Raw genomic sequence first — 54,987 nt, 5'->3', positions numbered from 1 at the left:
GAGGTTCTGGAATGCCACCTGATTTCGGGAGAGTTCGATTATCTCATCCGGGTCGCCGCCCGCAATACCGAGGATTACGAGCGGCTCTACAGGGATCGGTTGACCCTGATCCCTTCTGTCGCCCAGATGAAAACCCTGCTTTGCCTGTCAACGGTCAAGGAGTTTCGCGGTTTTCACCTGTCGGATGAGGCGAGGACGTCATCGAAGCCGTAACCGAACCGCGAGATGTCCTCTGCGCAAAGCTCGCCCAGCCAGGCCGCATCGTCATCGGTGTAGTAGGGGCGCCAATCCCGGTTGCGGCCCGAGGCATTGACACGGGGCACGTCCAGATCAAAACCCAGATGCTGCCAGAGCGGGCCGGCGTCCTCAGCCAGATGCTCCAGCCGGATGAATAGCCTGCAATGCTCCTGCCCCGCACCGTCCGTCATGTATTGGCCGTATGGCGCGGCGCGAAACGCCTGTTCCGTGACATCGTGATGCAGAAACAGAGAGAACGGCAAGGATTTCGATAGCGCCACGGCCGGATGGTCGAAATCCTGCGCCTGAAGCCAATGATAATAGCTGACCATCCTGTCCCATGGATTGCGCACGAGGGTGAAGGTGAAGAAGTCGGCCATCTCGGCTCGGGTTATCAGCCCCTCCGCCTCGGCAAGTGTCGAATGTTTCCAGAGCCGCCCTTGCGTTTCGATGCCCTTGAGCCGCTTGCGCCGTCTCCGGGCCTTTGGCGTGTCCCCGACCAGCACGTCGTCGGCCATCGCCCGGCCTTCCAGCGCCAGCGCCAGAGAGGTGCCCCCGGTCTTGGGAATGTGAACAAAGATATAGCGGCGCCCACGCGAGATGATCATGGTCGCAAACTACGGGGTTTGCCGGTCGCAGGGAACGGCTTTTCGCCTCCTCCGGGGGCCGTTACGGCTAACAGCCTTTTCTTGACCGCGCAGTCGCAGCATAGTCGTGTCGGATCGCAGATCGCAGGAAGGGGACACGGCAATGGGATGGCTAGCAGACGAAACCGGCCTGGAAAAATGCGCGGCCAACTACACGCCTTTGACGCCCTTGTCGTTCTTGCGCCGGGCGGCGATGCTGTTTCCCGAGCGCGAGGCGCTGGTCTACGGCACCATCCGCCGGACCTATCGTGACTACCACGGCCGGATCACGCGGCTCGCCTCGGCCCTGTCGAAACTGGGGGTGCAGCCGGGCGACGTGGTCGCCACCATCCTGCCCAACGTGGCCCCAGCCGCCGAAGCGCATTTCGGCGTTCCGGCCTGCGGTGCGGTCCTCAACACGATCAACACCCGGCTTGAGGCCGATACGGTCGCCTATATCCTCGACCACGGCGGCGCCAGGGTGGTGATCTGCGATTCCCAGTTCATGCCGATGCTCGCCAATGCCATCGAGCTGATGGAAAGCACCGCCCCCACCGTGATCGAGGCGCCGGACGAACAGGCCGGCGTCCATGCCGTTTCCGAGAACATGACCTACGAGGACATGATCGCCAGCGGCGACGCCGATTTCGACTGGATCATGCCCGAGGATGAGTGGGAGTCGATCTCGCTCAACTACACGTCGGGCACGACCGGGCGGCCCAAGGGCGTGGTCTATCACCATCGCGGCGCCTATCTGAACGCCATGGCGCAGGTCGTGTCCTGGCGCCTGACACTCTACCCGCGCTACCTGACCATTGTACCACTGTTTCACTGCAATGGCTGGTGTCACACATGGATGATGCCGGTTCTGGGCGGCACTGTGATCTGCTGCCGCGACGTGACGGCCAAGAATATCTACGACGCCATTGCCGACGAGGGCGTGACCCATTTCGGCGGGGCGCCGATCGTGCTGAACACGATCATCAACGCCAAGGACGAAGATCGGCGCAGCTTCGATCACGTGGTCGAAGTTTTCACCGCCGGCGCGCCGCCCCCGGTTGCCACGCTGAAGGCGTTCGAACCTCTGGGCTTCAACGTCACGCAGGTCTACGGACTGACGGAAACCTACGGCCCGGCCAGTGAATGCCTGTGGCAAGAGAGCTGGGACGACCTGTCCCCGGACGAGCGCTACGAGATCAAGGGGCGCACCGGCGTGTCGATGCCAATGATCGAAGACAACACGGTTATGGACCCCGAAACCATGACCCAGGTGCCGATGGACGGATCGACGCTGGGCGAGATCATGTATCGCGGCAACGGGGTCATGAAGGGCTACCTCAAGAACCCCAAGGCGACGCAAGAGGCGTTCAAGGGGGGCTATTTCCACACTGGCGACATCGCCTACCAGCATCCCGACGGCTACATGAAGATCGCCGACCGGTCCAAGGACATCATCATCTCGGGCGGCGAGAATATCAGCTCGGTCGAAGTCGAAGGAGCGCTGATGCATCACCCCGACGTTCTGCTCTGCGCCGTCGTGGCCATGCCTGACGAGAAATGGGGCGAAGTGCCCTGCGCCTTTGTCGAGATGAAGGACGGCCACAGCTGCTCCGAGGAGGACCTGATCGCCTTCGCCCGCGAGCGGCTCGCCGGGTTCAAGCGGCCCAAGAAGGTCGTGTTTCAGGAATTGCCCAAGACCTCGACTGGCAAGATCCAGAAGTTCGAGCTGCGCAAGTACTTCAAGTAGCATTGTCGCGGAATCTGGCCTATCCTGCCTTCAAACAGGGTGGCAGAGCAGGCCCCGCAGATGACGGCACTCAAGGAATTCGCACGGCTGGAAAGCGAAGGGTTGTGGCGCGCCGATCCACAGGATCAGCGGCGCGAGGTTCTGTTGTCCTTCGGCGATGCGACGCTTGTGATCACCGATAATGCCGGACGGGCCCTGACCCATTGGTCGCTGCCCGCGATCGCGCGGATCAATCCCGGCGAACGCCCGGCGCTGTTCACGCCCGATCCCGATGGAACCGAGACGCTGGAGATTGCCGACGCGGTGATGATCGACGCCATCGAAAAGGTCCGCAAGACGATCCAGCGTTCCCGTCCGCATCCCGGGCGGCTGCGCAACCTCGGGCTGGCCGCCGTGGCGCTGGTCATCGTTGCAGCCGGAGTTTTCTGGCTGCCGGGTGCGTTGGTGCGACAGGCGCAATCGGTGGTCCCGCCCGTGAAACGGGCCGAGATCGGCGCCGGCCTGTTGGGTCATATCCAGCGCCTGACTGGTCCGAGCTGCCGCACGCCGTTGGGCACGCGGGCCCTTGGCCGCCTGCATGACCGTGTATTGGGCCCTGATGCGCCCGGCCAGATCGTGATCGTCCCCGACGGGCCGGATCGCGCGCTCTACCTGCCGGGCGGCCTTGTCGTCATGACCCGAGACCTTGTCGAGGATACCGAGGATCCGGCCGTGGTGGCGGGCCATTTGCTGGCCGCCACCGGACAGGTTCAGGCTGAAGACCCGCTTGTCCGTGTTCTGGAGCATGCAGGGCTTGGCACGACCGTGCGTTTGCTCACAACCGGCGAACTGCCCGCCGAGGCGCTGCGTTCCTATGCCGAGGACCTCATGACGACCCCGCCGCCCATGGTGGAAACCGAGCGGCTGATCGCGCTGTTCGAAGCGGCACAGGTGCCGAGCACGCCCTATGCCTATGCGGTGGACATCACCGGTGAAAGCACCCTGCCCCTGATCGAGGCCGACCCGATGGCGGGCCAGGAGTCTCCGTTCCTTCTAAGCGACGGCGACTGGATCAGTATCCAGGGGATATGTGCCTGACCCGGCCAAACCGGCCCTTTTACACAAGGAAAGACCCCGCGCCTTGATGCGAGGCCTTCCCCCGGGAGAACCGGTCAGCGGCGCGCGAAAGCGTCCGCGAAGCCCGCCCCGCGGGCCTTGTTCAAAGCGTTCTGGACCTGCCCGTTCGACGTGAATGGGCCGGCAAGGACAATCCGATACTGGGTGCCACTGCGGTCATATACACCGATGCGCATGGGCAACCCCCGGGCGCGCAGCCCCTGCGCGGCACTCTGGGCTGCGTCCCGGCTGGCGAACGTGCCGACCTGAACATAGAGCTGCCCCGAGATCGCTTCGGTCCGGGATGGTTCCGAAGCGGGCTGTCGGCTGGCTTGCGGCGCATTGCGGCTCGACACCTGCTGTTGCGGCACAGCACTGGGCTGGGTGGCATAGCGCACCCGGTTCGGCAAGCCGCGGCTCGGGTTCAGACGGCCATCATCCCAAGCGGATTCGAAGCCCTCGGGTGGGGTCGGCGTGATCCTCTGCGGTGCGTTTGCGGGGTTCGAATAGGGCGCGGGTCTGCCGAACGTCCAGCTGTTGCGGGCACGGGTTGTCTGCACCTGTCCTTGGCTGATGTTCGCCAATGACGCAGTGCCCGGCGCATGATCCAGCGGGTTGAGAGACCGCACCACCGGTGCGTTCAGACCATCCACGATCACGTTGCCAGTGGGTTGCGGGGCAGCCTGGACGCTGGGCGCTTGCGCCCCGTCGCGCAGCCGCGCCGAACCCGGCGCCCAGTCCAGCGGGTTCGAATAGGGCGCCTGGGGCAGGGAAAGCGCCACCTGCAAGCCCAAGGGTTGTTGCACAGGCCTGCTGCCGTTGGTCACGACCGGCGCAGCCGGCAAGGTGCAGGTGATCGGCTGTCCGGTCCGGGCATCGACGAATTTGCGATCCGTGCTGGCCTGTTCGGCACAAAGCTCGGCCATGGTGAGGCGTCGCGGACCGGCCTCCATCGGTGTGGCCAGCGGCGCGGCGGGGTCGGCAGCGGCCAGCGCCGCGCGCCCCGGACCGCAATCAATCGGTTCACCAGTGCGGGCCGACACCATGTTCGGCTGAATGCCCGTGCGCCCTGCGCAGGCTTCAGCGCGCGTGATGCGGCGACGTTCGGGGGCCGGAGCGACACTTGGGGTCGGGCTGGGTTGGCGCACGACACGCGGCGTCGGCGCGGCGGGTGCCGCCTCTGGCGCTGCCGCGGGGCGTGGTGCATTCGGCGTTGCGCTGGCAACGCGCGGCGCGACCGGTTCCGGCGCGGCTTGCGGCGCGGGCACCGGCGCAGGGGGCGGCGCGGCCATCGCCGCGAGTGTCGGCTCGAAACCGCACAATTGTTTGCGCTGGCGATTGACGCGCGGCACCCAGTTGATTGCCCCGCCGATACCCGCACGGACGTAGACACAACCGCGACTGTCGACGAATTGGGTTCCGGAAAAACTGTCCGGCGGGGTTTCAGACGGCGGGCTGGGGTTGCGAAGGTTCTGCGCCTCTGCCGGGGCCGTCATGACGCCCAAAATGACCAGTGCGGTCGAGAGAAGGCCTGCTCTGCCCATAGTAACCCCCACAATATTTTGTGGAAGGATGCGGGATAATGCCTATTTTGTAAAGGAATTGTTCGCCTATTTCGTACCAAACATGCGGTCACCCGCATCCCCTAGGCCCGGAACAATATATCCATGGTCATTCAGGCATTCGTCTACTGCTGCTGTGACAATGGGCACATCCGGGTGCGCCTCTTTCATCCGCGCGATGCCTTCGGGTGCGGCCAGCAGGCACAAGAAACGGATGTCCTTCGCGCCCGCTTGCTTCAACAAATCGACTGCCGCGGCCGAGGAATTGCCTGTGGCCAGCATCGGGTCCACGGCGATCACCACGCGATCGTCCAACGCGTCGGGCAGCTTGCAGTAATACTGAACCGGTTGCAGCGTCTCTTCGTCCCGATAGAGCCCCACGAACCCGACCCGCGCGGAAGGGATCAGTTCCAGCACCCCGTCGAGCAGCCCGTTTCCGGCCCTCAGGATACTGACAAGCGCCAGTTTCTTGCCCTTGAGCATCGGGGCATCCATGGGCTTGAGCGGGGTTTCGATCCTCTCGGTGATCAAGGGCAAGTCACGCGTGATCTCGTATGCCAGTAGATGCGATATCTCCCGCAAGAGCTGGCGGAACTGGTTTGACGGGGTGTTGGTTCGGCGCATCAGCGACAGCTTGTGCTGCACAAGCGGATGGGTCACATGGGTCAGGTGCGGCAGGTCGGTCATGTGGTCTCCAGCTTCTTGGCCACGGCGGCGCGGGTCTCGTCGTCACAGAAGGCGGCCTCCAGCGCCGTTTTATTGAGCGCAGCGAAATCCGCCTCGTCCCAGCCGAAGGTTCGCGCCAGCATGTCGAATTCATGGGTCATGGTGGTCTTGAAGAACGGCGGATCATCGGTCGAGACCGTGACCTTGACGCCCGCGTCCCGCAGGCGCGCGATGGGATGGGCGGCCCAGTCCCCCGTGGCGCCCAGGAACACGTTGGAGCCGGGGCAGACTTCAAGCACGGTGCCTTTTTCGGCCAGCGTTTCCACCAGCGCCGGATCCTTGATCGCGTTAACGCCATGGCCGATCCGGGCAGGCGCAAGGTCGCGCATCGTATCGGCCACCATGTCCGGCCCGCCCCATTCCCCGGCATGGCAGGTCAGGTGCATCCCGGCCTCGTGCGCGCAGTCGAAGGCCCAGGCGAAATCGCCGGGCCGGCCCATCATCTCGGCCCCGGCCATGCCGAAGCCCCGGATGAAGCGGCCATGGGTTTCCACCGCACAGCGGGCGATGGGCCGCGACTGTTCCGGGCCGAAATGGCGGATGCAGGTGACGATGCCGCGCAGGGTGATGCCGAATTTCGCCTCGGCCTCGTCGGCGGCGTCTTCGATGGCGGCCAGGTAGTCGCGCCAGGCCTCCAGGTCACCACCGCCGCAGAAATCGGGGCTCAGGAAGGTTTCGGAATAAACCACGCCGTGCGAGGCGCTCTCCTCCAGCACCGCGAGGGTCAGACGGCGGAAATCCTCGGGGGATTGCAGGGTGGTGCAGGCTGCCTCATAGACCTTCAGGAAGTGGTCGAAATCGCGGTAGGCATATCCGCCGTCCTCGGTAAAGATCCCGCTCAGATCAAGGCCCTTCTCCGTGGCCAGCCCCCGGATGAAGACAGGCGGCGCGCCGCCCTCGAGATGCAGATGCAATTCTACCTTGGGAAGATCACGAAAGCTCATGCGGCGCCCTTTTCCAGCCCGAGATGCCGCGCGACCAGCCCCGCGACATCGATGAATCCCATATGGCCCAGCGCCCGCGCGCCCAGCCCATGCGCCAGCACCGGGACCCGTTCGCGGGTGTGGTCCGTGCCAGTCCAGGTCGGGTCATTGCCATGATCGGCCGTCACCAGCAACAGGTCACCGTCGCGCAGTCGCGGCAGCAGGCGGCCCAGTTCCGCATCGAACCATTCCAGATGGTTGGCATAGCCCGACACATCGCGGCGGTGGCCATAGAGGCTGTCGAATTCCACGAGGTTGGCAAAGACCAGCGCGCCATCCGGCGCCTCATCGACCAGATCATCCAGGTGGCCCATCAGGACCGTATCCTCGCCCTTGCGCACCTCGTCGATGCCCTGCATCGAGAAGATGTCGCCGATCTTGCCCACCGCGATGACCTTGCGCCCGGCAGCCTGTGCCCAGTCACAGAGGGTCGGCTCTGGCGGGGCGATCGCGAAATCCCGGCGGTTGGCCGTGCGGATGAATGCGCCGGGCGCGCCGACGAAGGGCCGGGCGATGACGCGGCCCACTTTCATTGCGTGCAGCGTGGGCGCAAGGGCGCGGCACAGGTCCAGCAACCGATCCAGGCCGAAATGGTCTTCATGCGCGGCGATCTGGAAGACACTGTCGGCCGAGGTATAGCAGATGGGCCAGCCGGTGCGGATATGCTCTTCGCCGAGGTCCGCGATGATCCGGGTGCCAGAGGCATGGCAATTGCCGAGAATCCCGTCGGTTCCGGCCAGGTCCTTGACCTTTTCGACCAGGTCCGGCGGGAAACTGTCGGTCAGCTTATCGAAATAGTGCCAGTCCCAGGGCACCGGCACGCCCGCCAGTTCCCAATGGCCCGACGGCGTGTCCTTGCCGGGGCTGATCTCGGTCGCGACCCCCCAGGCACCGGTAGGGTCGGCCATCAGGTCAGGCGCCGTCAGTCCGCTGGCAAGCTGAAGGGCATGGCCAAGCCCCAGCCCGGCCAAGTTGGGCAAGTGAAGTGGGCCGCTCCGCCCCTCTTCGGCGTCGCCCCTGGCACAGGACTCGGCGATATGGCCCACGGTATTGGCGCCGCTGTCCGGCACGCCGTCATTGAAAAACGCATCGGCGTCAGGCGCGCCGCCGATGCCGACACTGTCGATCACGATCATGAATGCGCGGGTCATGGCTCTATCCTTTCCAGGATCAAGTCGGCTGGTTGCGGCGCATCGCCGATCGTGATCGCCGCGCGCACCGCCTGTGCGGCGGCCTCGGCCCGGGCTTCGTCAGCGGCATGGATCACCGCCAGCGGATCACCGGGGCTGACCTGGGTGCCCAGCGGCACAACCTCGGTCAGGCCGACGGCGGGGTCCACCTTGTCGGTCTCGACCTGCCGTCCGCCGCCCAGCCGCACCACGGCGAGGCCCAGCGCCTCTCCGTCCATGGCCGCGACATGACCCGCACGCGGTGCCGTGACCTCGCCCACCACCGGCGCTTGCGGCAGGTGGGTCGGCCAGTCCTTTTCCATATCGGGCGGGCCGCCGAGGCTGCGGATCAGGGCCGCGAAAATCTCCATCGCATGACCGCTGGAGATCGCATCCTCGACACGGGTTTTCGCCGTTGTCTCGTCTTCGCCCGACAACGCCAGCACGCGCGCGCAAAGCGCGACGGTCAGGTCATGCAAGCGCGGCGCGGCGGCACGGTTGCCGGACAGCACCTCCATGCAGACACCGACCTCGACCGCGTTGCCCAGGGCCGGAGCAAGAGGCTGCGACATATCCGTGAGCATGGCCGCGGTCGGCGTCCCGGCGCCGTTCGCAGTCTGGCAAAGGGCTTGCGCCAGCGCGCGCGCTTCCTCACGGGTCTTCATGAAAGCGCCGGAGCCGCATTTGACATCCAACACCAGCCCCTCCAGCCCCGCGGCCAGTTTCTTGGACAGGATCGAGGCGATAATGAGATCCACGCTTTCCACCGTCGCGGTCACATCGCGGATGGCGTAGAGCCGACGGTCGGCCGGTGCGATATTGCCCGTGGCGCTGACGATGGCACAGCCGACATCCGCCGTGATTGCGCGGAACCGCGCCTCGTCAACGTCCGTCGAGAGGCCCGGAATCGCCTCCATCTTGTCCAGCGTGCCGCCGGTGTGGCCGAGGCCCCGGCCCGACACCATCGGCACATAGACCCCGCAGGCCGCCAGCGCCGGGGCCAGGATCAATGACACACTGTCCCCCACGCCGCCGGTCGAATGCTTGTCCATGACCGGACCGGGCAGATCCCAGCCCATCACATCGCCGCTGTCACGCATGCCCAGGGTCAACGCAACGCGCCCCGCGTCGCCGAGGCCGTTCAGGCAGGCAGCCATGGCGAAGGCCCCGGCCTGCGCATCGGACACGGCCCCGGTTGCCAGACCCTTGGCGAACCAGGTGAGTTCTTCACGGTCGGGACTATGGCCCTGGCGCAGCTTGAGGATGATGGCGCGGGCGTCCATGCGCTCAGGCCCGACTCATCTGGTGGGCATCGAAGACCCCGGGCAGCAAGTCGCCGATCGTTGTTTCGAACGTCGCCCCGTCCGTCGTGGCAAGCGTGACCTTGACATCGCCCGCCCCGAACTCCGCCAATTTCTGCCGGCAGCCGCCACACGGAGAGACCGGCACCGGGCTGTCCGCGATGACGGCGACCTCGGCGATGGCCGTATCCCCGGCAGCGACCATGGCGGCGATGGCCCCGGCCTCGGCGCAGGTGCCTTCCGGATAGGCCACGTTTTCAACGTTCACGCCGCGATAGACCGCGCCGCTGGCGGCCCTGATCGCCGCACCGACCTTGAATTTCGAATAGGGCACATAGGCATTTTCCCGGACAAAGCGGGCCTCTTCAACAAGCGACATGATCGAACACCTCCGGACACCAGATTGGGATGGCGGCCGGGGGGATGCAAGCCTTGGCATCCGGTCGCGCCGCACGCATTCGGATTTGCAAGATAGAGCCTATTCGTGATTGATGGGAATGGCGGGTTCCAAAGCCACCCAAAATATTGTTTAACGTTAAACAAATAACGAAACGAGACACGCTATGGCCGACAGCTCCGAGACATCCCTGCGCGACGCGGCGCTGGAATATCACCGCAACCCGAAACCGGGCAAGCTGGAGATCCGCGCGACCAAACCTCTGGCCAATGGCCGCGACCTGGCCCGCGCCTATTCCCCCGGCGTTGCCGAAGCCTGCCTCGAAATCAAGGCCGACCCGGACACCGCACGGGATTACACCGCACGCGGAAACCTTGTCGCCGTGGTCTCGAACGGGTCCGCCGTGCTGGGACTGGGCAATATCGGCGGGCTGGCCTCCAAGCCAGTGATGGAAGGCAAGGCCGTCCTGTTCAAGAAGTTCGCCGGGATCGACTGTTTCGACATCGAGCTGGACGAAAGAGACCCCGAGAAACTGGCCGAGATCGTCTGCGCCCTGGAGCCAACCTTTGGCGCCATCAACCTGGAAGACATCAAGGCCCCGGATTGCTTCATCGTCGAAGAGATCTGCCGCGAACGGATGAATATCCCCGTCTTCCACGACGACCAGCACGGCACCGCCATCGTGGTGGGCGCGGCGGCAACCAATGCGCTGCGCGTCGCCGGCAAAGCCTTCGAGGATATCAAGATCGTCAGCACCGGCGGCGGCGCGGCCGGCATCGCCTGTCTGAACATGCTGCTGAAACTGGGCGTGAAGCGTGAAAACGTCTGGCTCTGCGATATCGAGGGGTTGGTCTACGAAGGCCGCGAAACCGAAATGACCCCGCAAAAGGCCGCCTATGCCCAAGGCAACACCCCTGCCACGCTGGATGACGTGATCGAAGGGGCCGACCTGTTCCTTGGCCTGTCCGGCCCTGGCGTGTTGCAGCCCGAGATGGTTCAGAAGATGGCGGACCAGCCCATCATCTTCGCCCTGGCGAACCCCACGCCCGAGATCCTGCCCGACGCCGTCCGCGAGGTTGCCCCGGATGCGATCATTGCCACCGGCCGCAGCGATTTTCCAAATCAGGTCAACAATGTCCTGTGTTTCCCCTTCATCTTCCGCGGGGCCCTGGATGCCGGCGCGACCGAGATCAACGACGCCATGCAGCTGGCCTGCATCGACGGAATCGCGGAACTGGCGCGCCACACGACCAGCGCCGAGGCGGCCGCAGCCTACAAGGGCGAGCAGCTGAATTTCGGGCCGGACTACCTGATCCCGAAACCCTTCGATCCGCGCCTGTCTGCCGTGGTGTCCAGCGCGGTTGCCAAGGCGGCACAGGAAACCGGCGTGGCCACCCGGCCCATCACCGATATCGAGGCCTACAAGCAGAAGCTCAACGAAAGCGTCTTCAAATCGGCCCTGCTCATGCGCCCGGTCTTCATGGCCGCCAGCCAGGCCGCGCGCCGCATCGTCTTTTCCGAGGGCGAGGATGAACGCGTGCTGCGCGCCGCACAGGCGATCCTTGAGGAAACCACCGAGAAACCGATCCTGATCGGCCGCCCCGAAGTGATCGAGGCGCGCTGCGAACGCGCCGGGCTGGTGGTGCGGCCGGGCCGAGATTTCGAGATCGTGAACCCCGAAAATGACCCCCGTTATCGCGACTACTGGGGCACCTACCATCAGATCATGGCCCGTCGCGGTGTCACACCCGACCTGGCGCGCGCCATCATGCGCACGAACAACACCGCCATTGGCGCGGTCATGGTCCAGCGCGGCGAGGCCGACAGCCTGATCTGCGGCACGTTCGGGGAATACCGCTGGCACCTGAACTACGTCACGCAGGTCCTGGGCGACAAGACGCACCGCCCGCACGGGTCGCTGTCGATGATGATTCTCGAAGACGGGCCGCTTTTCCTCGCCGACACCCATGTCTGGTCGTTGCCCAGCCCCGATAACCTGGCCGAGGTCGCCTTGGGGGCGGCGCGTCATGCCCGACGTTTCGGTGTGGAACCCAAAGTCGCCTTCTGTTCGCAATCTCAATTCGGCAACCAGTCCGAAGGCTCGGGCAAGCGCCTGCGTGAGGCCATCGCGATCCTCGACGGGATGGAGACCGATTTCCAGTACGAGGGCGAGATGAATGTCGACGCGGCGCTGGACCCTGACCTGCGCGACCGACTGTTGCCGGGCGGTCGGCTTGAAGGCGCGGCCAATGTTCTGATTTTCGGCCATGCCGACGCGGCCTCTGGCGTGCGCAACATCCTCAAGATGAAGGGCGGCGGGCTGGAGGTCGGCCCGATCCTGATGGGCATGGGGAACCGCGCCCACGTCGTCACGCCCGGCATCACCGCGCGCGGGTTGCTGAACATGGCCGCGATTGCCGGAACGCCGGTGCAGCATTACGGGTGATTCCGCCGGATTTGGTTTGCAAGTTTGCAGCCACCGCGCGCGATTTGCCCCAAAATTGCCGAATGTCGGTGGTTTGCAAATATTTGCGGACCCGCTCTGCCAAGTCTGCAAATAATTCGCGTCGGATTGCCACGGGAAGGCGCTAAGGCGCTTGCCGCGAGGGCGGCCCCTGCCCTATCCCCTTTGCAACGAACTGGAGGAGACAGGATATGGGATATCGCGAAGTCTACGAGGGCTGGAAGGCCGATCCGGAAGGGTTCTGGATGGAGGCGGCCCAGGCCATCGACTGGGTCGAAGCCCCGAAACAGGCACTCTTCGATCGCGGCGACCACATGTATGAATGGTTTGCCGAGGCCAAGGTGAACACCTGCTGGAACGCGGTGGACCGCCACGTCGAACAGGGCCGGGGTGAACAGACCGCCATCATCTACGACAGCCCGATCACCCATACCAAGCGCGAGATTTCCTATGTCGAGCTGCGCAACCGGGTGGCCAACCTGGCAGGCGCCCTGCGCGCCAAGGGCGTGGAAAAGGGGGACCGGGTCATCATCTATATGCCGATGATCCCAGAAGCGCTGGAGGCGATGCTGGCCTGCGCCCGTCTGGGCGCGATTCATTCGGTCGTCTTCGGCGGCTTCGCCAGCAACGAATTGGCGGTGCGCATCGACGATGCCAAGCCCAAGGCGATCATCGCTGCCTCTTGCGGGATGGAGCCGGGCCGCGTGGTGCATTACAAACCGTTGCTCGATGGCGCCATCGAGATGGCAGAGCACAAGCCGGATTTCTGTGTCATCTTCCAGCGCGAACAGGAAGTTGCCGAGCTTAAAGAAGGGCGCGACGTCAACTGGCACGGCTTTCAATTCGGGGTGAAACCCGCGGAATGCGTCCCGGTCGAGGGCAACCATCCGGCCTATATCCTTTATACATCCGGCACGACCGGTCAGCCCAAGGGGGTCGTGCGTCCCACGGCCGGGCACCTGGTGGCGCTGAACTGGACCATGAAGAACATCTACAATGTCGACCCCGGAGAAGTCTTCTGGGCCGCCTCGGATGTGGGCTGGGTCGTCGGCCATTCCTATATCTGCTACGGGCCGCTGATCGCCGGGAACACCACCATCGTGTTCGAGGGCAAGCCCGTCGGCACCCCCGATGCGGGCACCTTCTGGCGGGTCATCGAAGAACATGACGTGAAAAGCTTCTTCACCGCGCCCACCGCGTTCCGCGCCGTGAAGCGCGAAGATCCCAAGGGCGAATTCGTCAAGAAATACGACCTGTCGGGCCTGCGTGCCATCTACCTGGCTGGCGAACGGGCCGACCCCGATACCATCGAGTGGACCCAGAAGATGACCGGCAAGCCGGTCTACGACCACTGGTGGCAGACCGAGACCGGCTACACCATCGCCGGCAACCCGGTGGGGATCGAACCCCTGCCCGTCAAGCTGGGCAGCCCGACCGTGGCCATGCCGGGCTATGACGTTCAGATCCTTGATGAAGGCGGCAACCAGATGGCACCGGGTGAACTTGGCGCCATCGCGGTCAAATTGCCGTTGCCACCGGGCACGCTGCCGACGCTTTGGAACGCCGAGGACCGGTTCAAGAAATCCTACCTGACCACCTTCCCCGGCTATTACGAGACCGGCGATGCGGGCATGATCGACGAGGACGGCTACCTGTATATCATGGCCCGTACCGATGACGTCATCAACGTCGCGGGGCACCGCCTGTCCACCGGCGGCATGGAAGAGGTGCTGGCCAGCCATCCGGACGTGGCCGAATGCGCCGTGATCGGAATCAGTGACGAATTGAAGGGCCAATTGCCGGTCGGCTTCCTCTGCCTGTCCAGCGGTGTGGACCGCCCGCATGACGAAATTGCCAAGGAATGCGTCAAGCTGGTTCGGGACAGGATCGGCCCGGTGGCCGCCTTCAAACTGGCAGTGGTCGTGGATCGCCTGCCCAAGACGCGGTCGGGAAAGATCCTGCGCGGCACCATGGTGTCCATCGCAGATGGCAAGGAGTTCAAGATGCCAGCGACCATCGATGACCCTGCCATCCTCGACGAAATCAGGGATGCGTTGCAGACGATCGGCTATCCAAAGGGCTGAGCCTTCAGCGACAAAAAACGAAGGGGGCGACCTGAACGGGCCGCCCCTTTCGCACTTGATCCAACGGATCCGGACCAAGGGAACCGTCGTCAGTCACACCCCCTGAGTTGGGACAAAAAGAACGAGACCGACGACGGCCCCGGCAGACCGAGGTCAAGAGAGCCACTCACTTCCCAACCCGGCTACCTGTCAGTCCACGACGGGAGTCACGAGACTGACTTGGCCAAACATCCCGCACCTAAAATTCTACGCTTGAAATACTCTGCTATCCGGCGCGGGATGCCGAGACTCCACTCTCACCGCTGCGGCCGACTTGTTCTGTGACTTTTGTCACAGACAGCATGATTCTGTTAACCTTTTGCGGCCGGCAAAGGCTTCAGGCGAATTGTTCGCGGATCAGCCGTTCTTCCAATCCGTGGCCGGGGTCGAAAAGCAACCGGTGCGAGACATCCTCGGCCGAATGCACGCGCACTTCGGCCACGTTGGGCACCGATTTGCCATCGGCATCCGCCATGACGGGGCGCTTTTCGGGATTGGTCACTTCGAACACCACCCCTGCCGCTTTTGGCAATAGCGCCCCACGCCAGCGGCGCGGCCGGAAGGCAGCCACGGCCGTCAGCGCCAGAACGTCCGAGCCGATCGGCAAGATCGGACCGTGTGCGGAATAGTTATAGGCGGTCGATCCGGCGGGGGTTGCGACAAGCGCGCCGTCACAGACCAGTTCGGCCATGCGCAGTTTGCCGTCCACGTAGATTCGCAGCTTGGCCGCTTGCGGCCCGGCGCGCAGCAGCGACACCTCGTTGATCGCCAGCGCGTCATGGGTCGTGCCGTCGATAGAGGTCGCCCGCATCCGCAGCGGGTTGATGACCTCTTCCTCGGCTTTTGCCAGCCTCTCACGCAGCCCGTTCTCGGCATATTCGTTCATGAGGAAGCCGACGGTGCCACGGTTCATCCCGTAGACCGGCGTTTCCAGGTGCTGGGTCCTGTGCAGCGTATCCAGCATGAACCCGTCCCCGCCCAGCGCCACGATGATATCAGCCTGGTCCTCGGTCACCGCCCCATACCGGTTTGCCAGCGCCGTGGCGGCCTGTTTGGCAATGGGCGCATCGCTGGCGACGAAGGCGAGGTTGGGGGCGGGGTTCGGGGCCATGGGTCCATCCGTTGTTTCCTGTTACTTGTCCGATGCGCCGAAAGGAAACGCAATCCCCCCGCGGATACCGCTATCGGACGCCAATAGAGGTCTCTGCGTCGCTTTGGGCCTTTCCCGTCGCGATTTTGCCCCATATCAAGCCACGGAACGTTTGCCCGCCGGCCCGATCCGGCAGCCGCCAAGGAGGACAAAATGACCAATTCCACCAAGACCGACGGGTTCTTCACCGAGCCGCTTTCCTCTCGCGATCCGGAAATCTGGGGCGCGATCCAGAAAGAGCTGGGCCGCCAGCGCCACGAGATCGAATTGATCGCCTCCGAGAACATCGTCTCGGCCGCGGTGATGGAGGCCCAAGGCTCCGTCATGACCAACAAATACGCCGAAGGCTATCCGGGCCGGCGCTACTATGGCGGCTGCCAATATGTGGACATTGCCGAAAACCTGGCCATCGAACGCGCCTGCGAGTTGTTCTCCTGCCAGTTCGCGAACGTGCAGCCCAATTCCGGCAGCCAGGCCAACCAGGGCGTCTTCACCGCGCTGCTGCAACCCGGCGACACGATCCTCGGCATGAGCCTCGATGCGGGCGGCCACCTGACCCACGGCGCCAAGCCGAACCAGTCGGGCAAGTGGTTCAATGCCGTGCAGTACGGCGTGCGCAAGCAGGACAGCCAAATCGATTACGACCAGATCCAGCAGCTGGCCACCGAACACCAACCGAAGATGATCATCGCCGGCGGCTCGGCCATTCCGCGGATCATCGACTTTGCCAAGATGCGCGAGATCGCCGACAGTGTCGGCGCGTATCTGATGGTCGACATGGCGCATTTCGCCGGCCTTGTGGCGGCGGGGCTTTACCCCTCGCCCTTCCCACATGCCCATGTCGCGACCTCGACCACTCACAAGACCCTGCGCGGCCCGCGCGGCGGCCTGATCGTCACCAATGACGAGGACATCGCCAAGAAGTGCAACTCGGCCATCTTCCCCGGTATTCAGGGCGGTCCGCTGATGCATGTCATCGCCGGCAAGGCGGTTGCCTTCGGCGAGGCGCTGCGCCCGGAATTCAAGGCCTACCAGGAACAGGTGGTCAAGAACGCCCAGGCGCTGGCCGACCAGCTGATGAAGGGCGGTCTGGACATCGTTACCGGCGGCACCGACAGCCACGTCATGCTTGTCGACCTGCGCCCCAAGGGCGTGAAGGGCAACGCGACCGAGAAGGCGCTGGAACGGGCCCATATCACCTGTAACAAGAACGGCATCCCGTTCGACCCGGAAAAGCCGATGGTCACCAGCGGCATCCGCCTGGGCTCGCCCGCTGGCACCACGCGCGGCTTCGGCGAGGCCGAGTTCCGCCAGATCGCCGACTGGATCACCGAGGTGGTCGACGGGCTGGCCGCCAATGGCGAAGAGGGCAACCGTGCGGTCGAGGCCAAGGTCAAGGCCGAGGTCGAGGCCCTGTGCGAGAAGTTCCCGCTCTACCCGGACCTGTAACCCCATATCGCCCGCGCCGGACACCAACCGGTGCGGGCGATACAGCGCCCGCACCGGAAGGTTCATTGGGGATCAAATCTCCGGAATTGCCATCCGCCCCGCCTCAGAAGTCCGTTGGCGCGCCGCCTTCGGATTTGCGCCGTTCGACGAAGGCCGACAGTTCCTCGCGCACGGCGATATCCATGGGCGGTTCTTCGAAGTTGGCGATGATTTCCTTGAACATGGAATGCGCCCGCTCGGCGGTCCAGACGCCACCGGCCAGTTCCCATGCCTCGAAATTGCGCCAATCGGACAGGAAGGGGGAATAGAAGGCCTCTTCATAGCGGTCCTGCGTGTGCTGGACGCCGAAATAATGACCGTTCGGGCCGACCTCGGCGATCGTTTCGACGGCGATGCTGTCGGGGCTGGTATCCACGATGGCGGGCTCGAAATACCGCTGGATCATCTGGATCACCTCGCAATCCATGATGAACTTTTCGGGGCTGGCGATCAGCCCGCCCTCCAGCCAGCCGGCGGCGTGATAGACCATGTTGGTGCCCGATTGCACCGCGGACCACAGGGAATTGCTGGTCTCCCACATGGCCTGCCCATCGGGCACATTGGCTGCGCAAACGCCCGAGGCCCGCATGGGCAACCCGTAGAAGCGGGCCATCTGGCCGGTCATCTGCGTCGCGCGCATGTATTCCGGCGTGCCAAAGGCCGGCGCCCCGGATTTCATGTCGACATTCGAGGTAAAGGTGCCGATCACACAGGCTGCACCGGGGGCCACGTATTGGAACAGGGCAATGGCAGAGAGTGCCTCGGCCAGGGACAGCGCCACGGCACCCGACATCGTCACCGGCGCCATCGCCCCGGCCAGCGTGAAGGGCGACACCACCACCGCCTGCCCGCGACGCACGCAACGCAGGCAGCCGTCGATCATCGGGATGTCATGCTTGAGCGGCGAGGTGGAGTTGATGTTGGTATACATATAGGGCTTCTGGCGGAACTCTTCCTCCGTGATGCCGTTGGCGATCTTCACCATCTCCATCACGTCTTCGACGCGTTCCTTGCCCAGGGAATAGGCGTGCATGACCTTGTCGGTCAGAGTCAGCTTGTCGAACAGCAAGTCTAGATGCCGCACGCCGGGATGAATATCGACCGGTTCGACCGGATATCCACCGGCGAAATGAATGCAGTTGAAATACTGGGTCAGGCGCAAAAGGTTCGCGCACTGTTCGCGGTTGCCCGAGACCTTCCTGCCGATCTCCAGGTCATAGTAATTGGGCGGCGAGGACACGTTCCCGAACAGGATATGTCCATCGCCAAGCGTGATGTTATGGGCAGGATTGCGGGCCGCGATCTCGAAACTGGCGGGGGCCTTGCCGATCATTTCCATGACCCAGTCGCGGCCCATCCTGACATTGGTGCCATCGACCTTGCAGCCCGCCTCCTTGAAGATCTCGAGCGACTCCTCGTTCAGGAACTCGATCCCGATCTCTTCGAGGATACGCATGGCTCCGTCATGGATCGCCTGCACGCCGTCGGGGCCGAGCGGCTCGGTCGGGGCATCGGTGTTGCGCGGCAGCCGCCAGGGCATCTGGTTGATCTGCAAACCTCCCCGGCGGGCGGTATTGGCGGCGCGGCCACCGGATCGGCGGCGGCGGGTGGGTGCGTCGGGCATGTGTCCTCCTGTCCTGTCCCGCAAATCTGACAGGTAGGGCGACGCTTGCGATCCGTTTTGCGACATTTCGCGTCGCGGACAGAAAGATCAGTGTCGCAGCCAGCCGGGAAGATGCGCGATGGACGGCAGCACCACGTCCGCGAAGGGGATCAAGGCGTCACGGTCGGCCGGTCCGGTCAGCACCCCGATACAGGTCATCCCGGCGGCTCGTCCCGCCAGGAGGTCATGCGTGCTGTCGCCGATCATGGCGCAGGCCGACGGGGCCAGCCCGACCCGGTCTGCGAAGGCCAGGAGGGGGTCGGGGTCGGGCTTGCTGCCATGGCCGCTGTCGAAACCCGCGATGAAGTCGAACAGGCCCTCGACCCCGGCCGCCGACAAATGCGCCCGCGCCGGAACCTCGGCATCGTTGGTCATGACACCAAGGCGATAACCATCGGCCGCCAGCGATTCCAGGAGCGGTGCAAGCGGCGCCGCTTCGATCTGCGGCGCGCGCGCAGCGGCGGCGTTCATCCGGTCGACCAGGGCCGCTTTGGGTTGCGGCGGCAGCAGGGGCAGGATCGCGTCGGCGACCTCGTCGGCGGTATGGGCGATCACAAGGCTGTCAGGGTGGAACCGCGCCTTGTCTAGGTCATAGCCCAGAACCGTGGCCAACGCCGCAAGCAGGCCGGGATCGCCGCCAGCTTCCTGCTGCAAGAGGTCGCGGGTCCAGGACCCCCATGTTGCCTGGAAGTCGAACAGCGTGCCGTCCTTGTCGAATAGAAGCCCCGCCACCCTCATGTCAGGTCCAGTGCACCTGTTCCGCGCCGGGCAGAGCATAGCGCGCCCTTAACGGATCTTCATACTTCAGGTTGTTCAGGTCGCAGAACTCTACAACCCAGACATCATCCATGGTGACGAATTCCAGCACCGAAGCAAGGAAGGCGGGATCTTGCGCAAGCGAGCGCAAATCCTCGGCAGCCGCACCGGACGAGCCAAGAAAAACAGGGCAAAGCTCGTCATGCGACGCCAGCCAGCCCAGTGCCTGAATGGCGATTCTTTCGGCCTGTTCACGCTTCATTTGCGCGGATTACCCCCGTAGAAACTGTTTCTTAACGAATAGGGCCGAATTTTGTTCTCGGGAAGGCAAACGCCCTGTGAAAGGTCAGAATAATGCCCGGCGACATCCTGATTGTCGACAATGTGGCCACCAACCGCATCGTTCTCAAGGTCAAACTTCTGGCCGCGCAGCATCGTGTGCGTCCTTGTGAAACGCTCGACATGGCCCGGGCCGAGATTGACCGGACGCCGCCGGACCTCGTGGTTCTGGACGTCACGGCAGATACTGCCGCCGCATTAGAGTTCTGCAACACGCTCAAGACGGACCCCGACACCGCCCTGATCCCCGTCATCGCGACGGGCAGCTTCCTCGATCCAGATGACAGGGTGCGTGCCTTGCAGGCGGGCGCCGATGACGTTCTGGGCAGGCCTCTGAACGACCAGATCCTGCAGGCCCGCATCCGGTCTTTGCTTCGAGCCCGCGACACCAACCGCGAACTCCGCCTGCGCGAGGATACCCGTCGCGCGCTTGGCTTTGCCGAGGTCCAGGCGGGGTTCGAACGCTGCGCAACGGTTTTGGCGCTGTCTTCCAGCACCCGTTTCCTGCGCTTCGCCGAACAGAATTTCGCGGATTGCGGCAATGTCCGGTTGAGCGGCGAAAGGATCGCGCCCGGATCCGGCTTACCCACGCGGCTGCCGGGTGACCTGCTTTTGATCGACGGGCAGGACTTCACCCTGCGCGAAACCGAACTCTATCGCCTACTGTCGGAGCTGCGCAGCCGAACGGATACGCGCCACGCCGCGATCCTTGTCGTCCTTCCCGCCGATATGACCAATATCCAGGCCATGGCGCTGGACCTTGGCGCGAACGACCTCGTCCTGGCCGGTGCCAGCACACAGGAGGTCGTTTTGCGGGCCAGGAACCTTATCGCCGACAAGCAGCGCGCCGATCAGTTGCGCGACACGGTGCAGACCGGCCTGCAGGCAGCGGTGACAGATCCGCTGACCGGACTGTTCAACCGCCGCTATGCCTTGCCACACCTCGAAAAGATGGTTGATCGGAGCAAGGAAACAGACCGCCAGATCGCGGTCATGGTGCTGGATATCGACCACTTCAAACTGATCAACGATACCTATGGCCACGCGGCCGGCGACGAGATCCTGCAACAGGTGGCGGACAGGTTGCGCGCCAATGTTCGCGCTGTCGACCTTCTGGCACGGATCGGAGGCGAGGAATTCCTGGTCGCCATGCCGGACAGCGACACCGACCATGCCCGCAAGGCCGCTCAGCGGTTCTGCCGGCTCATTTCGGACACGCCGTTTTTCCTTGGCCACGGCGAGGCGATCAATGTCACCATGTCGATCGGGGTCAGCCTGTCCGGTCCGGATCCGAACCCGGTGATCCCCGAAGGCACCGATCACCTGGTGCGCGCTGCCGACCTTGCGCTTTACGCGGCCAAGGGGTCCGGGCGCAACACTGTCAGCCTTTCCGCCGCCTGAGCCATCAGTCCCGCCCATGAGGGCGGGGCGGCAAGGCCCGGTCCAGCTCGGCTTCGAACCGCTCGGCCAAGGCGAGACGCTCGGTCGTGGTCATGCCGGCCACATGTGCGACGAACTGATCGGCCACGGCGATCTGGACGGTCTGCAGCCGGCTGTATTGACGTTCCATGATACCGCGCAATGCCGCGCCGTCGAATTGCTCGGCCTGCAAAACGGCAAGCATTTCGTCCATGTCGCGGCGCATGGCGATACGGGTATCGCGGTCGAACGGATGGGCACGTCGCAGGCCCGAACGAATGGCGCTGCGGTCGTCGTCCTCCAGTGCGCGCAACAGCGGACCAACGGTCAGGTCAACCCGGCCGCCCGGTCCGCCCGGCGGCGCGCCACGCAGCACCATGCCGATCACCAGCCCGAGAACCAGCAGGTTGAGCCCGAGCGAGATGACCAGAAGCCAACGCCGCCAGCGTTTCTCGCGACCATTGGCGGGGGTGGTTTTTTCGCTCATAGCAAGCCCTCCAGCCCGACCAGGGTTTCGACGCCAGTCAGTGGCACCTCAACCGTGTCGCCGCCCGACCATGCCTGCGACAGCGCATTCAACCCATCCGGCTGGGCCACTCCGATCCAGATACCGAGGATCGTTGCCGTCGTCATCGAGCCAACGGCGCCCCAGCCGCCCAGGGCGGCCAGCAGCACCGCTGCGGCCGAGCGACGCGCGCGGGGTGTCACGGCCCGCGGCGCCCGTATGGCCAGTTCGCGATCCGCATCCGCCATGACCCGGTCCAGCAGCGCATCATCGGGCTCGGCCGTTCGTCGCCGGGCAGTTTCAACCGTCGCGCGGAACAGATCTTCGTCGCGTTCATCCGTCATCGTCATACCCCAATTCTGCCTTGCGCCCCCGCAGGCGCGCAATCAATCCTTTCTTCCCCCGTGCCACCAGGCTTTCCACCGTGCGCACGCTTTCCCCCATGATGCGTGCCACCTCCGGGTTGGGCAGTTCTTCGAGATGCCGCAGGGTCACGGCCTTGGCCTGGCGGTCCGGCAGATCGGCCAATGCCGCCCTCAAGGCCATGTGCCGTGCGCGATCCTGCAGGCCGGCAGCGACAGTCGGCCCTGTATCCTCGGGCTCGGGGGCCGCCTCCAGCGCCACTGCGCGACCGGACTTGCGCAGCCGGTCGGTGCACAGGTTCGCCACGACCCGGTATAGCCATGTCGTTACCTTGGCACGATCCGCTTCCCAGTCGGGGGCGATGCGCCACAGGCGCAGCATCGCCTCCTGCGCCACGTCCTCGGCCTCGGCCCGGTCTCCGAGCATGCGATGCGCCTGGCCTAGCACACGCGGCAGAAGCCGCCGGCTCAGAATGCGCGCCGCGTCCCGTTCGCCGCGCGCATAGGCGGCCAGCAGGGTCTCGTCGCTTTGACTGTCCAACACGGGGTCCGAACTCATGTTTCAGGGGCGTAGCCACATCTTTCGCCTCCGGCAAGGCGGGCGCGCGCGACGAAGGAAAACCGGGACTGGTTGCACGCGCCCCACACCGCCGATCAGTTGCGATGCATCCGACCGCCCATGCGGTCCTGAAGGGCGGCGAATTCCTCGGCGTCGAGCGTGCCGTCACCATTGCTATCAAGGCGGTCGAACATGGCACCATCACGCGACCCCTTGCCACCCATCGCCTGCATTTCCTCGATCTGCAGCAGGCCATCGCCGTTTTCATCCGCCCGGTCCAGATGACGCTCCATACGGTTTGCCATGCGGGCCTGCATCATCGCCGTCATTTCCTCTGCACTCAGCCCACCATCGCCGTCAGTGTCAGCTGCCTCAAACCGGGCCTGCATGCGGGCTTGCATGGCCGCGCGCATCTCCTCGGCTGTCAGGGCACCGTTGCCATCGAGGTCCATTTCCTCGAAGCTGGGCATCTGGGCTTTGGGCCCGTGGCCGGCGCCGAACCCGCGCGCCTCGGCGCTGACGGTCAGGGCGAAACCCGCGGTCAGGGCGGCGATCAGCAGGGGGGTCTTGCGTGTCATGGATATCTTCCTTTCGATTTCTGTTTCACGACACCGGGTTTGCAGCGCCGTCTATCCCTCTAACGGTCGAAGCGGAGGGTTCCGTCGCGGGGCTGCCAACTTCCTGCCGCGCGACATCCCGACGCGGCGACATTTTCGCCCCTTCCATTCACGGCCCGCCCACGCCACCTGTAAGGTCTTCAAAGAGGCACGCGATGACAGAACAGTCCAAGAACCTTGCCACGGAAGACGACCGGCCGATGAAACGGTCCATCTTGCGCGGGCTACGCCGACGCTGCCCCAATTGCGGCGACGGGATCATGTTCGACGGCTATCTCAAGGTTGCCGATCACTGCCCGGCCTGCCAGGAGACGCTCAGCCACCACCGGGCCGACGACGGCCCGGCCTACCTGACGATCCTGATCGTCGGGCACCTGATGGCGCCGATCATCCATGTGGTCTTTACCCATTTCCGGCCAGATCCTCTGGTCATGGCCACCGCCTTTACCATTGGCTGCGTGGCGCTGTCGCTATACCTTCTGCCACGAATGAAGGGGCTGGTGGTCAATATCCAGTGGTCCCGGCGGATGCACGGGTTCGGGACCTAGCACCGGCCGGCCCCAGCCGTTCAGCGAGGGACGACGAAAATGGACAAGCGTGAGATCCGCGACGCGGCCACGGTGATCGTGCTGCGCGATCGGTCTACCGCGCCGAAGATCCTGATGGGCCAGCGCGGCGCCGGGGCGGCCTTCATGCCGTCGAAATTCGTGTTTCCGGGCGGCGCGGTCGACGCGGTGGACGAAACCGTCCCTTTCGGGCGTCCCTTGCGCCAGCCCTGCGCGGACCGGCTGGCCGAGAACAGTGATCGCAGCCCGCATGGGCTGGCCGCCGCCGCGATCCGGGAATTTTGGGAAGAAACCGGCCAACAGATCGGGGTGCCTGGCAAATGGCCCGACGCCCCCCGCGGCTGGCGCGGATTCGCCGCCAGCGGGCATTGGCCCGACGCCGCGCCGCTACAATTCGTGTTCCGGGCCATTACCCCGCCCGGGCCGCCCCGGCGGTTCGATGCGCGGTTCTTCCTGGTCGAGGCTGACGCCCTGACTACAAACCCCGACGATTTCTCGCGCGCGGAAGAAGAACTCAGCTACCTGCACTGGGTGCCACTGTCCGAGGCGCGCGCGCTCGACCTGCCCTTCATCACCGAGGTGGTGCTGGCCGAGATCGCCGCCGGGCTAAACCGCGATGGCCCGCCCGAGCAGGTGCCCTTCTTTCATCACGAGGACGAACGGCACCTGATCACGCGGCTCGCCGGGCGCTCACCGCTCGACGGCGTCTAGGCGACCAGAACCAGTGCCACGATCGAAGCGGTGAGGATGCCGATGCCGGCCAGTTCCCTCGCCGTGATCTTTTCGCGGAATACAAGTGCGCCGACGGCAAGGGAAAAGATCAACTCCACCTGCCCTACGGCGTTGACATAGCCCACCGTCTGCAAGGTGAATGCGGTGAACCAGCAGATCGACCCGACAAGCGACGTGAGGCCGACCAGCCCCGCAACCCGCCACGCGGCGAAGACCGCCCGCACCTGCCCACTTTCGCGCCAGACCAACCAGGCGCCCAGCAGCAAGGTCTGCAATGCCGTCACAAACGCCAGCGTCACCACGGCCCGCAGGAAGGCATCGCCGCTTTCCAATGCCAGCGACGCACCGCGATAGCCCACGCCCGAAATGCCGAAGAACACCCCCGAGGCAAGCCCCAGCCCTGCGGCCCGATTGCTGATCCGGCGGAGCCAACGCCCCTGCCCGCCCGGCGGGTCCGAAAGCAGCAGAACCCCCACCAGCCCCAGCAGGATCGCGCCGAATCCCAGCCAGCTGACACCCTCGCCCAGGATCAGCAGACCCATCAGCACCGACAGGATGACCTCGGTCTTCTTGAACGTGATGCCGACGGCGAAGTTGCGGTGCTGGAACAGCAGGACAACGCAGATCGTGGCCAGGATCTGGCTGATGCCGCCCATCAGGGCATAGGCCCAGAATGTCGATGGGATGACCGGGATCGGCTGTGCCGAGAACTGCCCGTAGCCAAGCGCGATCAATGCGGCCAACGGCGCCGCATAGACAAAACGCGCAAAGGTTGCCCCCGCCGCCGACAAGCGCCCCGTGGACAGGTGCTTTTGCAGCGTGAAGCGCAAGGTTTGCGCCAGCGCGGCGCCAAAAGTGATCCAGACCCAGGGTTCCATGGGCCCCTATAGGCCGGAAATCAATCCTGCGGCCAGAGCGGATGCGGCACCGGGTCCTTGGCACGCAGGAAATGCTGTCGGAAAACCTGACCGTAGGAGCGATAGCGATAGCCCTCGTTGCGGCGCAGATAGTGGTCGCGATTGGCGCGGTAGAGGGCGGGCAAGCGATACCAGGGCACCTGCGGGTGCATGTGGTGAACGACGTGCAGATTGTTGTTAAGAAACAGCAGCGCCAGCGGGCCGCGATCTTCGATGATGACCGTGCGGGCGCGGGCCTTTTCATGGGCGCGGTGTTCGAGGAAGGTGCGGATTTTCAGCAGGGACGGGCCCAGATAGGCGGAAATCGCATAGGCCCAGAACGACATGGGTGATAGCGTGACCAGCCAGATCACAAGCGCCACCGCCGGGATATGTGCCAGCCAGCCCATGATCACCGGCCGGTCTCCGGCCCGAAGCGCCTGAACGTCCCCCCGGAGCCAGAACACGGTGCCGATCACCGGCCCCAGAACCAGGCGGCCCACAAGCGTGTTGTTGACCCGCAAGAGCGCCTGAACAGGCCGCGCCAGCAGGGTCCAGCGTGCCGGATCGAGGTAGTTCGATTCCGGGTCGTCATAGGGGTCGGTCAGGTGTTCGTCGCGGTGATGGGCCAGGTGCGTGTCGCGAAACCGCGCATAGGGAACGATCAAGGCCAGCGCCGGAAACATCAGCGCCGCGTTCAGCCGGTCCGATGTGAAGGGGTGGCCGTGGATCGCCTCGTGGCAAAGCGAAGAATGAAAGGCGATGGCGACCCCCAACAGCAGAACCGCCCCGACAAGCGAAACGGTCGGCAACAGGAACAGGCTCAGACCCCAAACCGCATAGCAGCCAAGCACGAGGCCAAGGGTCGGCCATTCGATCTTGAGCGCTGAAAGCCCGAATGCGGACAGCCGAGGCTCAGACATCGACGCGTCCCCAGTCGATGCGCGCCCACAGCCTTTCGTAGATCACGTAAAGGCAGAACCCCAGGACCGTATTGACGACCGCCATGGCGCCTCCGATCGCGGCCGATCCGGTCATCGCCAACCCTATAAGCGACATGCATAGCAGTCCGATCATGTTCCAGAGGATGGCCTTGGCCAAACTGCGGCGACGGGTTTCCATCGGGTCCTCACGTGTTGCCTTTACCTCGTTCTTTCCTGTCCCACCGGTCGGTGTCGGACCAGTTGGTTTCACGTTAACAAATGCGACTTTTGATGATATTTTGCGTCATATGATGACAAAAATAGACAAACTCGCCCGCGCCGCCCTGTTTCGCGACCGCCTTTCCGAGGCGATGGGCGAAAGGCGCATGACACAGGCCGGACTGGCAAGGCAGGCCGGGGTGGATCGCTCGACCGTGTCCCAATTGCTGGGACAGGGGGGCGCGCGACTGCCCAACGCCCAGGTCGTGGCCGAGTGCGCGGGGGCACTCGGCGTTTCGGCGGACTGGCTGCTGGGCCTGACCGACCGGCCAGAGCGCGCCGCCGATCTGGTTGCGGCGTCGATGGAAATCACCAAGGCCCCCCGCGCACTGGTCGACGAACAGATCTTCGACTGGCACCAGGAGGCCGCCGGCTACAAGGTGCGGCATGTGCCGGCCGGACTGCCTGACATGTTCAAGACACCCGAGGTTCTGAAGTGGGAATACGAGCCTTCCCTTGGGCGCAGCATCGAACAGGCGTTGGGCGCGTCACAGGACCGGCTGGACTGGATGCGTCAGGCGCGATCGGACTACGAAATCGCCGTTCCGGTCTATGAACTCACAAGTTTTGCCAAGAGCACGGGGTATTACCAGGGGTTGGCGGCCCCGCTTCGCCGGGCCCAGATCGACCGCATGGCCGAGTTGCACGATCAGCTTTATCCCACAGTGCGGTTCCACCTGTTCGATGCGCGGCAGTTGTTCTCGGCCCCAGTGACGGTGTTCGGGCCGCTCATGGCGGTTCTGTATCTTGGGCAGAATTACCTGGCGTTCCGCGATACCGACCGGGTTCAATTCATGACCCGCCATTTCGACTTGCTGGTGCGCGAGGCGCTGGTGAGTTCACGCGAATTGCCGGCGTTTCTGGACGACCTGCGAAAGGCGATCTAGGGTCTTGGAATTCCCAGTTACGGACACTCCGCCATGTTGCCCATCCGCGATCACAACCCCTCCGAGAAGGTCCCGTTTGTGACCTTCGCCCTGATCGCGATCAACATCGCGGTCTTTCTCTATGATATGGCAATCGTTCAGACACAGGCCCAGCAATGGGATTTCTATGTCGATTACGCTTTTTTTCCCCTGCTGGTCAGCGAAGGACAGGGCTACACCGGCATCCTGACTCATATGTTCCTGCATGGCGGCTGGATGCACTTGGGTGGCAACATGCTGTTCCTTTGGATCTATGGCGACAACATGGAAGAAGAATTGGGCCACGTGGGATTCCTCGTGTTCTACCTGTTGGCGGGGCTGGCCGCCGCCTGGCTGCAATACCTCCCCGACCCGGAAAGCCGCGTGCCCATGGTGGGCGCCTCGGGCGCAATTGCCGGTGTCATGGGCGGCTACCTTCTGATGTTCCCCCGGGCGCGGGTGGACGTCTTCATCTTCTTGATCGTGATCATCCGCATCATCCCGTTCCCGGCCTGGATCGTCCTCGGGCTGTGGTTCGGGCTGCAATTCTTCAACGGCCTCAGCGCCGACCTGTCGGGGGGTGGCGTGGCCTATTGGGCCCATGTCGGGGGGTTCGTAGCCGGGTTCGCCATGACCCTGCCGGTCTGGCTTCGGCGCGGTGCGCGGCGCTACTGGGTGCGCACCGAGGGGCATCCGCCCCACCCCGAGGCGCAATATGACTTCATGGACAGCTCGGTGCCGCGGGTGCGCCGGCGAAAATGACCGGCGCAGCGGTTATGCGACGTTCTGAAGCTTGACCCGGGGTTGAATGCCCAGCGCGTTGCAGACATCGCGGGTCAGTTCGGGCTTGTTGAGCGTGTAGAAATGCAGGTGCTCGACCCCGCCCTGCAGCAGGTCATCACAAAGCTCGGTTGCCAGTGCCGTGGCCAGCAGATCGGCACCCCCGTCGCGTTCCGCGTTCTCGAAGGCATCCGCAACGATCGGCGGGATCGTGGTGCCGCAGGCCTGCGCGAAGCGCCGCGTCCCAGTCCAGTTCTCCACCGGCAGGATGCCGGGGATCAGCGTCGCGTCGATCCCGGCCTTTTCACAGGCATCACGGAACCGGAAGAAGGTTTCCGCCTCGAAGAAGAACTGCGTGATCGCGGTATCGGCCCCGGCGTCGATCTTGCGTTTCAGATGCTCGATATCCGCAGCATGGTCGACCGCGTCGGGATGGCGTTCGGGATAGGCCCCGACGGTCACGTCGAAACCGCGATCAACCAGCGCGCCCACCAGCTCGACCGAGCCGGAAAACCCGTCCGGTTGCGCCACGAACCGGCCTGCCCCTCTTGGCGGGTCGCCTCGCAGGGCGACGATGCGGTTCACGCCAGCTGCGCGATATTGATCGGCGATGGCCAGCGTTTCTTCCTTGCTGGCCTCGACACAGGTCAGATGCGCGGCCACGTCCAGCCCGGTCTGCGCCCCGATCGCCTCGACCGCCTCGTGGGTCAGCTTGCGCGTCGTGCCGCCCGCACCATAGGTCACCGACACGAAGTCCGGACCCAGCGGGGCCAGGGCCGTCACGCAGTCCCAAAGGCGGAAGGATTGCGGCAACGACTTGGGCGGGAAGAATTCGAAGGACAGGGCTGGGCGGGTCATGGGGCACTCCATTGATTTCCTCGCCTTGTCCCACGACCGGACTTGTGAGACAAATTCATAACTTCGAACACCATCATGAAAACCATGCATATTGAATTTCGCCACTTGCGCACCATCAAGGCCATTCACGAAACCGGCGGGCTGGCCCGTGCCGCCGACATGCTGGGGATCACCCAGTCGGCGCTGAGTCACCAGATCAAGGGGATCGAGGACCAGGCCGGGGTCGAGCTGTTCGTGCGCCGGTCCAAGCCGCTGAAACTGTCGCCTGCGGGCAAGCGGTTGCTGGCAGCCGCCGAGCGCATCCTGCCCGAGGTCGAGGCGCTTCAGGCCGAATTCGAGGGGTTGGTCCAGGGCCGTGCCGGCCGGTTGCACATCGCCATCGAGTGCCATGCCTGTTTCGAATGGCTGTTCCCGGTGCTGGAACAGTTCCGCAAAGCCTGGCCAGACGTGGACGTGGACATTCGCGCCGGGCTGGCCTTCGATGCCATGCCGGCCCTGATCAAGGAAGAGGTGGACTTGGTCATCACCTCGGACCCGGAGGACATTCCCGGCGTCACCTACCTGCCGCTGTTCGATTACGAACCGGTCTTCGTGGCGGCTGCAAACCACCCTCTGGCGGCGAAACCCTTTGTCGAACCCGGGGATTTTCGGGGCGAAACCCTGATCACCTACCCGGTCGACCGGACCAAGCTGGACATCTTCTCGCAATTCCTGGCCCCGGCCAAGGTCGAGCCTGCTGCGATCCGGCCGGTGGAACTGACAGCGGTGATCCTGCTTCTGGTCGCCTCGGGACGCGGGGTGACCGTGCTGCCCGATTGGGTGCTGCGCCAGACGCGGTTCGGGTCGGATTACATCACCCGCCCGCTGACGGAACAGGGCATCACCCGGCGCCTGTTCGCCGCCGTCCGCACGGTCGATTCCGACCTGCCCTTCATGGCACATCTGGCGCGCCTCGCCCGGCAAGAGGCGGTGCGCCTGCAACGGGGCTGACCCCCCTTGTTCCGGCCCGCGCGATTGCCTATACGCGCGGCTTGATCCCGCCCGAAGGAGTCCCTCGATGACCGGCAGCGCCAACCTCAACGTCATGACCAGCACCGCCCGCCGCGTCGGCCGGGCCCTGCTCAAGGATTTCGGCGAGGTCGAGAACCTTCAGGTCTCGACCAAGGGACCGGGCGATTTCGTCAGCCGGGCCGACCGCAATGCCGAGGAGATGATCCGCACCGCTCTGATGGAGGCGCGGCCCACATACCGTTTCTTGGGCGAAGAGGGTCAGGAGATCGAGGGCGAGGATCCGACCCGCCGCTGGATCGTCGACCCGCTGGACGGCACCACGAATTTCCTGCACGGCATGCCGCATTGGGCGATTTCCATTGCGCTGGAACACAAGGGCAAGATCGTGGCGGGTGTGGTCCATGACCCGGTGAAGGACGAGTGCTTCTTCGCCGAGAAGGGCGAAGGCGCCTGGATGAACAACCGCCGCCTGCGCGTGTCGGGGCGCACCAAGATGATCGAATGCTGCTTTTCCACCGGCCTGCCCTTCGGGGGCCGATCGGACCTGCCCGCCACGCTGCGGGACCTGGGCCGCCTTCTGCCCGCCTGTGCCGGCGTGCGGCGCTGGGGCGCGGCATCGCTGGATTTGGCCTATGTGGCCGCCGGCCGCTACGACGGGTATTGGGAACGCCGCCTGAACGCCTGGGACATCGCCGCGGGGATCATCATCGTCAAGGAGGCGGGCGGCATCATCGAGCCGCTGAACCCCGAGGGCGATATCATGGCCGACGGCGAGTTGATCTGCGCCGCGGAACCGATCTTCGAGAAATTCGCCAAGGTCATTCGGGGCTGACACGCCCCAACACCGGACAGTAAGCCAGAGGCCGCACCCCGGACCCACTGGGACACCGGGGGCTTGTCTTGTGCGGGCCGGATTCTCTTAGAAAGATGGGGCCGGTCAACCGCGCATCAATCGGGATTGACTTTCCAAAGTCTTTTTGTCAGGTATTGAGAAACCGCTGCATCCAAGGGCCTGACATGACCGATTCCACCCCCTGCCGGGGCGCGGCGCCGGTCGGACAAATCGCCGACCTGCCCGCCCATGAAGCCGCCGCCGTGATGGCCCTGCGTCGCTGGTCTGGCAGCCCAACGGTGGATCGCGGCGCCGGTCGCGAGGCGGAATTCTTTCTGGGTCAGATATTCGAGACTCTGCAGCATTTTGGCCGCCGGTCACTGATGCGGCACCATGTTGGGTGCAACTGCCTCGGTGCGGACGAAGCCTGTTTCGCGCAGCTGATCGGCAGCGCCAATGACGGCGACCGCGAGGATACGATGATGATAGCCTGCCTTCTGGTCCGAGCCGACGCAGCCCCCATCGTGGCCGATTTGGCCCAGATGGCCGCCCTGCACCTGCGCCGCGAAGGCGCCTCTGCACAAGAAGCGACAAAGCAGGATGCGGCCTGCCCTGCACGCCCGGTGCTGCACTGACCGTCTTTCTCCATGCCCTCGGGCCGCTGCGGGCCCTAGCTTTCCAGCCGGCCCGGCATTCAGGTCAGTTGGATGTTCGACTATGGCTGCGCCTGCGCCGGGTCAACCCCACGCGACCGACGCACAGGCGTCGGATGTCTCGTGATAACCGGTCGCTTGATACCGCTGGCGTGTCGTTCTTCCCAAAGCGTGATCGTGGAAACGATCACGAAGCCGCATTCTCCGCCTCTTGCAGCATCTGCCAGACCCGGTGCGGGGTGAAGGGCATGTCAGCGCGGGTGACGCCGCGGGTTGCCAAAGCATCCAGCACCGCGTTGGCGGTGGCGGCCATGGATCCGACAGTGCCCGCCTCGCCACAGCCCTTCATCCCCATGGGATTGTAGAGCGAGGGCGTGGATTCCGTATCGAAGGAAAACATCGGCACATCATCGGCGCGAGGCATGCCATAATCCATGAACGTCGCCGTGATCAGCTGACCGGTCTCGTCGTAATGGGTGTGTTCGGTCAGAGCCTGCCCGACTCCCTGCACCACGCCACCATGCACCTGACCCTCGGCCAGCATGGGGTTGATAAGATTTCCGAAATCGTCGACCACCGTGTAACGGTCCAGTGTGACCTTGCCGGTCTCCGGGTCGATCTCGACCTCGGCGACGTGGGCCCCGTTCGGGAAAGACCGGTTTTCCAGCTTGGTCGTCCGCGAATGGCTCAACAGATCCTCGCGGCCCTCGGCACGGGCCATCTCGGCCACTTCCAGCATGGTCGGCGTCAGGTTCGAACCCGGGATTCGGAAGCGTTCATCATCGAAGGCGATGTCCCCGGCCTCGGCGCCCTCTTTCTCGGCAAGGTAGGCGGCAAAGGCATCGGTGATGGTTTCGACCGCGGCCAGCGTCGCGGTGTTCTGAACCGTCACAGAGCGCGATCCACCGGTGCCGCCGCCCTTGGCGATCAGGTCGCTGTCACCCTGGACCACGGTGATCCGGTCGGCGGGCATGCCCGTCTGGTCGGCCAGGAACTGGGCAAAGACGGTCTCGTGCCCCTGCCCGTTCGACTGCGTGCCCACGAAGATCGACACCGTGCCGTCCGCGTTGAAATCGACCCGCGCAGTCTCCTCGGGGTCGCCCAGGATGCTTTCGATGTAATAGCACAGCCCCATGCCGCGCAGCTTGCCCGTCGCCTCGGAGGCGGCACGCCGCGCGGCAAAGCCCGCGCGGTCGGCCTCTTGTTCGACCCGGGCCAGAACGCGGGCGAAATCACCGACGTCATAGGGTTGCCCGGTGGCCGAGGTATAGGGAAAGCTGTCGGCGGGGATGAAGTTGCGGCGGTGCAAGTCCCAGGGGTCGACACCCAGATCGCGGGCGGCGTAATCCATCGCCCGCTCCATCACATAGATCGCCTCGGGCCGGCCCGCGCCGCGATAGGCATCGACCGGCGCGGTATTGGTATAGACGCCGCGGCAACGCATGTGGAACGCCTGAAAATCGTAGACCCCCGGCGCGACCTTTGAAAACAGCTCGGTCTGGATCGGTTGGGCGTATTGCGAATTGTAGGCCCCAAGATTGGCCACGGTGTCCAGCTTGTATCCGATCAGGCGGTGGTCGTCGTCGAATGCGAGCGTTGCCGTCGTCGTGAGGTCGCGGCCGGCATTGTCGGTCAGCATCGCCTCGGTCCGCTCGGACATCCAGCGCACGGGCCGGTTGAGTGCCCGCGCCGCATGGGCAACGATGAAGGTTTCAGGATAATCCATCCCCTTCATGCCGAATCCGCCGCCGGTATCGGGGTTGGTGACTCGGATGTCGTCAGGCGCCATGTCCAGATGCCGCGCGAGGCTTTCCTTTGGCCCCCAGACCCCCTGCCCGTTCACCGCAACATGCAGCCGGCCATTGCCTTCGGGCTCGGCATAGGTGCCGCGCGGTTCCATGGAATTGACGATGACCCGGTTGTCGCCGATCTCGTAGGTCAGCACATGGGCCGCCTGTTTCATTGCCGACTCGACCGCGTCCGCGTCGCCCAGCGCGAAGTCGAAGGCCAGGTTGTCAGGTGCTTCGGGGTGCAGGTCCGGCCCGCCGGTCGCCAGGCCCAGGTGCACATCCAGATCCTCGAAATCCAGCGCGATCATCTCGGCGGCGTCCTTTGCCTGTTGCAGCGTGTCGGCCACCACCATGGCGATCGGTTCGCCCACATGGCGCACCCGGTCTCGGGCCAGCAGGGGCCGTTCGGGACGCGCGCCCTTGCTGCCATCGGCGTTGCGAACGGCGGTGGCCTTCATGGCCACGGTCATGCCCGCCGCCTCCAGATCGGCCAATGTCAGCACGATGTGCACGCCGTCTGCCTCTTGCGCCTCGGACACATCCAGTTCGGTGATCCGGGCGTGGGCCACGGGCGAGCGCAGAAACCAGGCCCGCAGCGCGCCTTCGGGGGCGATATCGTCAACGTAGCGGCCGTGGCCGGTCAGGAACCGCTGATCCTCGACCCGCTTGACAGATTGGGATTTGCCGAATTTTTCCATGGTCGCCTCGCGTGATGGTCGCTGCGACCCTAGCGGCAGATCAGGCGTTGTCCACCCCGCCGCGCGCCGCCGGGCTAGAGCCGGACCACGCCGTCGATCTGGCTGAGCCGTTGCGAGGTTATGCGCACACGGTCGCCGGAATTGCCCTCGACCGTCCGCATCCGGCGCGCGCCTTCATCATAGCTGATGACAAAGCCCGTATGCCCCCCCACAACGCGGCCCTGTTCGTCCATGCGCTGCTTGGTGAAAATGTCTCCAGGCATCGGATGGGCGCGCGAGGCCGGGATGTAATGGCCGTTGTTCTGCCCCCAGCGTCGAATGGCGGACACCGAGCCGGTATGGCCGAACGGGCTGTCGCCGGCCTCATTCACGCACCAGGACACGAAATGTGCGCACCAGTAGTGGCCACCATTGCCGCGCTGATACATCCGCACGCGCGGCCCGTCGTTCGAGCCGGGCGGTTCCTCGCGCACACCGCGCGACTCCTCGGACAGGGCCACGTCCAATGCGGCGCGGCCAAGCGAGGATTCCTTGCGCTCACCCGTGGCCCGGGGACGGCCGGCGCCCCCCTCGGTCCGCGCCGTACCACCTGCGCTGCCGGCCGAAGGGCTGGTCGGGCGGCCCGGTGCAGCGGGCGGCGCCTGGCTGGTTGGACCGGCCGGTGCGGGTGGGGAGAGCGGCCCGAATCCGGCCCCGAAAGGCGTGTCGAGGGCGCTGAAGTCCGATCCGAAGCCGATGTCGGGGATCAGCGCGCCGAAATCGGTGAACATCCCGAACGGGTCATGCCGCCTTTTCTTGCGCCGGTCTTCTTCCGATCTGTCCCTAGTGTCTTCCATCGCATCAACCCTTTTCCGTGCGGGCCTGCAATTGCACCACCGCCGGGTCAGAAAGCTTCAGCTTTACCTTTTGCAGCATCGCCTCGGGCGTATCGGCCAGCTTGGCCTGGTCCACGGTGACGCGCAGGCCCTCGTCGCTGACCTCCGAGACAGCACAAACCAGTTCCAGTTCCACCTCGGAGACATGGAAATGCGGCACCTCGCGGTCCTTGGGTGCGGCGATCAGGGCCACGGCCTCGACCTCGCGCCGGACCGAAGCGATATATTCGGAAAGGCGCAGGTCCTCGGCCGGCTTCACGGCTTCCGGGGTGCGTTTGAAATCGGTGAACACCTTGGGGTCGATTGGCGTGCCGATCTTCAAGTCGTGACGCAGCTTGACGCCGCGTGTCGTTGGGTTGCGGGCCATGATCTATCCCTCCTTCTTCTGGTCAGGCACGTCGACCGCCGCAGACAGCCCCTCGCCGATCAGGCGCGACAGGCGGCCATGCATGTCGTCGTCATGCGTCGAGCGCAGCTTCAGCGACACCGCCAGCTTGCCTTGCGTTCGGAAATTGCGCGACACGGTCCTGTTGCCTATCGAACCCTTCAGCACAGGCGTCCGGATCGCCTTTTTCGGCAAGACGCCGGATCGTGACCCGGTGGTGGCATTGCCGCCAGCCTTTTGGGTTTCCTCTCGGTCGTATTCCACGTCGAGATCCAGGTCGATCGTCGCCTCCTCGATGCCGACTGCGGGCATCTGGATGATCGACAGAAGCGGCGCGCGCACCCGCGCCTCGTGGTCGATGCTGACGCCCGGTCGGGTCGGGTCATCGATGCTGCGGGTCATGCCGAACTCGAATTCGCTCAGCTTCAGGCCCTTGACGGTCTTGTTGCCGACCTTGCGGGTGGTTTCCTCCATACCGTAGTCGAAAAGGAACTCGACGAATTCCCGTTCCGCCTCGATCTGGGCCTGTTGGACCGCGCGCACCGGGGCCCCCAACAGGGCGCCGATTTCATAATCGTCGTTGTCGTCAGCCATTGGATGTCCTCCTTGCCGGGAAACGCCGCCGGGTCGGATCGCCCGGCGGCGCGGCGGGCCCTATTCAGGCAGTTCCGCCTGGGCCGAGATCGTGTCGGCGAAGATCTGAAGCACGCGCTGGAAGCCCTCGGGCACCCGTTGCTTGGCATTCATGTTCATCTTCAGCGTGGCGCTGCGGTCGGTCTGCTTGCGTTCGCTGCGCTGGTAGGCGGCGGACACCTTCATCGACTGCTTGAAGCTGGCGGTCGTGGTGTTTTCGCCCGAAACCTGCCCATAGAGGAACTTGTAGAGCCCGCCGGTCGCCGCCTTGACCGTGGTGGTCGAGGTCACGGCCGCCTCGGCCGAATAGCTGCCGGCCAGTTTCAGCTGGTTCTCTTTCGAGATGGTTTCCTTGATGTTGAACTCGAACCCGACGGTCAGGTCCTCGATCGCCATGTGCGGGGCTTCGACCATGGACAGAAGCGGCACGGTCATCGTGCTGTCCACCTCGGACGATTCCCCGGTTTCGGGATCGGTGACAACCTTCTTGTACTTGAACTCTGCGGTGCGCAACTCACCGAAATCATCGGTGCCCATCGCATCAACGAACTCGATGGTGGAATGCGCCGACAAGGCCTGCGCCTCGATGGCGGCGGTCAGCGGCGCTGAAAGGTAATAGCCGAGCGGCAATGCCTGCGTTTCGGCGGCAATATCAACCTTTGCCATGGGGTCCTCCTGAATGTGTTGTTTGAAAACATCTTCAGGTTGAGCCAGCCGGGCGATTCCGCCTAGTCATGTTTTCCCCACCCTCTTTTCGCCGCCGCCCGGTCGGGTTAGAGGGGGTCTGCGAAATTCAGGGAACGCATGTCATGGCCATGGAAAAGACCTTCAACGCCCAAGAGGCGGAACCGCGCATCTACAAGGCTTGGGAAGACAGCGGCGCCTTCAAGGCCGGTGCAAATGCCAAGCGCGACGAAACCTTTTCCATCATGATCCCGCCGCCCAACGTGACCGGCGCGCTGCACCTGGGCCATGCCTTCAACAATACCTTGCAGGACATTCTGATCCGCTGGCACCGGATGCGCGGCTTCGACACGCTGTGGCAGCCCGGCCAGGACCATGCCGGCATCGCCACGCAGCTCCAGGTCGAGAAAAAGCTCAAGACCGAAAGCAATCTGCGCCGCACCGACCTGAGCCGCGAGGACTTCCTGGCCAAGGTCTGGGAATCGAAAGACCAGTATGGCGACACGATCATTGAACAGCTCAAGCGGCTGGGCAGTTCCTGCGACTGGTCGCGCAATGCCTTCACCATGTCCGGTGCCCCCGGTGCCCCCGAAGGAAACGAGGGCAATTTCCACGACGCCGTCATCAAGGTCTTCGTGGACATGCACCAGAAGGGCCTGATCTATCGTGGCAAGCGCCTGGTCAACTGGGACCCGCATTTCGAAACGGCCATCTCCGATCTCGAAGTCGAGAACATCGAGGTCGACGGCCATATGTGGCACTTCAAATACCCGCTGGCCGGGGGCGCGACCTACGAGTACATCGAGAAGGACGAGGACGGGAACGTCACCCTGCGCGAAACCCGCGACTACATCTCGATCGCCACGACACGGCCCGAAACCATGCTGGGCGATGGCGCGGTAGCGGTGCATCCGTCCGATGAACGGTATGCCCCCATCGTGGGCAAGCTGTGCGAGATTCCGGTGGGTCCGAAAGAACACCGCCGCCTGATCCCGATCATCACCGATGACTATCCCGACCCCGATTTCGGCTCCGGCGCGGTCAAGATCACCGGCGCCCATGATTTCAACGACTACGAGGTCGCCAAGCGCGGCGGCATCCCGATGTATCGCCTGATGGATACCAAGGGTCACATGCGCAATGACGGCGCAGCCTACGCCGACGAGGCCGCCAAAGCGCAGGACTTCGCCCGTGGCGAGGCCTTTACGGTGCAGCAGGTCGACGCGATCAACCTCGTGCCCGAGGAATATCGTGGTCTGGACCGGTTCGAGGCCCGCAAGCGCGTCGTCGCCGATATCGACGCCGAGGGCCTGATGATCATGGTCGAAGACAAGAAGATCATGCAGCCCTTCGGGGATCGCTCGAAGGTCGTGATCGAGCCGATGCTGACTGACCAGTGGTTCGTCGATGCCGAAAAGGTCGTGGGCCCCGCGCTCGAGGCGGTCCGCGAAGGCCGCACCGAGATCATGCCCGACAGCGGCAAGAAGACCTATTTCCACTGGCTTGAGAATATCGAGCCATGGTGCATTTCCCGCCAGCTGTGGTGGGGCCACCAGATCCCGGTCTGGTACGGTCTGAACCTTGGCGTCGATGATGACCTGAACGCTAGCGGCGAACTGGACGAGGTGCAGCTTCTGGAGCTTCTGACCGAGGGTGGCATGCTGCACCGGCAGGAGGTCAGCCATTGCGCCTTCAGCTTCGACGAGGTCATCCCGCTGTTCGAGAAGGACAATATCGACGTCCCCAACCCGATCAGCCATGCCCGGGTGATCGAGGTCGCGGACAAGCACGAAGCGATGCACGCCTTCGCTGCGGCGCTGGCCGAATACAACGTAACCCAGGACCTGACCAAGCTGGTCTACCCGGTCTGGCGCGATCCGGACGTGCTGGATACCTGGTTCTCCTCGGGCCTCTGGCCCATCGGCACGCTCGGCTGGCCCGAACCCACCGAAGAATACCGCAAATACTTCCCCACCGACGTGCTGATCACCGGGCAGGATATCCTGTTCTTCTGGGTCGCGCGGATGATGATGATGCAGCAGGCCGTGGTGGGCCAAGACCCGTTCCACACGGTCTACCTGCATGGGCTGGTGCGCGACGCCAAGGGCAAGAAGATGTCCAAGACCACCGGCAACGTCATCGACCCGCTGGAGATCATCGACGAATACGGCGCGGACGCCCTGCGCTTCACCAACACCGCCATGGCCGCCATCGGCGGCGTGCTGAAACTGTCGGAGGACCGGATCAAGGGTTACCGCAATTTCGGGACCAAGCTGTGGAATGCCTGCCGTTTCGCCGAGATGAACGGCGCGACCGGCAGCGACGGCACCACCCCGCAGCCCAGCGCGACGGTGAACAAGTGGATCATCGGCGAAACCGCCCGCGTGCGCGAAGAGGTGGATGCGGCGCTGGCCGCTTACCGCTTCAACGAAGCCGCCTCGGCGCTTTATCACTTCGTCTGGAACGTGGTGTGCGACTGGTATGTCGAATTCTCCAAGCCGCTATTGCTGGACGGAGGCGAGGCCGAAAAGGCCGAAACCCAAGCCACCATGGCCTGGGTGATGGACCAATGCCTGATCCTGCTGCACCCGATCATGCCCTTCATCACTGAAGAGCTCTGGGGCACGCTGGGCGACCGGGACAAGATGCTGGTCCACGCCGACTGGCCCGAATACGGCAGCGAGCTGGTTGACGAAGAGGCAGAGCGCGAAATGCGCTGGGTCATTTCCTTCATCGAGGGGGTCCGCTCGGCCCGCGCCCAGATGAACGTGCCGGTCGGGCTTTATATCCCCGTCCTGCAGTTGGAAGCGGATGCGGCGGCCCGCACCGCCTGGGCCAATAATGAAACGCTGATCAAGCGCATGGCCCGTATCGAGTCGCTGGAGGACGCGGACCAGGCGCCCAGAGGGTCCCTTTCCGTCACGGCCCAGGGCGCGAATTTCGCTCTGCCGCTGGCCGACATCATTGACGTTGACGCCGAAAAGGCCCGTGTCGCCAAGGTCATGGGCAAGCTGGAAAAGGAAATCGGCGGCCTGTCCGGGCGTCTGAACAACCCCAAATTCGTCGAAAGCGCCCCCCAGGAAGTGGTCGACGAAGCCCGCGAGAACCTCGCCCTGCGGCAAGAGGAAATGGCCCAGCTGCAGGCCGCGATGACGCGGCTGGAAGAAATCGGCTGACCGGCGCGGCTTCATCTTGGCAAATAAACTCATGCCCCGCGCTTGCCGATTGCGCTAGGTTCGGGGCATGAGTCGTTCGTTTCGCCAACTGACTGAACAACAGATCCAGAAGGCGCTGGCCGAGGGCCAGCTTTCGGACCTGTCCGGCGAGGGAAAGCCCCTGCCGAGGCGCAGCGGCGTCACAGACATGGCGACAGAGGTGGCCACGCGCATCATGGCCGAGGCCGGGGCCCTGCCCGAGGAATTCAAGCTGAAAAAGGCGCTGGAGGCGGCGAGGGCCACACATGCCGCGGCCGTCACCGAGGATGAACGACGACTGGCCATGGCACTGATCGCCGATCTCGAACTGCGCTACAACATCGCGCGCGAGGCGCGGCGGAAGTTCATGCAGCCCTGAAAGGGCCGCCCCTTGATGGACAAACGGCCGGACGCGCGTCACTCTGGGCGCATGACCACCGATCCGCGCCTGACACCGCTTGTCCAAAGCCTGCCCCGCACCGTGCCGTTCGTCGGCCCCGAGGCGCAGGAACGCGACCGCGGCCGTCCCTTCAAGGCGCGGCTGGGGGCAAATGAAAGTGTTTTCGGCCCGTCGCCACAGGCGGTGACGGCCATGCAGGAGGCCGCACAGGAGGTTTGGAAATACGGCGATTCCGAGAGTTTCGAGCTGCGCACCGAACTGGCCGCGCAGCACGGCATCGCCATGGAAAACATCGTCATCGGCGCGGGAATTGACGGCCTGCTGGGGTCTCTGGTTCGGCTGACCGTGCCGCAAGGCGCGCCGGTGGTCACCTCTGACGGGGCGTATCCGACCTTCAATTACCATGTGAACGGCTATGGCGGTGTGCTGCACAAGGTCGCCTATACCGCCGACCACGAAGACCCAGAGCACCTGGTCGCCAAGGCAAAAGAGGTGGGCGCGCGGCTCATCTACCTGTCGAATCCCGACAACCCGATGGGCACCTGGCACGACGCGGAGACCGTTCAGCGCATGATAGAGGCCGTGCCCGAAGGAACCTTGCTGGTGCTGGACGAGGCCTATATCGAATTCGCACCTGACGGCACGGCCCCGCCCATCGACCCGCAGGATTCACGCGTGATCCGCATGCGGACCTTTTCCAAGGCCCATGGCATGGCGGGGGCGCGGGTCGGCTATGCCATCGGCGATGCCGGGCTCATCGCGGCGTTCAACCTTGTCCGCAACCATTTCGGCATGAGCCGGATCAGCCAGGCGGGGGCACTGGCCGCCGCGCGGGATGCCGACTGGCTGGCCCATGTCCAGGCACAGGTCGCCACCGCCCGTGACCGCATTCATGCTATCGCAACCGACAACGGCCTGACCTCGCTGCCCTCGGCGGCCAGCTTCGTGGCGGTCGATTGCGGCGCGGACGGCACCTTCGCCAAGGCGGTTCTGAACGGCCTGCTGGAACGGGATGTGTTCGTGCGCATGCCCTTCGTCGCCCCCCAGGATCGCTGCATCCGCATCAGTGCCGGAGGGCCAGAAGACCTGGACCTGCTGGCCGAGGCGTTGCCAGGGGCGCTGGCGGATGCACGAAAGCTTTAGGTGATTTTTCATAAAACCGCGTTAGGCTTTCGGAAGGGTTAGAGCCGGAGATCGCCATGTATCACTATCCCCGCCGGGTCGAGAATTACACCGTGCCGTTCCTCTGGATGGTTGGTGTCATCCTTTTCATGGCCTTCTGGACCATCGCGTCCCTGTTCGGATTCTTCTGGGTCGTGCTCGCCGCGGCCTCGTGCGACCTTGGCCTGCGGGTGCTGAAGGCTCAGATCATGGCTCGCCGGCGGGTCCGGAACGGCTGACCGTGCCCACCGGCTGAATCACGCTCCGGCCAGCTCTGCAAGACAACTGCTCGCCGCGACAACGCCACCGGGTCCGTGGGGAATGTCCAGCGCGGCCAACGCCGCCTCGATCGTGGCGAGCACGCCCAGCACCATATGCGCATTCACATGCCCCATGTGGCCGATACGAAAATAGGCACTGGCGGGGTCCCGACCCAGCCCGATGCCAAGCGTCACACCAGCCTTCTGCTCGACCCAGTCGCGCAGGGCATCGGCCTGCCCCGGCTCCATGACCACCGAGGTAATCGCCCGCGACCGTGCCGCCGGATCGGGCACGTTCAACCGGAGCGGACCGCCCTGCCCCCAGACCTCGCACGCCGCCCAGATGGCGCGGGCCAGACCGTCATGTCGCGCCCAGACAGCCTCCAGCCCCTCTTCCTTGATCATGTCGAGCGCTTCGCGCAGGGCGAACAGGTGATGCGTCGGCGCCGTGCCATCGAAGTATTTCCAATAGGCATCGGGGTCCACGCGCGGACGCCAATCCCAATAGCGGCTGACACGGGCCAGCGTGCCGCGCTGCGCGTCCGCCTTTGCGTTGAACCAGACGAACCCCATCCCCGGCGGCGTCATCAGACCCTTCTGGCTGGCCGCAATCGTCACGTCCGCGCCGCTGGCGTCCATCCGGTATCGGTCACAGCCCAGCGAAGCGATGGCATCCACCATGAGCAAGGCATGATGTCCCACGGCATCCATCGCCGACCGCACCGCGCGCACGTCATTCAAGACCCCGGTCGAGGTATCGACCAATACCATCAGCACCGCCCTGATCCGCCCCTTGGTATCGGCGCGCAAGGCGGCCTCTACCCGGTCCGGATCGACCGCCGCACATTCGCCGAAATCCAGCACCTCCACTTCGACCCCGAGGCCCTGGGCCATCTCGCCCCAGCCTTTGCAGAAAACGCCCGTGGCCAGAACAAGAACCCGGTCGCCCTCGGCCACCACATTGGCAAGGGCCGCCTCCCAGGTGCCATGACCATTGGCGATGTAAATCGCGGCATTTCCGGTTGTGCCGGCCACGGATTTCAGATCGGGGATCAAGGAATGAGTCAGATCGTGCAAGGCGCCGGTGTAGATATTGGGCGAAGGCCGTTGCATCGCCCGCAGCACCCGGTCGGGCATGACCGAGGGGCCAGGGATCGCCAAATACGGCAAACCATTTGCAAACATTGATTTCCCTCTTATCTGGAGCGGGTGCCGGACGAGATTACGTTGCGCCCGGCCGGCGTCAATCCGGGACTGGGGCCGCGCGCCCCTTTTCGCCCGTGCAATTTCCGCGTAAACCCCGACAAGCGATGGGCATTGAAAGGCCACGACCGCCGATGATTTCAGGATTGTTCGACAGGATCCACCGCTGGGAGCGGGGCCTGCACAAGCGGACGGGCAAGGACATCTCCACTCCGCGCGCCCGGCGCGAGGCGTGGTGGCATTTCCAGCTGCTCGATCACGCAATCCTGCGCCATCTCTGGACCAACCTCGATGAGATCGCACCGGGGGTTTACCGCTCCAACCAGCCCGATCCGAAACGAATGCGCCGCCACGCGGCCAATGGCGTGAAGACCGTTCTGAACCTGCGCGGGCCCTCCGCTCATTCCCCTTACCTGTTCGAGAAAGAAACCTGCGAGGCCCTGGGGCTGACCCTCGTTGATCTCAAGATGGAAGCGCGCCGCCCGCCCGACCGCGACACGTTGCTGACCTTGATCGACCTGTTTCCGACGCTTGAAAAGCCGTTGCTGCTTCATTGCAAGTCAGGTGCCGACCGTGCCGGGCTGGCCAGCGCGATCTACCTGTTGACGCAGGAGGGCGCGGATATTGCCGCGGCCAAGCGCATGCTGTCGCTGCGCTACGTCCATCTGCGGCAATCGGCCACCGGCATTCTCGATCATCTACTGGAGCAGTTCGAGGCGCGGCAATCACAGGGACCGATCGGTTTTCGCGACTGGGTGGCCTTGGAATATGACCCGGCCGCGCTCGCCGCCAGCTTCGCCGCCCGGAAAGGCCGGTCATGAGCGCGCGCCGCCAAAACATGGCAGCCTGGCTCTGGTCGGGATACCTGCGCGAGCATTTGCCGCTTATCCTGGTGGCATCGGTCATCATGGTGATCGAGGGGTCGACCCTCGGCATCATGAGTTACATGACCAAACCGATGTTCGACGATGTTTTCATCGGCGGCGATATGGGCTCGCTTTGGGTCGTAGGCCTGATCATCCTTGGACTTTTCGTGCTGCGCGCGATCACCTCGGTGACGCATCGGGTCATCCTCAAGCGCATCGCGGAAAAGAGCGCAGCGAAGCTGCGGACCCGGTTGATGGGGCACCTGATGACGCTGGACATGGCGTTCCACCAATCCTATTCGCCGGGCACCCTGATCGAACGCGTGCAGGGCGATGTGCAGGCCCTCGGCCAGGTTTGGACGGGGATCATCACCGGGTTGGGCCGCGATGTGATAGCGGTGATCTGGCTGTTCGGCGTGGCCATGTATATCGACTGGCTGTGGACCGTGGTGGCGCTCGTGGGGATCCCTCTTCTGGTTGCCCCCTCGCTGATGGTTCAGGGCTACGTCAGGCGCAAGGCGCGGGCTGCACGCGAGGTCTCGGCCTCGATGTCGACCCGGCTGGACGAAGTGTTCCACGGCATCATGCCCATCAAGCTGAATGGCCTCGAACGCTACCAGCAGGGCCGCTACGACCGCCTCAACGACACCCGGGTCGCGACGGAAACCCAGGCGGCGCTGGGTCAGGCGTTGATCCCCGGGCTGATCGACATCATGACCGGGATCGGTTTTCTGGGCGTGCTGTTCTTCGCCGGGTCCGAGATCGTGGCCGGAGAAAAGACCGTGGGCGACTTCATGGCTTTCTTCACCGCGATGGCCCTTGCCTTCGACCCGCTCAGGCGGCTCGGCAACCTTTCGGGGCTCTGGCAGGCGGCGGCCGCCGCCGTGGAGCGTATCCGCGAATTGTTCGATATCCGTCCGACCCTGACCTCTCCGGCCCGCCCGAAGGCGGCCCCGCAGGCCGCACCGTCGATCCGTTTCGAAGATGTCCATCTCAGCTATGGCGACCTGCCGGTGCTGCGCGGTGCGAGATTCGTCGCCGAGCGCGGTCAGACCACCGCCCTTGTCGGCGCATCCGGCGCGGGCAAGAGCACGGTGTTCAACGTGCTGACGCGCCTGGTCGATCCCTCTGCCGGACGGGTTCTGCTGGATGATACACCGGTGGATGCGCTGGATGTCGACCACCTGCGCAACCTGGTCTCGACCGTGGCGCAGGATGCCGCCCTCTTTGACGAAAGCCTGCGCGACAATATCCTGCTGGGCCGGACAGACGTGGACGAGGCGCATCTGCAACGTGTGCTGAAGGCGGCGCATGTCTCGGATTTCCTGCCCAAGCTGTCGAACGGCCTGGACACGCCGGTTGGCCCGCGCGGATCGAACCTGTCGGGCGGCCAGCGCCAGCGCGTTGCCATCGCCCGGGCCCTTTTGCGCGATACGCCCATCCTGCTGCTGGACGAGGCGACCTCGGCGCTCGACACCAAGTCCGAGGCCATCGTGCAGGCCGCACTCGACCGGCTGGCCGAAGGACGCACAACGCTTGTGATCGCGCACCGGCTGTCGACGGTGCGCAATGCCCACAAGATCCTTGTCATGGACAAGGGCGAAGTCGTCGATGCCGGCACCCATGACGAATTGCTGGCACGCGGCGGCCACTACGCCGACCTCTACCGCCTCCAGTTCAAGGAAGGCCGACAGGTGGTCGAACCCGCAGACACCCATCCGCGCCCGATCCGCGACAAGGCCCCCGTGCGGGCCGCGCGCGGCATTCTCGCGCGCCTTTTCGGACGCGATGATCGGACCTAAATACCTCTTATGACCCAACGCACCGTTCTTCGTATCACCGGCAAGGACAGGGCCGAGTTCCTGCAAGGCCTTGTCACCAACGATATCGACCGCCTGTCCGACGGGCTGGTCTATACGGCGTTGCTGACGCCGCAGGGCAAGCTGATGGTGGATTTCTTCCTCCAAGCGGACGGCGACGCCATCCTGCTGGATGTCGCGGCCGACCAGGCCCCGGCCCTGTTCCAGCGCCTGTCCATGTACAAGCTGCGCTCCGAGGTCGAGATCACCGAGACCGACCTGAACGTATCGCGTGGGACCGGTCCGACCCCCGAAGGCGCCCTGCCCGACCCACGCCACCCGGCCCTGGGCTGGCGGCTGATCGGACAGGACGAGTTGTCGGAAAGCGTGGATTGGGACGCGCTACGCGTGGAGCACGTGATCCCCGAAACCGGAATCGAGCTGACACCGGACAGTTTTCTGCTGGAGGTCGGGTTCGATCGCCTGTCCGGCGTGGACTTCAAGAAAGGCTGTTATGTCGGCCAGGAAGTCACCGCCCGGATGAAGCACAAGACCGAGTTACGCAAGGGGCTGGTGCAGGTCCGGATCGAGGGAACCGCGCCCGTGGGCACCCCCATCATGGCGGGCGAAAAACCGGCCGGAACCCTTTACACCCAGTCGGGCGGCAAGGCGCTGGCCTACCTGCGCTTCGACAGGGCCAAGGGGCCGATGCAGGCCGGCGACGCCACCGTGACATGGACCCCGTAAGCGCCGCCATCGGCCGGCTTTTCGGGGCGGTGCCAGCGGGACTGCACCGTTTGCAGGGCGGCGACCTGTCCGAGGTCTGGAAGGTGCGCCTCGCCGATGGGCGCGATGTGGTCGCCAAGGCCGGGCCTTTGGTTCTACGAGAGGCCCGCATGCTGGAGGCCATGGCCGAGGCGGGTGCACCCGTGCCCCGGGTGCTGGCCAGCGAGAAAACGCTAATCGTGATGGAATACCTGCCCGAGGCCCGCCCCGGCCCCGACAGCTGGCGCGCGTTGGGCGCAGGCCTGGCCCGCCTGCATGAGACCACGGCGGCGCGCTATGGCTGGCCCGTAGACTATGCCTTCGGCGAGGTTGCGATCCCGAATGCACGCGGGGCCGACTGGCTGGCGTTCTGGACGGATCACCGGCTTCTGGAGGGGCGCGACGTCTTGCCGGCGGGGCTGGCCCATCGCCTCGACCGACTGGCCCACCGCCTGCCCGATCTGATCCCCGATTCGCCACCCGCTGCATTGCTTCATGGCGATCTCTGGACCGGCAACGCCCTCTTCACCGAGGCCGGGGCCTACCTGATCGACCCAGCTTGCTACCACGGCGACGCCGAGGTCGACCTGGCCATGCTGGAACTGTTCGGGCGACCACATGACGCCTTCTACGAGGTCTATGGCCGCCCGGGGGGAGATTGGGACAGCCGCCGTGCGGTCTATCAGCTCTGGCCCGCGCTCGTACATCTGCGCCTGTTCGGAACAGGCTATATCGGGATGGTCGAAGACCGGCTGGCCCGGCTCGGTGCCTAGGCGCGTTCGGCGTATTCCATCGTCTCGGTATTGACGATGATGTCCTCGTCCTGGCCCACGAAAGGCGGCACCATGACCCGCACGCCATTGTCCAGCACGGCGGGCTTGAAGCTGTTGGCAGCGGTCTGGCCCTTCACCACCGGTTCGGTCTCGACGACCTTGCAGGTGACTTTCTGCGGCAGGGTCACGTTCAGAGCCTCGGTGTCGTAATACTCGATCACCACGGTCATGCCATCCTGCAGGAAGGGGCGGCGCTCGCCCAGCAGGTCAGCGGGCAATTCGATCTGATCGAAGGTCTCGGCATCCATGAAGACCAGCATACCGTCGTTCTCATAAAGGAACTGCTGGTCTTTCTGTTCAAGGCGAACCCGTTCCACCTTGTCCGCAGAGCGGAACCGTTCGTTGAGCTTGGAATTGTTGCGAAGGTTCTTCATCTCGACCTGGGCAAAGGCGCCGCCCTTGCCGGGCTTCACGTGGTCGACCTTCACCGCGACCCAAAGGCCGTCATTATGTTCCAGCACGTTGCCGGGGCGGATCTCGTTACCGTTGATCTTGGGCATGTTGAATTGTGTCCAAAAAGTGTCAGATGGTTGATCGCTCGTTAAGCGAGCCTATATCTGGCGCAATGTCCGGGAGCAAGCCAGCAGATACGGTTAACAAAACACATGAGCCATGCGCATGGCGCATAGCTGCCATTCCAAAACTTCCCACCCGAATCGGCTTCAAACAGGCATATTGCCCCTCACGCCAGACACAAGACCAAAAACAACAAAGGACCCGATATGCGAGATTTCGTCGACGGCACCGCGTTCAACAACGAGCAAGGCAACCGCGCCCGCAAGCTTTTTGCGGCGGTGGTTCTGGCTGCGCTGGATGACGCCATCGCCGATGACAAGAAATACGGCAACGGTCCGGAACAGATCGCTCGCTGGGCCCGCTCGCGCGATGGGCGCGAGGTTCTGTCCTGTGCCGGGATCGACCCGAACGAACGTGTCGTGACCGGCCTGATGGAATTCGTGGCCAAGGGCGTGCGCACGTCGGTCGCCCTCTCCCGCGAGGAAAGTGAGCGTCGCCACGCTGCCGAAGCTGCGGAAGAAGCGGCTCGGGCTGCCTGATTTGGCGACAGACCGCCCCTGCCGGGTGGTCCCGATATGAAAACGCGGCCTTCTGCTCGGGGCCGCGTTTTCACTTTGCAAGGTGTGGCATCGGCTGGATAACGACCCGAAGCGATTTCAAGCTGCGTCTAGTCGAATTCCTGGCTCGACAGGATACGGTAGATTTCCCGCCGGACCAGCTTGCGGACATTGCGGGTAATCCGCTCGCCCAAAGCGCCCTGCAGTTCCTCGCGCACGATTTCGGCCACGAGAACCCGCAACGCCTCTTCGTCCATGCCGGACAGGCCCGACAGGTCGTCATCATAGGCGTCCGTCAGATCTTCGGCGGTTGTCTCCTCGTTCGATGGCGCCTCTGCCACCTCTTCGGGAGTGTCCTGCGGAGCATCCGGAGCGGGGTCCGGTGCCTCGTTGATCCGGGGGTGATGACCGGGCCATGTCAGCGGCTCCACCGGCGTGGCCTCTTCGCTGCCATCGGGTTCGAATTCGCCACCTCCCACCGAGGCTTCAAGCTCTGCGATGGTCGCTTCAAGGTGCGACCGACGCGCTTCGCGGGTGACAAGATCGGGATTGGTAAGGGTTGGGCCAGGCTCCGGATCGGCATCATCTGCCAAGTCCGGACCCTCGGATCCAGTATAATCGGCCTCTGATTCTGTGGCTGCCTCGGTCTCGGGCGTGTCCGGTTCGACCTCCGGGTCTATCGGCGTATCGAGGATATGCGGCGCCGCGGCCTCATCCGCCTCGGGGGCGTCTGACAACGGGGCAGATTCGCTATCATCCTCGGGTGCCGTTTCGACCAGCTGCGCCGGTGTCAGCAACAATTTCGCCGGTTTCGGGCCGTTTTCTGCCCCGACATCATCGGTTTCTTCGGCTTTGGGCGCCTCATGGTCTTGGGGTGCTGAATCCCGTGACTGCGGCTCGTCTCCTTGGCTGACGAGCTTGCGAATGGAGGACAGGACATCCTCGATTTCCACATTCGTGACGGGATCGGACATGGATCACTCTGCTTTTGCCTCGGCTAAGAGTTTACTCTTAACCGAATTTCCAAACAACAGATAGCGAGCATTTGAGTTATTCGCCGATGGATTGCAGGACACGATCCAGCGCCCGGCCCTGTTGCGACAGGCCCGCCGGTGCGTCCTTGACCATGTTGTAATAGGCCGCAGGGTCATAGGTCTGCACCGCCAGACCGAGGTGTTCGGCCGTCAAAAGCCCCATGGCCGCAAGAACCTGGTAACTGGCGATCACCTCGTCCGCCTGGGCCGAGATGGCATTGGCGCGGGCATCCAGAAGCTCCTGTTCGGCGTTCAGCACGTCCAGCGTGGTGCGCGCACCGAGTGTGGCTTCTTCCCTCACCCCGCGAAAGGCGGTCTCGGCAGCGCGAATCTGCAGCTCTGACGCCTCGCTGCTGGCCCTGGCCACCCGTAGTTGCGCAAAGGCATTGCCCACGGATTGCGCCACGGACTGTCCGGTCACGTGAAGGCTGGCGCGCGCGGCGTCGCGCTGTGCCGCAGCACGGCGAATGGCGCTGGCCAGCTGACCGCCGGAATAGATCGGACCGCTGATCGTCAGTCCGAGGCTTTCGGTCGTGTCGGCCTCTTCGTCCAGCGTGACCCCCCCGCGCAGACTGACCGAGGGGCCAAGCGCCGCCTCGGCGGCCTTGATGGACAGTTCCGCCGCCGTCACACCCTGTTGGGCCGCCGCGATCGACGGATGATTCTGCAAGGCAAACCCGCGCGCAGCCTCGGGGCCGCGGTCGACCGGCGCCGCCGAAACAACCTGCAGGTTGCCCGGCGCCCGGCCCACGGCGGCTCGGAATTCCTCGATCGACTGGGCCAGCGCGCCCTCGGCAGCGGCCAGCGAGCTTTGCGCCGCAGCCAGCCGTGCCTCGGCCAGGGACACATCCGTGCGCGTAATCTCGCCCACCTCGAACCGGTCGCGCGCGGCGCGCAATTCTTCCCGGATCAGACGCAGGTTGCTTTTGCGCAACGCCACGAACTCGGAATTCCGGCGCACGTTCATATAGGATGTCGCCGCGCGCAGCAGCACGTCCTGTTCGATGCCAACGAGCTGTTCTCGGGTTTGCAGAACAAGCGCCTTCGCCGCCTCGGTCCGGAACTGGCTAGCGCCGCTGTCATAGATCAACAGGCTGAAGGCCACCTCGAACGTGGCGGTGATCTGGTCGGCCAGCGACAGCCCCGCGGTCTGATCGTTATTCACCCAATTGTAATTCGCCGACCAGTTCACGATCGGGCGCAACGCGGCCAAAGACTGTGCAACGTCCTCATCCGCGGCGCGCAACAGGGCGCGGTTCTGATCCAGAAGGCCGGAATTCTCATAGCTGTCGGCCAGGGCGTCGGCCATGGACTCGGCCTGCCCTGCCCCTGCCAATGCAAGAACCATGGCCACGCTGCTGGCCAATCGGCGAAGGATCATGAGGCAAGTCTCCCGATACTGGCCGCCGGACGGTGCCGATCGAGCCGCGATTACAATGTGAAGGCCTGGTGCCGCTCGAAGCCCGGAACCACCGGTGCGCCGGCATTGAAAGCCATGCGCCACGTGATGGCACCATCCAACTTATATCCGATACGCATCGTGCCAAGGGCTCCGTCGCTGAAAAGCACCGCCATGCGCCCACCATCCTTAAGCTGATCGATCAGCGGTTCAGGCACATGCTCGGCTGCGCCTTGCAGCACGATCACGTCATAGGGCCCCTGCTTGGGGGCGCCGGCGGTCAGGGAACCCTGCACCACGGCGGCATTATCGACATCATGAGAAGACAGGTTTGCCTGGGCTTCGGCCACGCGATCCTCGTCCTCCTCGACGGCAACGACGAATTCGGCCAACCGCGCCAGAAGCGCCGTGGAGTACCCCAGCCCGCAGCCAAGGTCCATCACGACCTCGTTGGGCTGGATATCGAGCGTGTCGAGCATCTTGCCCATCGTGCGCGGCTCCAGCATCACCCGCCCGCCACCGAGATCGACATTGTCGTCGATATAGGCGGTGTCGCGTTTGTCGTCGGGCACGTAATCTTCGCGCGGGACGGACAGCATCGCATCGATCACCGGGAACTTGGTGACATCTGAGGGGCGGACCTGCGTGTCCACCATCATTGTACGGAGGGTTTCGTAGTCGGCCACGAGCTAAACTCTTTCGTTCAGTAAGTCCCTACCGTCTTGCCATATCACCACCCGAACGGCAACGCCTGATCACCCTTGCAAGACCCCGACGGCTGGTATATCCGATGCCCTGCTCCGAAATTGGATCACCGGCGGCGAGTTGGCGGAGTGGTGACGCAGCGGATTGCAAATCCGTGTAGACCGGTTCGATTCCGGTACTCGCCTCCAAATTCCCCTTATTGTCATATTTTCCAAGTATATCTAGTGTTGGCGCAACTCTAGGGCACTAATTTGGGAAATAGTATGGGCACTAAACACCAGTACCTACCCACGACGCTGGTTCAAATCCCAAGCAAAGGGAACAAGTGGTTTGTAGTAGCAACCAAGCCTCTGGAATTACAGACGGGCAAGAATATTCAGCGTCGTGTATCCACTAAAACAACAGACCGTAGGGAAGCTGGACGACGCTGGCATGAGATAGAGGCAGAGATATGGGCAAACTTCGACAAACAGATAGCGGGATTATCAGACAGTCAGGGAAAGATTTGGGCTGAAGAGTTTGCCGCTGTCATGGGCTATGAGAGTGCTGGCCCACAAGACCAGTACGCATGGCGCAAATTACAAAACGCTGCCCAGTTCATTTTAGACAATCCATCAATCCACACTGAAGCGCACTACTACGCTGCCTTGAATTTCGTAACTTTTGAAGTGGAAGACTACGCCAGACGGGCACAAGGCCAGCCAATCGACAGCAACCACCTCCCCGACCCATCTTCAGAACCAGATGCGACCCCTGTTGATATTAAGAACAGAACCTCCTGCCCAAGTATACTGGAATGGCTACCCGTCTACATGGCCGATAAGAAGTGGTCTGGCGTAAGGGAAAAAACCAAAAAATCCGCAGAGAACCGCATCAGAGCCTGTGCTAAAATCATCGGCAACTTACCACTAGACCAGATAATGCTTACGCATGGCCATCAGATAGCAGAGAAGCTGGATGAACAGGGCAAGGCCAATCGCACAATCCATACCTACACGAACAACCTGTCACTACTACTAGACCATGCTGTCGCTAAGGCTATCAACACCACTGTCACACCCAATCAACACTTCCTTTCGGTCAATCCAATTAAAGGTTTATCACTACGCGGCTATGGCTCTGAGAAACGCTCTTGGGAAGCCTTGGAGGAAGACCAACTATACGCCCTCTTTGCTCAGGATATGCCTGACACTGACCGATTGTTGTTGTCGATATTACTGACCACAGGGATGCGAGAGGATGAAGCTGCACTCTTGAAGTGGGAACAACTGAAGACTGACCGAAACGGGATAAGATACTTTGATTTGTCTATTGGTGCTGTAGTCAAAAACGATAAGTTCTCTGCCCGCACTGTCGCCCTGCCCGACTGCCTCAAACTACCTGAGAAGGGAACAGGTCGGATATTTCCCCAATGGCAAACAGACCTCGATGGTAAAGCCTCCAATAAGGTCAGCAAGCACCTTAACGTCAATTACTTCCATCCCGTTAGATACGGGCCTGACGACGACCGAAAGGTTGTTCATTCGCTACGCCACAACCTGACAGGCTTAATGCTAAATTTAACAGACCCTGCTCCATCATCCGAACATATGGATTGGATCACGGGCCACGGCATGGAAGGCAGTAAATCTGAAAGTGAGAGGCAACGCACCTACCGCAAAGACCCCGACGTGCTGGTAAAGTACAACATTGTAAATCGCATCAAACACCCTTGGTTAAAGTAAAAAGACCCCCCGCCGCTAGCTCAGCGCAGCAAGCGCTACCGAATGAACGACAGAGGGCCAAGGTCGAGGGGACGTGCATGGCTGATGCACAGGATTTTAACTGGTGCGTTTGTACTGACTTTCAATGGTGGGAGTGCATCCTAATTTCCTAAAAACACGTCATAATTATCCCGGGTCACGATGCCATTTTTCTTTTTCTGCAATGATCTGGGCTAACTTGTTGTCAAGCTCTTCGCCGGCAGCTCCGAAGTGGATTTCGCGGTGAGCATTTGGTGTGATTGCGGCACAATTTACCGGGTGATCAATGCCTCCATCTGAAAGCCGCCTAATATGATGCACTTCAAGATAAGGTGTACCGTCCAGCTTTAAGAACGGCGCCGGGTCACCAGTAAGTTCGCAAACGCCACTAGCGCGCTTGAGGACGTACTCACGGATGTCCGCGCGGCGTTGCCTACGTACTTGAACAGCTTGCCGCCACTCAGTCACCTCAACAGGTTTTGCCGACCTCAGAGCTCTTGCACGCAAATCCTGCAGAGTGGTGCTCTTACGGAATTCCGTTGAAATCGGTGCCTCAGCTCGATCGAACTGCTCATCACCAAACCCCGATGGCACAAGATGAAAGCGAATAGTCTGTCGTTCGTTCCCGTCACGATCTGGGCCTCGAGCAAAGTCGATCGACGCGCACTCAAACTCTCCCGCATATTCGACTGGTTTACCCTTGCCTTGCGCCAAGAAGAGGTGGAGCTGTTTACCGTTCTCGACGTGGTCACGGATGGCTTTATTGCCCCGGCTGAAGGTCATGTCACCAAGTTGGCCTTCGCCCGTATAAAGGAATACGCCTTCACTCTGCTGCCATCCGTCCTCGTAACCATAGTTTTTGCCACTCTTGCCGGAAAACAAAAAGATAATGGGATGGGAGCGAGAGGGGGAAATGCCACTTTGTCGACCGCCACCAAACTGCTCATGAAGTTCGATCCGATCATACAGCTTACCTATCTGAAACATTGCTCAATAACTTTGCTTTTCTGGGATGACACCACGCACCCCGCCTTTTGGTCTTTCGACATCACCAACACGTCTGGGGATCAAGTGAACGTGGACATGGAAAACTGTCTGCCCAGCGCACTCACCCGCGTTAATGCCAACATTGAAGCCTTTCACCATTGGGTATGCTTGTTCAATGAAACCTTTCTGATCCTGTAGCAGTGCATGAATGGCATTCAATTCGGGTTGGTAGAGATCAAAGTAATCAGCCACATGCCGCTTGGGGATTACCAGCGTGTGATAATCCGTTACGGGGAAGGCATCCCGGACCGCATAGGCAAGTTCGCTTTCAGCCACAACACGCTCAGGTTCTATTTCGCAGAACAAGCATCCAGCCGCACGTTCGTTATAGCTATCGACCACGCCGCGAAAATCGGTATCGTCGTTGTCTCTTTTGTTGGTGTTGCAGGTCATGCAGAGGGCTTGAAGATTATTTTGATCGTCTGACCCGCCCTTGGCTCTTGGGATGATATGGTCAACGTGCAGGGCGATCTGATCCTCGTGCGCCCCACACAGCTCACAACGATACTTTGCCCGCTTCAGGACATTATAACGAATAGACCCCGGTACATAACCATCCGAGGGCCTTCTGTGGGCATAAAGACCATCGCCGAGATATGCCCAAAAGTTGGTGACGGCCGTCATCAGGCGGCGGCTTGAAGTTGCTTGATCCCGTCTTTGAATTCAATCCCCTGAATAACCTCGGGCAGACGGCTTGGCCCGTTGATCTTCCGCCACT

The 54,987-nt window shown here is 63.4% G+C and carries 55 protein-coding genes and 1 tRNA gene (1 of these 56 only partly in view); 25 read left to right on the top strand and 31 right to left on the bottom strand.

Features of this window, described 5'->3' with window-relative positions:
- A protein-coding gene (locus DFK10_RS12905; protein ID WP_109389450.1) for an Lrp/AsnC family transcriptional regulator crosses the window boundary here: on the top strand, positions 1 to 213 show its 3' end. 270 nt of this gene lie to the left of the window's left edge; 213 of the gene's 483 nt are visible here — the last part of the coding sequence; its start codon lies beyond the left edge, outside the window; the stop codon is at positions 211 to 213.
- Here the strand turns inward: DFK10_RS12905 and DFK10_RS12900 are convergent.
- Positions 174 to 845: a sulfotransferase family 2 domain-containing protein gene (locus DFK10_RS12900; RefSeq protein WP_109389449.1), complete on the bottom strand. Its 672-nt coding sequence runs from the start codon at positions 843 to 845 to the stop codon at positions 174 to 176. The genes DFK10_RS12905 and DFK10_RS12900 overlap by 40 nt on opposite strands.
- A 142-nt stretch (positions 846 to 987) precedes the next feature.
- Between DFK10_RS12900 and DFK10_RS12895 the strand changes: the two genes are divergently transcribed.
- Both DFK10_RS12895 and DFK10_RS12890 read left to right on the top strand, forming a co-directional pair.
- Positions 988 to 2,610 (top strand): AMP-binding protein, encoded by a 1,623-nt coding sequence (locus tag DFK10_RS12895; protein WP_109389448.1) that lies wholly within the window; start codon positions 988 to 990, stop codon positions 2,608 to 2,610.
- Positions 2,611 to 2,670: 60 nt separating this feature from the next.
- Positions 2,671 to 3,687, top strand: a complete 1,017-nt coding sequence (locus tag DFK10_RS12890; protein ID WP_109389447.1) for a hypothetical protein — start codon at positions 2,671 to 2,673, stop codon at positions 3,685 to 3,687.
- 74 nt (positions 3,688 to 3,761) lie between these two features.
- Here DFK10_RS12890 and DFK10_RS12885 read toward each other — a convergent pair whose 3' ends face one another.
- The 6 genes from DFK10_RS12885 to DFK10_RS12860 all read right to left on the bottom strand — a co-directional run bounded on the left by DFK10_RS12885 (position 3,762) and on the right by DFK10_RS12860 (position 9,825).
- Positions 3,762 to 5,249: an SPOR domain-containing protein gene (locus DFK10_RS12885; RefSeq protein ID WP_235866840.1), complete on the bottom strand. Its 1,488-nt coding sequence runs from the start codon at positions 5,247 to 5,249 to the stop codon at positions 3,762 to 3,764.
- Positions 5,250 to 5,315: 66 nt separating this feature from the next.
- Positions 5,316 to 5,954 (bottom strand): uracil phosphoribosyltransferase, encoded by a 639-nt coding sequence (gene upp, locus DFK10_RS12880; RefSeq protein WP_109389445.1) that lies wholly within the window; start codon positions 5,952 to 5,954, stop codon positions 5,316 to 5,318.
- Positions 5,951 to 6,937: an adenosine deaminase gene (locus tag DFK10_RS12875; RefSeq protein WP_109389444.1), complete on the bottom strand. Its 987-nt coding sequence runs from the start codon at positions 6,935 to 6,937 to the stop codon at positions 5,951 to 5,953. The genes upp and DFK10_RS12875 overlap by 4 nt, the downstream gene beginning before the upstream one ends.
- Positions 6,934 to 8,127, bottom strand: a complete 1,194-nt coding sequence (locus tag DFK10_RS12870; protein ID WP_109389443.1) for a phosphopentomutase — start codon at positions 8,125 to 8,127, stop codon at positions 6,934 to 6,936. The genes DFK10_RS12875 and DFK10_RS12870 overlap by 4 nt, the downstream gene beginning before the upstream one ends.
- Positions 8,124 to 9,428 (bottom strand): thymidine phosphorylase, encoded by a 1,305-nt coding sequence (locus tag DFK10_RS12865; protein ID WP_109389442.1) that lies wholly within the window; start codon positions 9,426 to 9,428, stop codon positions 8,124 to 8,126. Before DFK10_RS12865 ends, DFK10_RS12870 begins: the two co-directional genes overlap by 4 nt.
- A 4-nt stretch (positions 9,429 to 9,432) precedes the next feature.
- Positions 9,433 to 9,825, bottom strand: a complete 393-nt coding sequence (locus tag DFK10_RS12860; protein ID WP_109389441.1) for a cytidine deaminase — start codon at positions 9,823 to 9,825, stop codon at positions 9,433 to 9,435.
- Between the two features lie 184 nt (positions 9,826 to 10,009).
- Between DFK10_RS12860 and DFK10_RS12855 the strand changes: the two genes are divergently transcribed.
- On the top strand, positions 10,010 to 12,289 hold the full coding sequence (locus tag DFK10_RS12855) for an NADP-dependent malic enzyme (protein ID WP_109389440.1): 2,280 nt from the start codon (positions 10,010 to 10,012) through the stop codon (positions 12,287 to 12,289).
- 209 nt (positions 12,290 to 12,498) lie between these two features.
- Positions 12,499 to 14,391 (top strand): propionate-CoA ligase PrpE, encoded by a 1,893-nt coding sequence (gene prpE, locus DFK10_RS12850; RefSeq protein ID WP_109389439.1) that lies wholly within the window; start codon positions 12,499 to 12,501, stop codon positions 14,389 to 14,391.
- Positions 14,392 to 14,767: 376 nt separating this feature from the next.
- Here the strand turns inward: prpE and DFK10_RS12845 are convergent, their stop codons facing one another.
- Positions 14,768 to 15,541 carry an NAD kinase gene (locus DFK10_RS12845; RefSeq protein WP_109389438.1) on the bottom strand — a complete coding sequence of 258 codons (774 nt, stop codon included), beginning with the start codon at positions 15,539 to 15,541 and terminating at the stop codon, positions 14,768 to 14,770.
- Positions 15,542 to 15,733: 192 nt separating this feature from the next.
- Between DFK10_RS12845 and glyA the strand changes: the two genes are divergently transcribed.
- Complete coding sequence (glyA, locus tag DFK10_RS12840; protein ID WP_109389437.1) at positions 15,734 to 17,029, top strand: serine hydroxymethyltransferase; 1,296 nt, start codon at positions 15,734 to 15,736, stop codon at positions 17,027 to 17,029.
- A gap of 103 nt (positions 17,030 to 17,132) precedes the next feature.
- Here glyA and DFK10_RS12835 read toward each other — a convergent pair whose 3' ends face one another.
- From DFK10_RS12835 to DFK10_RS12825, 3 genes are all read right to left on the bottom strand, one after another.
- Positions 17,133 to 18,692 (bottom strand): trimethylamine methyltransferase family protein, encoded by a 1,560-nt coding sequence (locus DFK10_RS12835; RefSeq protein WP_109389436.1) that lies wholly within the window; start codon positions 18,690 to 18,692, stop codon positions 17,133 to 17,135.
- Between the two features lie 87 nt (positions 18,693 to 18,779).
- Positions 18,780 to 19,469 (bottom strand): HAD family hydrolase, encoded by a 690-nt coding sequence (locus tag DFK10_RS12830; RefSeq protein ID WP_109389435.1) that lies wholly within the window; start codon positions 19,467 to 19,469, stop codon positions 18,780 to 18,782.
- 1 nt (position 19,470) lies between these two features.
- Entirely contained in the window at positions 19,471 to 19,749 is a 279-nt protein-coding gene (locus DFK10_RS12825; protein WP_109389434.1) for a DUF3572 domain-containing protein, read from the bottom strand.
- A gap of 92 nt (positions 19,750 to 19,841) precedes the next feature.
- Here DFK10_RS12825 and DFK10_RS12820 point away from each other — a divergent pair, with 92 nt between their 5' ends.
- On the top strand, positions 19,842 to 21,227 hold the full coding sequence (locus tag DFK10_RS12820) for a diguanylate cyclase (RefSeq protein ID WP_109389433.1): 1,386 nt from the start codon (positions 19,842 to 19,844) through the stop codon (positions 21,225 to 21,227).
- A gap of 4 nt (positions 21,228 to 21,231) precedes the next feature.
- On the opposite strand, the gene DFK10_RS12815 is transcribed toward DFK10_RS12820, so the two are convergent.
- From DFK10_RS12815 to DFK10_RS12800, 4 genes are all read right to left on the bottom strand, one after another.
- Entirely contained in the window at positions 21,232 to 21,732 is a 501-nt protein-coding gene (locus tag DFK10_RS12815; RefSeq protein ID WP_109389432.1) for a periplasmic heavy metal sensor, read from the bottom strand.
- Positions 21,729 to 22,100, bottom strand: a complete 372-nt coding sequence (locus tag DFK10_RS12810; RefSeq protein ID WP_109389431.1) for a hypothetical protein — start codon at positions 22,098 to 22,100, stop codon at positions 21,729 to 21,731. Before DFK10_RS12810 ends, DFK10_RS12815 begins: the two co-directional genes overlap by 4 nt.
- Complete coding sequence (locus tag DFK10_RS12805; RefSeq protein WP_109389430.1) at positions 22,084 to 22,671, bottom strand: sigma-70 family RNA polymerase sigma factor; 588 nt, start codon at positions 22,669 to 22,671, stop codon at positions 22,084 to 22,086. The genes DFK10_RS12810 and DFK10_RS12805 overlap by 17 nt, the downstream gene beginning before the upstream one ends.
- A gap of 95 nt (positions 22,672 to 22,766) precedes the next feature.
- On the bottom strand, positions 22,767 to 23,249 hold the full coding sequence (locus DFK10_RS12800) for an EF-hand domain-containing protein (RefSeq protein WP_109389429.1): 483 nt from the start codon (positions 23,247 to 23,249) through the stop codon (positions 22,767 to 22,769).
- Between the two features lie 194 nt (positions 23,250 to 23,443).
- Between DFK10_RS12800 and DFK10_RS12795 the strand changes: the two genes are divergently transcribed.
- Entirely contained in the window at positions 23,444 to 23,836 is a 393-nt protein-coding gene (locus DFK10_RS12795) for a DUF983 domain-containing protein (protein WP_109389428.1), read from the top strand.
- Positions 23,837 to 23,875: 39 nt separating this feature from the next.
- Complete coding sequence (locus DFK10_RS12790) at positions 23,876 to 24,565, top strand: NUDIX hydrolase (protein WP_109389427.1); 690 nt, start codon at positions 23,876 to 23,878, stop codon at positions 24,563 to 24,565.
- On the opposite strand, the gene DFK10_RS12785 is transcribed toward DFK10_RS12790, so the two are convergent.
- From DFK10_RS12785 to DFK10_RS12775, 3 genes are read right to left on the bottom strand one after another with little or no spacing between them, the layout of a single operon-like run.
- The gene (locus DFK10_RS12785; RefSeq protein WP_109389426.1) at positions 24,562 to 25,464 is read right to left on the bottom strand and encodes a DMT family transporter; all 903 of its coding nucleotides are present in this window, start codon (positions 25,462 to 25,464) and stop codon (positions 24,562 to 24,564) included. The two genes, DFK10_RS12790 and DFK10_RS12785, sit on opposite strands and share 4 nt — an antisense overlap.
- A 20-nt stretch (positions 25,465 to 25,484) precedes the next feature.
- Entirely contained in the window at positions 25,485 to 26,405 is a 921-nt protein-coding gene (locus tag DFK10_RS12780) for a fatty acid desaturase (RefSeq protein WP_109389425.1), read from the bottom strand.
- Complete coding sequence (locus DFK10_RS12775) at positions 26,398 to 26,604, bottom strand: DUF2061 domain-containing protein (RefSeq protein WP_109389424.1); 207 nt, start codon at positions 26,602 to 26,604, stop codon at positions 26,398 to 26,400. Before DFK10_RS12775 ends, DFK10_RS12780 begins: the two co-directional genes overlap by 8 nt.
- Before the next feature lie 109 nt (positions 26,605 to 26,713).
- Between DFK10_RS12775 and DFK10_RS12770 the strand changes: the two genes are divergently transcribed.
- Together DFK10_RS12770 and DFK10_RS12765 are read left to right on the top strand one after the other, a co-directional pair.
- Entirely contained in the window at positions 26,714 to 27,571 is an 858-nt protein-coding gene (locus DFK10_RS12770) for a helix-turn-helix domain-containing protein (RefSeq protein WP_109389423.1), read from the top strand.
- A 33-nt stretch (positions 27,572 to 27,604) separates the two neighbouring features.
- On the top strand, positions 27,605 to 28,351 hold the full coding sequence (locus tag DFK10_RS12765) for a rhomboid family intramembrane serine protease (RefSeq protein WP_109389422.1): 747 nt from the start codon (positions 27,605 to 27,607) through the stop codon (positions 28,349 to 28,351).
- Between the two features lie 12 nt (positions 28,352 to 28,363).
- On the opposite strand, the gene metF is transcribed toward DFK10_RS12765, so the two are convergent.
- Positions 28,364 to 29,227, bottom strand: a complete 864-nt coding sequence (gene metF, locus DFK10_RS12760) for a methylenetetrahydrofolate reductase [NAD(P)H] (protein WP_109389421.1) — start codon at positions 29,225 to 29,227, stop codon at positions 28,364 to 28,366.
- Positions 29,228 to 29,311: 84 nt separating this feature from the next.
- Here metF and DFK10_RS12755 point away from each other — a divergent pair, with 84 nt between their 5' ends.
- From DFK10_RS12755 to DFK10_RS12745, 3 genes are all read left to right on the top strand, one after another.
- The gene (locus DFK10_RS12755; protein ID WP_109389474.1) at positions 29,312 to 30,217 is read left to right on the top strand and encodes a LysR family transcriptional regulator; all 906 of its coding nucleotides are present in this window, start codon (positions 29,312 to 29,314) and stop codon (positions 30,215 to 30,217) included.
- 67 nt (positions 30,218 to 30,284) lie between these two features.
- Entirely contained in the window at positions 30,285 to 31,070 is a 786-nt protein-coding gene (locus DFK10_RS12750; RefSeq protein WP_109389420.1) for an inositol monophosphatase family protein, read from the top strand.
- Between the two features lie 185 nt (positions 31,071 to 31,255).
- Positions 31,256 to 31,705, top strand: coding sequence for a hypothetical protein (locus DFK10_RS12745; RefSeq protein ID WP_109389419.1), 450 nt, complete (start codon positions 31,256 to 31,258; stop codon positions 31,703 to 31,705).
- 205 nt (positions 31,706 to 31,910) lie between these two features.
- Here the strand turns inward: DFK10_RS12745 and DFK10_RS12740 are convergent, their stop codons facing one another.
- The 5 genes from DFK10_RS12740 to DFK10_RS12720 form a co-directional block, all read right to left on the bottom strand.
- On the bottom strand, positions 31,911 to 34,211 hold the full coding sequence (locus DFK10_RS12740) for a xanthine dehydrogenase family protein molybdopterin-binding subunit (RefSeq protein ID WP_109389418.1): 2,301 nt from the start codon (positions 34,209 to 34,211) through the stop codon (positions 31,911 to 31,913).
- 74 nt (positions 34,212 to 34,285) lie between these two features.
- Positions 34,286 to 35,047 (bottom strand): CHAP domain-containing protein, encoded by a 762-nt coding sequence (locus DFK10_RS12735; RefSeq protein ID WP_109389417.1) that lies wholly within the window; start codon positions 35,045 to 35,047, stop codon positions 34,286 to 34,288.
- Between the two features lie 4 nt (positions 35,048 to 35,051).
- Positions 35,052 to 35,453 (bottom strand): trypco2 family protein, encoded by a 402-nt coding sequence (locus tag DFK10_RS12730; protein WP_109389416.1) that lies wholly within the window; start codon positions 35,451 to 35,453, stop codon positions 35,052 to 35,054.
- A 3-nt stretch (positions 35,454 to 35,456) separates the two neighbouring features.
- Positions 35,457 to 36,065 (bottom strand): DUF2589 domain-containing protein, encoded by a 609-nt coding sequence (locus DFK10_RS12725; RefSeq protein ID WP_109389415.1) that lies wholly within the window; start codon positions 36,063 to 36,065, stop codon positions 35,457 to 35,459.
- 60 nt (positions 36,066 to 36,125) lie between these two features.
- Positions 36,126 to 36,770, bottom strand: a complete 645-nt coding sequence (locus DFK10_RS12720; protein WP_109389414.1) for a DUF2589 domain-containing protein — start codon at positions 36,768 to 36,770, stop codon at positions 36,126 to 36,128.
- A 143-nt stretch (positions 36,771 to 36,913) separates the two neighbouring features.
- Here DFK10_RS12720 and DFK10_RS12715 point away from each other — a divergent pair, with 143 nt between their 5' ends.
- From DFK10_RS12715 to DFK10_RS12700, 4 genes are all read left to right on the top strand, one after another.
- Positions 36,914 to 39,964, top strand: coding sequence for a valine--tRNA ligase (locus DFK10_RS12715; RefSeq protein ID WP_109389413.1), 3,051 nt, complete (start codon positions 36,914 to 36,916; stop codon positions 39,962 to 39,964).
- Positions 39,965 to 40,031: 67 nt separating this feature from the next.
- Entirely contained in the window at positions 40,032 to 40,361 is a 330-nt protein-coding gene (locus tag DFK10_RS12710) for a DnaJ family domain-containing protein (protein ID WP_109389412.1), read from the top strand.
- A 51-nt stretch (positions 40,362 to 40,412) separates the two neighbouring features.
- On the top strand, positions 40,413 to 41,525 hold the full coding sequence (locus tag DFK10_RS12705; RefSeq protein ID WP_109389473.1) for a pyridoxal phosphate-dependent aminotransferase: 1,113 nt from the start codon (positions 40,413 to 40,415) through the stop codon (positions 41,523 to 41,525).
- 56 nt (positions 41,526 to 41,581) lie between these two features.
- Positions 41,582 to 41,782, top strand: coding sequence for a hypothetical protein (locus DFK10_RS12700; protein ID WP_109389411.1), 201 nt, complete (start codon positions 41,582 to 41,584; stop codon positions 41,780 to 41,782).
- An 18-nt stretch (positions 41,783 to 41,800) separates the two neighbouring features.
- Here DFK10_RS12700 and DFK10_RS12695 read toward each other — a convergent pair whose 3' ends face one another.
- Positions 41,801 to 42,988, bottom strand: coding sequence for a pyridoxal-phosphate-dependent aminotransferase family protein (locus DFK10_RS12695; RefSeq protein WP_109389410.1), 1,188 nt, complete (start codon positions 42,986 to 42,988; stop codon positions 41,801 to 41,803).
- Between the two features lie 152 nt (positions 42,989 to 43,140).
- On the opposite strand from DFK10_RS12695, the gene DFK10_RS12690 reads away from it, so the two are divergent.
- From DFK10_RS12690 to DFK10_RS12675, 4 genes are read left to right on the top strand one after another with little or no spacing between them, the layout of a single operon-like run.
- Positions 43,141 to 43,827: a fused DSP-PTPase phosphatase/NAD kinase-like protein gene (locus DFK10_RS12690; RefSeq protein ID WP_109389409.1), complete on the top strand. Its 687-nt coding sequence runs from the start codon at positions 43,141 to 43,143 to the stop codon at positions 43,825 to 43,827.
- Positions 43,828 to 43,844: 17 nt separating this feature from the next.
- Positions 43,845 to 45,674 (top strand): ABC transporter ATP-binding protein, encoded by a 1,830-nt coding sequence (locus DFK10_RS12685; RefSeq protein ID WP_109389472.1) that lies wholly within the window; start codon positions 43,845 to 43,847, stop codon positions 45,672 to 45,674.
- A 9-nt stretch (positions 45,675 to 45,683) separates the two neighbouring features.
- On the top strand, positions 45,684 to 46,418 hold the full coding sequence (gene ygfZ, locus DFK10_RS12680; protein WP_109389408.1) for a CAF17-like 4Fe-4S cluster assembly/insertion protein YgfZ: 735 nt from the start codon (positions 45,684 to 45,686) through the stop codon (positions 46,416 to 46,418).
- Positions 46,406 to 47,209 (top strand): fructosamine kinase family protein, encoded by an 804-nt coding sequence (locus DFK10_RS12675; protein WP_109389407.1) that lies wholly within the window; start codon positions 46,406 to 46,408, stop codon positions 47,207 to 47,209. The genes ygfZ and DFK10_RS12675 overlap by 13 nt, the downstream gene beginning before the upstream one ends.
- On the opposite strand, the gene efp is transcribed toward DFK10_RS12675, so the two are convergent.
- Positions 47,206 to 47,769, bottom strand: a complete 564-nt coding sequence (gene efp / locus DFK10_RS12670; RefSeq protein ID WP_109389406.1) for an elongation factor P — start codon at positions 47,767 to 47,769, stop codon at positions 47,206 to 47,208. The two genes, DFK10_RS12675 and efp, sit on opposite strands and share 4 nt — an antisense overlap.
- A gap of 222 nt (positions 47,770 to 47,991) precedes the next feature.
- Here efp and DFK10_RS12665 point away from each other — a divergent pair, with 222 nt between their 5' ends.
- Positions 47,992 to 48,324: a DUF6280 family protein gene (locus DFK10_RS12665; protein ID WP_109389405.1), complete on the top strand. Its 333-nt coding sequence runs from the start codon at positions 47,992 to 47,994 to the stop codon at positions 48,322 to 48,324.
- A 128-nt stretch (positions 48,325 to 48,452) separates the two neighbouring features.
- On the opposite strand, the gene DFK10_RS12660 is transcribed toward DFK10_RS12665, so the two are convergent.
- The 3 genes from DFK10_RS12660 to DFK10_RS12650 form a co-directional block, all read right to left on the bottom strand.
- On the bottom strand, positions 48,453 to 49,316 hold the full coding sequence (locus DFK10_RS12660) for a hypothetical protein (RefSeq protein ID WP_109389404.1): 864 nt from the start codon (positions 49,314 to 49,316) through the stop codon (positions 48,453 to 48,455).
- Between the two features lie 76 nt (positions 49,317 to 49,392).
- Entirely contained in the window at positions 49,393 to 50,757 is a 1,365-nt protein-coding gene (locus DFK10_RS12655; protein WP_109389403.1) for a TolC family outer membrane protein, read from the bottom strand.
- Positions 50,758 to 50,807: 50 nt separating this feature from the next.
- On the bottom strand, positions 50,808 to 51,461 hold the full coding sequence (locus DFK10_RS12650; RefSeq protein WP_235866839.1) for a protein-L-isoaspartate O-methyltransferase family protein: 654 nt from the start codon (positions 51,459 to 51,461) through the stop codon (positions 50,808 to 50,810).
- A 133-nt stretch (positions 51,462 to 51,594) separates the two neighbouring features.
- Here DFK10_RS12650 and DFK10_RS12645 point away from each other — a divergent pair.
- Positions 51,595 to 51,668 (top strand) — tRNA-Cys (locus DFK10_RS12645).
- 75 nt (positions 51,669 to 51,743) lie between these two features.
- Entirely contained in the window at positions 51,744 to 53,204 is a 1,461-nt protein-coding gene (locus DFK10_RS12640; protein WP_146193264.1) for a site-specific integrase, read from the top strand.
- A 165-nt stretch (positions 53,205 to 53,369) separates the two neighbouring features.
- Here the strand turns inward: DFK10_RS12640 and DFK10_RS12635 are convergent, their stop codons facing one another.
- Positions 53,370 to 54,209, bottom strand: a complete 840-nt coding sequence (locus tag DFK10_RS12635; protein WP_109389401.1) for an HNH endonuclease signature motif containing protein — start codon at positions 54,207 to 54,209, stop codon at positions 53,370 to 53,372.
- Between the two features lie 3 nt (positions 54,210 to 54,212).
- Positions 54,213 to 54,893, bottom strand: coding sequence for an HIT family protein (locus DFK10_RS12630; protein WP_109389400.1), 681 nt, complete (start codon positions 54,891 to 54,893; stop codon positions 54,213 to 54,215).
- Positions 54,894 to 54,987 lie beyond the last annotated feature (94 nt).

This window comes from Salibaculum griseiflavum, from assembly GCF_003129565.1.
GTDB lineage: Bacteria > Pseudomonadota > Alphaproteobacteria > Rhodobacterales > Rhodobacteraceae > Salibaculum > Salibaculum griseiflavum.
The sequence above is the reverse complement of the archived record's forward strand: the minus strand, read 5'-3'. Positions and strand labels throughout refer to the sequence as shown.

Bases quoted from the DNA above. Each gene is read 5' to 3' on its own strand.
- DFK10_RS12830 (WP_109389435.1), bottom strand. From the start codon at position 19,469: ATGAGGGTGGCGGGGCTTCTATTCGACAAGGACGGCACGCTGTTCGAC.
- DFK10_RS12795 (WP_109389428.1), top strand. From the start codon at position 23,444: ATGACAGAACAGTCCAAGAACCTTGCCACGGAAGACGACCGGCCGATG.
- DFK10_RS12735 (WP_109389417.1), bottom strand. From the start codon at position 35,047: ATGGAAGACACTAGGGACAGATCGGAAGAAGACCGGCGCAAGAAAAGG.
- DFK10_RS12695 (WP_109389410.1), bottom strand. From the start codon at position 42,988: ATGTTTGCAAATGGTTTGCCGTATTTGGCGATCCCTGGCCCCTCGGTC.
- ygfZ (WP_109389408.1), top strand. From the start codon at position 45,684: ATGACCCAACGCACCGTTCTTCGTATCACCGGCAAGGACAGGGCCGAG.
- DFK10_RS12885 (WP_235866840.1), bottom strand. From the start codon at position 5,249: ATGGGCAGAGCAGGCCTTCTCTCGACCGCACTGGTCATTTTGGGCGTC.
- DFK10_RS12815 (WP_109389432.1), bottom strand. From the start codon at position 21,732: ATGAGCGAAAAAACCACCCCCGCCAATGGTCGCGAGAAACGCTGGCGG.
- DFK10_RS12860 (WP_109389441.1), bottom strand. From the start codon at position 9,825: ATGTCGCTTGTTGAAGAGGCCCGCTTTGTCCGGGAAAATGCCTATGTG.
- DFK10_RS12890 (WP_109389447.1), top strand. From the start codon at position 2,671: ATGACGGCACTCAAGGAATTCGCACGGCTGGAAAGCGAAGGGTTGTGG.
- DFK10_RS12720 (WP_109389414.1), bottom strand. From the start codon at position 36,770: ATGGCAAAGGTTGATATTGCCGCCGAAACGCAGGCATTGCCGCTCGGC.
- DFK10_RS12845 (WP_109389438.1), bottom strand. From the start codon at position 15,541: ATGGCCCCGAACCCCGCCCCCAACCTCGCCTTCGTCGCCAGCGATGCG.
- DFK10_RS12810 (WP_109389431.1), bottom strand. From the start codon at position 22,100: ATGACGATGACGGATGAACGCGACGAAGATCTGTTCCGCGCGACGGTT.
- DFK10_RS12780 (WP_109389425.1), bottom strand. From the start codon at position 26,405: ATGTCTGAGCCTCGGCTGTCCGCATTCGGGCTTTCAGCGCTCAAGATC.
- DFK10_RS12765 (WP_109389422.1), top strand. From the start codon at position 27,605: ATGTTGCCCATCCGCGATCACAACCCCTCCGAGAAGGTCCCGTTTGTG.
- DFK10_RS12715 (WP_109389413.1), top strand. From the start codon at position 36,914: ATGGCCATGGAAAAGACCTTCAACGCCCAAGAGGCGGAACCGCGCATC.
- efp (WP_109389406.1), bottom strand. From the start codon at position 47,769: ATGCCCAAGATCAACGGTAACGAGATCCGCCCCGGCAACGTGCTGGAA.
- DFK10_RS12710 (WP_109389412.1), top strand. From the start codon at position 40,032: ATGAGTCGTTCGTTTCGCCAACTGACTGAACAACAGATCCAGAAGGCG.
- DFK10_RS12675 (WP_109389407.1), top strand. From the start codon at position 46,406: ATGGACCCCGTAAGCGCCGCCATCGGCCGGCTTTTCGGGGCGGTGCCA.
- DFK10_RS12685 (WP_109389472.1), top strand. From the start codon at position 43,845: ATGGCAGCCTGGCTCTGGTCGGGATACCTGCGCGAGCATTTGCCGCTT.
- DFK10_RS12835 (WP_109389436.1), bottom strand. From the start codon at position 18,692: ATGCCCGACGCACCCACCCGCCGCCGCCGATCCGGTGGCCGCGCCGCC.
- prpE (WP_109389439.1), top strand. From the start codon at position 12,499: ATGGGATATCGCGAAGTCTACGAGGGCTGGAAGGCCGATCCGGAAGGG.
- DFK10_RS12790 (WP_109389427.1), top strand. From the start codon at position 23,876: ATGGACAAGCGTGAGATCCGCGACGCGGCCACGGTGATCGTGCTGCGC.
- DFK10_RS12705 (WP_109389473.1), top strand. From the start codon at position 40,413: ATGACCACCGATCCGCGCCTGACACCGCTTGTCCAAAGCCTGCCCCGC.
- metF (WP_109389421.1), bottom strand. From the start codon at position 29,227: ATGACCCGCCCAGCCCTGTCCTTCGAATTCTTCCCGCCCAAGTCGTTG.
- DFK10_RS12730 (WP_109389416.1), bottom strand. From the start codon at position 35,453: ATGGCCCGCAACCCAACGACACGCGGCGTCAAGCTGCGTCACGACTTG.
- DFK10_RS12725 (WP_109389415.1), bottom strand. From the start codon at position 36,065: ATGGCTGACGACAACGACGATTATGAAATCGGCGCCCTGTTGGGGGCC.
- DFK10_RS12875 (WP_109389444.1), bottom strand. From the start codon at position 6,937: ATGAGCTTTCGTGATCTTCCCAAGGTAGAATTGCATCTGCATCTCGAG.
- DFK10_RS12865 (WP_109389442.1), bottom strand. From the start codon at position 9,428: ATGGACGCCCGCGCCATCATCCTCAAGCTGCGCCAGGGCCATAGTCCC.
- DFK10_RS12800 (WP_109389429.1), bottom strand. From the start codon at position 23,249: ATGACACGCAAGACCCCCCTGCTGATCGCCGCCCTGACCGCGGGTTTC.
- DFK10_RS12745 (WP_109389419.1), top strand. From the start codon at position 31,256: ATGACCGATTCCACCCCCTGCCGGGGCGCGGCGCCGGTCGGACAAATC.
- DFK10_RS12895 (WP_109389448.1), top strand. From the start codon at position 988: ATGGGATGGCTAGCAGACGAAACCGGCCTGGAAAAATGCGCGGCCAAC.
- DFK10_RS12660 (WP_109389404.1), bottom strand. From the start codon at position 49,316: ATGTCCGATCCCGTCACGAATGTGGAAATCGAGGATGTCCTGTCCTCC.
- DFK10_RS12630 (WP_109389400.1), bottom strand. From the start codon at position 54,893: ATGACGGCCGTCACCAACTTTTGGGCATATCTCGGCGATGGTCTTTAT.
- DFK10_RS12805 (WP_109389430.1), bottom strand. From the start codon at position 22,671: ATGAGTTCGGACCCCGTGTTGGACAGTCAAAGCGACGAGACCCTGCTG.
- DFK10_RS12690 (WP_109389409.1), top strand. From the start codon at position 43,141: ATGATTTCAGGATTGTTCGACAGGATCCACCGCTGGGAGCGGGGCCTG.
- DFK10_RS12740 (WP_109389418.1), bottom strand. From the start codon at position 34,211: ATGGAAAAATTCGGCAAATCCCAATCTGTCAAGCGGGTCGAGGATCAG.
- DFK10_RS12770 (WP_109389423.1), top strand. From the start codon at position 26,714: ATGATGACAAAAATAGACAAACTCGCCCGCGCCGCCCTGTTTCGCGAC.
- DFK10_RS12755 (WP_109389474.1), top strand. From the start codon at position 29,312: ATGCATATTGAATTTCGCCACTTGCGCACCATCAAGGCCATTCACGAA.
- DFK10_RS12640 (WP_146193264.1), top strand. From the start codon at position 51,744: ATGGGCACTAAACACCAGTACCTACCCACGACGCTGGTTCAAATCCCA.
- DFK10_RS12775 (WP_109389424.1), bottom strand. From the start codon at position 26,604: ATGGAAACCCGTCGCCGCAGTTTGGCCAAGGCCATCCTCTGGAACATG.
- DFK10_RS12870 (WP_109389443.1), bottom strand. From the start codon at position 8,127: ATGACCCGCGCATTCATGATCGTGATCGACAGTGTCGGCATCGGCGGC.
- DFK10_RS12665 (WP_109389405.1), top strand. From the start codon at position 47,992: ATGCGAGATTTCGTCGACGGCACCGCGTTCAACAACGAGCAAGGCAAC.
- DFK10_RS12700 (WP_109389411.1), top strand. From the start codon at position 41,582: ATGTATCACTATCCCCGCCGGGTCGAGAATTACACCGTGCCGTTCCTC.
- DFK10_RS12750 (WP_109389420.1), top strand. From the start codon at position 30,285: ATGACCGGCAGCGCCAACCTCAACGTCATGACCAGCACCGCCCGCCGC.
- DFK10_RS12820 (WP_109389433.1), top strand. From the start codon at position 19,842: ATGCCCGGCGACATCCTGATTGTCGACAATGTGGCCACCAACCGCATC.
- glyA (WP_109389437.1), top strand. From the start codon at position 15,734: ATGACCAATTCCACCAAGACCGACGGGTTCTTCACCGAGCCGCTTTCC.
- DFK10_RS12635 (WP_109389401.1), bottom strand. From the start codon at position 54,209: ATGTTTCAGATAGGTAAGCTGTATGATCGGATCGAACTTCATGAGCAG.
- DFK10_RS12825 (WP_109389434.1), bottom strand. From the start codon at position 19,749: ATGAAGCGTGAACAGGCCGAAAGAATCGCCATTCAGGCACTGGGCTGG.
- DFK10_RS12855 (WP_109389440.1), top strand. From the start codon at position 10,010: ATGGCCGACAGCTCCGAGACATCCCTGCGCGACGCGGCGCTGGAATAT.
- upp (WP_109389445.1), bottom strand. From the start codon at position 5,954: ATGACCGACCTGCCGCACCTGACCCATGTGACCCATCCGCTTGTGCAG.
- DFK10_RS12785 (WP_109389426.1), bottom strand. From the start codon at position 25,464: ATGGAACCCTGGGTCTGGATCACTTTTGGCGCCGCGCTGGCGCAAACC.
- DFK10_RS12655 (WP_109389403.1), bottom strand. From the start codon at position 50,757: ATGATCCTTCGCCGATTGGCCAGCAGCGTGGCCATGGTTCTTGCATTG.
- DFK10_RS12900 (WP_109389449.1), bottom strand. From the start codon at position 845: ATGATCATCTCGCGTGGGCGCCGCTATATCTTTGTTCACATTCCCAAG.